The organism is Paracidovorax wautersii (assembly GCF_900113035.1).
GTDB classification, from domain to species: domain Bacteria; phylum Pseudomonadota; class Gammaproteobacteria; order Burkholderiales; family Burkholderiaceae_C; genus Paracidovorax; species Paracidovorax wautersii.
In genome coordinates this window covers 114,132-171,802 of record NZ_FONX01000004.1, presented here as the reverse complement: position 1 = coordinate 171,802, position 57,671 = coordinate 114,132, and the positions used below count along the sequence as shown (strand labels likewise).

Here is a 57,671-nt window from a genome sequence, read left to right as displayed (position 1 = left end):
CGCAGTACGCGCTCGCGCGCATCGCCAACGAAGGCATGCTGAAACTGCGCACGGCCCTCTTCGACCGGCTGCTGGCGGCCGACATGGGCCTTTTCGGCCGGCAGTCGGCCAGCGCCCTCTCGAACACCGTGGTCTATGAGGTGCAGACCGGCTTCCAGTCGCTGGTGCAGGCGCTGATCGGCGTGTCGCGCGACGGCTTCACGCTGGTGGCGCTGCTGGGCTACCTGATCTACCTGAACTGGCAGCTGACGCTGATCGTGACCGTGCTGGTGCCCGGGGTCGCCTGGATCATGAAGAGCCTGTCGCGGCGCATCTACAGCCTCACCAAGAGCAGCCAGCAAGCGACCGACGACCTGGCCTACGTGGTGGAGGAAAACGTGCTGGCCCACCGCATGGTGCGCCTGCACGGCGCCCAGCCCGGCCAGGCCAAGCGCTTCGACCACCTGAGCCAGAGCCTGCGCCGCCTGGCCATCAAGTCCACCATCGCCTCGGCCGCGATGACGCCGCTGACCCAGCTGCTGGCCGCCGCGGCGCTTTCCACCGTGATCTGCATCGCGCTCTGGCAGAGCCAGGCCGCCGGCACGCGCGGCATCACCGTGGGCGGCTTCGCCTCGTTCATCGCCGCCATGCTGATGCTGATCGCCCCCATGCGCCGCATGGCGGACGTGGCCAACCCCATCACCCGCGGGGTGGCGGCGCTGGAGCGCGGCCTGGCCCTGCTGGAAAGCTCGCCGGCCGAACAAGGCGGCGAGCACCGCGTGCAGCGCGCGAGCGGCGCCATCGCGCTGCGGGACGTGGGCGTGTCGTTCGGCACCGACCACGCGCCGGCGCTGGACGAGGTCACCCTGGAGATCCGCCCCGGCGAGGTGGTGGCGCTGGTAGGCCCTTCGGGCGCGGGCAAGACCACGCTGGTGAACCTGCTGCCACGCTTTCTGGCGCCCACTTCAGGCGAGGTGCTGCTGGACGGCCTGCCGGTGCAGCAGTGGGACCTGGCCGCGCTGCGCAGCCAGTTCGCCATGGTCAGCCAGGACGTGGTGATGTTCAACGACACGGTGGCCGCCAACGTGGCGCTGGGCGCGGCCATCGACGAAGCCCGCGTGCAGGCCTGCCTGGATGCCGCCAATCTGGCCGGCCATGTGGCGGCGCTGCCGCAGGGCATGCATACGCTGGTGGGGCACAACGCCACGCAGCTGTCGGGCGGCCAGCGCCAGCGGCTGGCGATCGCCCGGGCGCTCTACAAGGACGCGCCCATCCTCATCCTGGACGAAGCGACTTCCGCGCTGGACACCGAGTCGGAACGGCTGGTGCAGGACGCCCTGCAGCGCCTGATGCGTGGCCGCACGACGCTGGTCATCGCCCACCGCCTCTCGACCATCGAGCACGCCGACCGCGTGGTGGTGATGGAGCGTGGCCGCATCGCGGAACAGGGCTCGCACGCCGAGCTGATCGCCCGGGGCGGCCTCTACGCCCGGCTGCAGGCGCGCAGCGGCCTGCACTGAAGCCTTAAGCCTAGGCCGGAACCACGAGGAGGGGTCCCCGCCTCCGCGCCAGGGCCCGCTCAGCCCCGGCACCCCGTCCTCAGGCTCTCACCAAGCCTTTACCACTTGCCCTGGTGGGGCTGGCGCTTGCGCACGGCTTCGTTGATCAGATCGGCCATGTCGTTGCGGTCCGCGCCCTTGGCGAAGTCGTAGGCGGTCATGCCCAGCTGGTTCTTGATGGTCGGGTCGGCACCCTGCTCCAGCAGCAGGCGCGCCACGTCGCCCGCGCCGTAGCGCACGGCCATCATCAGCGGCGTGGTGCCGTTGGGCGAGCCCGCGTCGATGTAGGCATGGTTCTCGAGCAGCAGCGCCGTCATGGGCGCGGCGTCCGGCGTGGTGCAGGAGGCCGCGTAGTGCAGCGGCGCCCAGCCGGTCTTGTTGACGTCGGCGTCCTTGGCGATCAGCGCGCGCGCGGCCGGCAGGTTGCCCTTGATGGCGGCCATCATCAGCGGGCTTTCGTCCTGGGCGTTGCGCGCCTCCACGTTGATGCGGGGCGCCTTCATCAGCGCATCGAAGGCCTTCATGGAGCCTTCGCGCAGCGCCAGCGTCAGGCCGACCTGGCCCTTCGCGTCGCGGGTGTTGGGATCGAAGCCGCGCTTGACCAGCGACGTGATGGCGTCGCCGTTGTCGCGGATGATCGCGGTGAAGAACTCGTCGTGGGCTCCCGCATGGGCGCAGCCCCCCATCGCCAGCATGGCCATCAGGGCCATGCAATGCCGCCGCTGGATCGTCATGGCGTCACTCCTTTGAAAAACAGGTTGTCGAAATTGCGGCTGGTGGCCTCGGCCACCTCCTCCACGGACACGCCCCGGACCGCAGCGATCTGCTGGGCCACGAAGGGCACGTAGGCGGGCGTATTGGTCTTGCCCCGGTAGGGCACCGGCGCGAGATAAGGGCTGTCGGTCTCGATCAGCATGCGGTCCATGGGCACGAAGGCGGCCACGTCGCGCAGGTGCTGGGCGTTCTTGAAAGTGACGATGCCGGAAAACGAGATGTAGTAGCCCAGGTCCAGCGCGGCGCGGGCGACCTCGGCGGTCTCGGTGAAGCAGTGGAACACGCCGCCGGCCTGGTTGCCGGGGCCGTCCTCGCCCTCTTCCCGCAGGATGGCCAGGGTGTCGTCCGAGGCGTTGCGGGTGTGGATGACCAGCGGCTTGCGGGTGGCGCGCGCGGCGCGGATGTGGGTGCGGAAGCGCTCGCGCTGCCATTCCAGGTCGGCCACGGTGCGTCCGCCCTTGCGGTCTTCCATGCCGTAGTAGTCCAGCCCGGTTTCGCCGATGGCCACCACGCGCGGCAGGGCGGCGCCGTCCAGCAGATCCTGCACGGAGGGCTCGGTCACGCCCTCGTTGTCGGGGTGCACGCCGACCGTGGCCCAGAAGTTGTCATGCGCCGTGGCCAGCGCGTGCACGCCGGGGAATTCTTCCATGGTGGTGCAGATGCACAGGGCGCGATCGACGCGCGCTTCGGCCATGGCCTGGCGGATCTGCGGCAGCTGCGCTTGCAGCTCGGGGAAGTTGAGGTGGCAATGGGAGTCGGTGAACATGCGGGCAGTGCAGTGATTGGAGAAATGGAGGCGCGCCGTGTCAGAAGGTTCAGCGCCGGGCCCAAAAAAGGCGGCGAACCGCCCGGGAACGCCGCCGATGCCACCCATGCCGCAAAAGCAAATGCCGACCGTGGATCACGATCGGCATGCCATTGTGGGCGGGGACGGCGCCGCGCCCTGTCGGATCAGATCGTCTGCGTGGGCCGGTCGGCCCCGAGGCTGGAGCCCAGGATGGCTTCGATCTTGGCCTTGAGCTGCTGCGATTTCTCGTCCTTGGGGAACTGGATGCCCACGCCCTGGATGCGGTTGCCCGCGGCCCGCGCTGGCGTGACCCAGGCCACGCGGCCGGCCACGGGGTAGCGCTGCGTGTCTTCGGGCAGGGTGAGCAGCACATAGACATCGTCGCCCAGGCGGTAGTCGCGCGGCGTGGGCACGAAGATGCCGCCTTCGGCGAAGAACGGTATGTAAGCTGCGTACAGGGCCGCCTTTTCCTTGATGGCCAGCTGCATGACGCTGGGGCGCGGCGTGGAGGAAGGGCTGCTCATGGAAAGGCGGTGTGGCGGGCGGTGCGAATGGGGATGGGCGCGGCAGCGGGGCTGGGGCCGGTCAATGACGCGAGTGTAGGGTGTTTCGCGCCTGCGCCGCGAGCGCTTCCAGCATCAGGCCGGCGTTGAAGGGATGGTCGGCCGTGCGCGCCTCCTTGGCGAGGGCCCGGCCCCAGCGGGTGAGCGGCCCCACACCCGGGGGCGTGGGCAGGTCGGCGGCCTCGAAGTAGCGCGGGGCGGCGCCCACGCGCTGGGCCAGCAGGTCGTGGCAGAGCTTCTGCAGCGCGTCCACGGCCTCTGCGGGCGACCAGTCGGCGAGAGCCGTGGCGTCGCCGCGCGCCATGGCACGCGGCAGGCGCGACCAGGCCTCGGGGCTGCGGCCGGCCTGCGCCAGGGCGAGCGCATCGGCAGGCCGCCCACCCGCGGCGCGCAGGTAGGCGCCGGCGGCATCGGGCGCCACGCCCTGCGCGGCCAGCCACTGCAGCATCTCGGCCTCCTGCGGCCAGACCATGGTGTGGCCCAGGCAGCGGCTGCGGATAGTGGGCAGCAGTTGGTGCGCAGCCTCGGTGGCGAGCACGAAGCGCACGTCGCCGGGCGGCTCCTCCAGCGTCTTGAGCAGCGCGTTGGCGGTGACGTGGTTCATCTGCTCGGCCGGATAGACCAGCACCGCCTTGCCGCGCCCGCGAGCCGAGGTGCGCTGCGCGAACTCGACCGCATCGCGCATGGCATCCACGCGGATCTCGCGGCTGGGCTTGCGCTTCTTGTCGTCGATCTCGGCCTGGGCCTTTTCGGGCAGCGGCCAGCCCAGCTCGACCATCTGCGTCTCCGGCATGAGCACGCACAGGTCGGCATGCGCGCGCACGTCGATGGCGTGGCAGCTGGTGCAGTGGCCGCAGGCGCCGTCGGGCGTGGGCGCATCGCAGAGCCAGGCACGCACCAGCTCCATCGCCAGCGTGTACTGGCCCAGGCCGGAAGGCCCCTGCAGCAGCCAGGCATGGCCGCGCTGGGCCAGCAGCGCCTGCCGCTGCCGGGCGAGCCAGGGGGCGATGGGCATGGCGGCTTCGGTCATGCCGCGGCCCGTGTCAGATAGCCGCGCTCGGCCAGGGCATGTGCGAGCTGTGCCCAGACGGCGGCGCGCTCCTGGCGGGCATCGAGCCGCACGAAGCGCCCGGGCGCGCTGGCGGCGCGGGCGGCGTAGCCGTCGGCCACACGGGCGAAGAAGGCCTCGGGCTGCGATTCGAAGCGGTCGGGCGCGCGCGCGCCGGCCAGCCGGACGGCGGCCTCGGCGGGCGGCAGGTCGAACCACAGCGTGAGGTCGGGGTTTCGGATGAAATCGCCCGGCAGCCCAGGCGTGGCCTGCACCATGCGCTCCAATATCGATAGCACCTGAGTGTCGAAGCCGCGCCCCGCGCCCTGGTAGGCGAAGGTGGCGTCGGTGAAACGGTCGCACAGCACCACGTCGCCACGGGCCAGAGCCGGTTCGATCACGCAGCGCAGGTGGTCGCGGCGGCCGGCGAAGGCCAGCAGCGCCTCGGTCAGCGGGTCCATGGCGTCGCCCAGCAGCAGCGTGCGCAGCTTTTCGGCCAGCGGCGTGCCGCCGGGCTCGCGGGTGACGACCACATTGCGGCCCTGGGCGCGCAGCGCGGCGGCGAGCGACTCGATGTGCGAGGACTTGCCGGCGCCGTCGATCCCCTCGAAGGTGATGAAGACGCCCTGCGGCCCGGCCCCGCCGGCAGCGGGCGCAGCGGCGGTGGAAGATGCGGAGGAGGAATGCGGAGATAGGCCCATGGCTGGATTCATTGCTGCGTCTGGCCGCGCTGGTAGCGGTTCACGGCGCGGTTGTGTTCGTCCAGGGTGGGGCTGAACTGGCTGCTGCCATCGCCCCGGGAGACGAAGTACAGCGCATTGGTGCGCTCGGGCTGCACGGCGGCCAGCAGCGAGGCCTTGCCGGGCATGGAGATGGGCGTGGGCGGCAGGCCGGGGCGGGTGTAGGTGTTCCAGGGCGTGTCGGTGAGCAGGTCGCGCCGGCGCAGGTTGCCGTCGAACTTCTCGCCCATGCCGTAGATGACGGTGGGGTCGGTCTGCAGCAGCATGCCGGCGCGCAGGCGGTTGACGAACACGCCGGCGATCTGGGCCCGGTCCGAGGCGCGGCCGGTTTCCTTCTCGACGATGCTCGCGAGGATCAGCGCCTGATCGGCCGACTTGAGCGGCGTATCGGGCGCGCGCTGCGCCCAGGCGGCTTCCAGCCGGTGGTCCATGGCGTGCAGGGCGCGGCGCAGCAGGGCCAGATCGCTCGTGCCCTTGAAATAGTTGTAGGTATCGGGGAAGAAGCGCCCTTCGGGCGGCACGCCCGGGCGGCCCAGGCGCTGCATGATCTCGGCATCGGTCAGCCCGGCCGTGTCGTGCTTGAGCTGGTCTTCACGGCCCAGCGCCTGGCGCACCTGGCGGAAGTTCCAGCCTTCCACCAGCGTCACGGCGCGCAGGGCCTCTTCGCCGCGCACCAGCTTCTGCAGCAGGCCGTAGGGGGTGGTGCCCACGGGGATTTCATAGTTGCCGGCCTTGATGAGCCGGTCTTTGCCCGACACGCGGAACCAGGCGTAGAGCACGCGCGGGTCGATCGCCACGCCCGCCGCTGCCACGGCCTGGGCCACGCCGCGCGGCGTGGTGCCGGGGTCGATGGCCAACTCCAGCGGCTGGTCGGCCGCCACGCCTGGGCGTGGGCGCATGGGCATGGACGCCTGCAGCCACCACGCGGCCACGGCGCCCACCGCCAGAACCAATACCAATATCCACGCGATGAAACGACGCACGACGACCCTGCACTCCATAGAAAAGTAGCCGGGCATCATAATTCAGCATGACCTTTTCCCTGCCCGCGCCGCTGGAAGGCGCCACTCCCCTCTCCCACCTGGGCGTGATCCGCGTCGAAGGCGAGGACGCCGCCCATTTCCTGCACGGCCAGCTGACCCAGGACTTCGCCCTGCTGGGCCTGCAGCACGCCCGGCTGGCCGGGTTCCTTTCGGCCAAGGGGCGCATGCAGGCGAGCTTCATCGGCTTCAAGCGTGCCGGCGCCTCGGGCGGTACCGAGGTGCTGCTGATCTGCTCGCGCGACCTGCTGCCCGCCACTCTCAAGCGCCTGTCCATGTTCGTGCTGCGGGCCAAGGCCCGGCTGACCGACGCCACGGCCTACTTCGCACTCTACGGCCTGGCCGGCAGCGCCGCCGAGGCCGTGCTGTCCGATGCCGCCGAGCCCTGGGCCAAGCGCGATCTGGAAGGCGGTGCCGCCGTGGTGCGCCTCTACCCCGCTGCCGGCCAGGCCCGCGCGCTCTGGGTGGCGCCCGCCGGCACGCCCGCCCCGGCCGGCGCGGCGCTGGAGCCCGCGCTCTGGCTCTGGAGCGAGGTGCAGAGCGGCGTCGCGACGCTCACCACGCCGGTGGTGGACGCCTTCGTGCCGCAGATGCTCAATTACGAATCGGTGGGCGGCGTGAACTTCAAGAAGGGCTGCTACCCGGGCCAGGAGGTGGTGGCACGCAGCCAGTTCCGCGGCACGCTCAAGCGCCGTACCTATGTGGCCCATCTGCCGGGTGCCACGGCCGACGCCGCCGCAGCCGGCACCGAGGTTTTCGCCCAGGCCGACGCCGAGCAGCCCGTGGGCACCGTCGTGCAGTCGGCCGCGGCGCCGAATGGCGGCGTGGATGCGCTGCTGTCGCTGCAGATCGCCTCGGCCACGCCAGAGGCCGGCCTGCGGGTGGGCAACGCGGCAGAGGGCCCTGCCGTCACGCTGCTGCCGCTGCCTTACGCGCTGCTGGAAGACATCTGAGCCGCAGCGGGTTGGCCGACCAGTGGGCCGGCCCGAGGCGAGAGGCTTGGCCTACCCGGCCTTTATCGGCCGGAGCCCTCGGAAATAAAGCGCCATCAGCTATTGAAAACATAGCAAGACAGCGACTTGGCGGCAGCGCCGGCGACCCTTACTCGCCCTCGGCAGCCAGCCACCGCTCCATGGTGACGTGGAGCAAGCCGGCTTCTTCGAAAGGCGCACCGACCGGCGTGAAACCTGCCCGCCGGTAGAAGGCCTCGGCACTGCATTGCGCATGCAACTCGACCAGTTGGTCGCCACGCGCACGCGCGGCCTCGACCAGTGCATCCAGCACCGCAGCACCCCAGCCCTGGCCGCGCAGAGCCCGGTCCACCGCCATGCGCCCGATACGGCCGAGGCCAGTCGCGGGCTGCAGCAGCCGTCCCGTGGCCACGACGGCGCCCAGCCGGTTGCGCAGCACGGCATGGAGGGCAGTGGCGTCCAGCTCGTCTGCCTCCAGCGCTGCGGGCACGCCCTGCTCCTGCACGAACACCGCCTGCCTCAGCGGCCCGGCGGCCTCGCCCAGCGTGGACCAGGGGCCCAGTTCCACATCGACGACCGGATCGCCGGCCTCGAAGGCGCTGAACAAGTCCCGCAGCACCGTAGGCACCGGCGCAGGCCGCTGCGTGGCCGTATCGGCGAAGACGTAGATCATCTCGCCATCGACCAGCAACTGCCCCGAACTGGAAAAGATGCCCGCCTCGAACCGCACCGACGACCGGCCCACGCTTGCGCAGCGCAGGCCGATGTCCAGCACGTCGTCCAGCCGGGCCGATGCGTGGTATTGCAGCGTGGCCTTCTTCACATAGAGCTCGCCGCCCAGAGTGGGCATGGCCGTTTCATAGGGCAATGCCAGGGCACGCCAGTAATCCGACATGGCCGTGTCGATGTACATCAGATAGTGGGCATTGAAGACGATCTTCTGCATGTCCACCTCGGCCCAGCGCACCCGCAGACGGTGGAGGCAGCGGAAGCCGGCGTTCTGCAGCGGTTGCGGCCGCGCGGCATTGGCCGGAGCTTCGATGCCGGCGGCAGACGCGGCGGAGTCGATGGGTGCGCTCATGCGGCCCCCTGCTCTGCCAGCTCGGGCAGGCCGAAAGCCTCGCGCAATGCACGCGCGGCATCGGCATGCGCGCGACGTGCCTCCGGAATGGCGCGGCCCATCTTGATGAACTCATGCGTCACCCCACGGTAGATCTCAAGATCCACCGGCACGCCGGCCGCCCGTAGCTTGTCGGCGTACTGCACGCCCTCATCCACCAGCGGATCGCATTCGGCCAAACCCACCCACGCCGGAGCCACACCATCCACCTCAGGCGCCAGCAGCGGGGCGAAGCGCCAGTCCTCGCGTTCGGCGGGGCTGGACACGTAGTTGCCGAAGAACCAGTCGATGGCCTCGCTCTCCAGCACCAGCCCATGGCCGAAGCGGCGATGCGAATCGGTGTCCTGGTGCGCCGTGCAGCCGGGATAGATCAGCAGCTGCAGCGCCAGCGGCAGGCCGGCATCGCGGGCGAGGATGGCATTCACGGCCGCCAAGGTGCCGCCAGCACTGTCGCCCCCGACCGCCAGACGAGCGGCATCCGCTCCCAGTTCGCCCGCGTGCTCCGAGAGCCAGACCAGCGCATCCCAGGCATCGTTGGACGCGGTGGGAAAGCGGTGCTCGGGCGCCAGCCGGTAGTCGAGCGACACGACCATGCAGCCCGAGAGCCGGGCCAGCTCGCGGCACAGCACGTCGTGCGTCTGCACGCTGCCGACGGTGAAACCGCCGCCATGCAGATACAGCAGCAGCGGCAAGCCGGGATCGGCAGCGGCATCCCTCGGGCGGTCGGCATAGAGCCGGGCCGAAAGCAAGGCGCCGTCGCGGGCGGGGATGCACAGCTCCTCCACTCGCGCCAGCTCAGCTTTGGGCACCTCCAGCACCCCGGCGCCCACCTCGTAAGCGGCCCGCGCCCGCGCAGGCCCCAGGGTGTGCAACGGCGGACGACCCGCACGAATCATGCGGCGAAGAACATCGCGCATCGACGAAGTGAGCAAAGCGAAGGGATCCGATGTCATGTATTTGTAGCAATTCAGTATCAATTCGAAACAGAAATCAGGTGTGGCAATAGTGCAATGACCTTAAAGAACTTAGTAGGCACTGACATATGATCGCCCATCGTTAAAGAAGCGTCCGCTTCGTTCGCTCCACCGTCAAACCATGGGCGCCCTGACATGAGGCAATACCTCGGACTGCCGTCTGCATCGTTGCTCACACCGATGGGTTCACGCGCCCCTTCCTCCTTCTCATGTACTTGACATATGTCAGGCCTCGCCCGGCCCGTGTTGTAGTGCATTCGACTTCCTCAGCCTCCGTATCTCCATGAACATCTTTTCAGTACGCCCGAAAGCGCTCCACATCCATCTGGCAGTAGCTGCGCTTCTTCTGAGCTCGGTGCAGCTCGGCGCCGAGGCCCAGGGCCTGGGCTCCACGGGACCCGGTGCCCTCGCAACTCCAGGCGGCAGCAGTTCCGGGATGGGTGGAATCGGCTACGGCACCACCTCGGGCGGTGCCGCCGGCAGCAGTGGCATGGGCGCTGGCACTGGCACTGGCCAGGGAATGAGCAACGGCGGCCAGGGCGTGGGCACAGGCGGCAACGGCTCAGCCATGCAGATGCCCAATGGCATGCCAGCGGGCCCCTTGAATCTGAACAACGACGCCCCGGGCACTCCACGACTAGGCACCGCAGGCAATGAAGGACGCAGCAACGGCCCGCAATCCGACCCTGGCAGCGCGTCAAGCAATCGCCCGTCTGCGCGTTCAGCCGAAGCGCCCTTGCAGTTCCAGACCTTCGTGCAGCAGGCGACCGGCCTGATGCTGCCCATCTATGGGCAAGACCTGTTTTCCCAGCCCGACGCCTACCGTGCGGACGCGACCTCTCCCGCACCCGTGGACCACTTGATCGGCCCCGGCGACGAGCTCGCCGTGCAAGTCTGGGGCAGCGTCAACTACCAAGGCAACCTGCGCGTGGACCGCAACGGCCAGATCAGCATCCCGCGCATCGGCCCGGTCAACGTGGCCGGCGTGCGCGTGTCCGAGATCGGCAACACGCTGCGCAACAGCATCGGGCGGACCTTCCGCGACTTCGAAGTGAGCGCCACGGTGGGCCAGCTCCGCAGCATCCAGGTCTATGTGGTGGGCCAGGCGCGCCAACCCGGCACCTACACCCTGTCCAGCCTGGACACCCTGGTCAACGCCCTCTTCGCAAGCGGCGGCCCCAGCAGCCAGGGCAGCATGCGCAACATCCAGTTGAAGCGCAACGGCAAGCTCGTCACCACGCTGGATCTGTACGACTTCATCGGCCGCGGCGACAAGAGCAACGATGTCGCGCTGCAGCCCGGCGACGTCATCGTCATTCCCCCCGCCGGCCCGCGCGTGGCCTTCAGCGGCGCGCTCGATACGCCGGCCATCTATGAATTGAAACCTCAGGCCGACGGCAGCCCCAGCACCGTGGGCGACATCCTCTCGCTCAAGGGCGGCGTTCCCGTCCTGGCCACCTCGCGCAAGGCCCTGATCGAGCGCGTCATTCCGACGATGTCTCCGCCCCGCCAGGTTCAGGATCTGACACTGGATGCCCAAGGCCTGAAGCAGCCGCTGCGCGACGGCGACATCGTGACCCTGCTGAGCATCAGCCCGGCCTTCGCCAACGCCGTCACGCTGCAGGGCAATGTGGCGGCTCCGCTGCGCTACCGTTGGTTCGATGGCATGCGCGTGCGCGACCTGATCCCAGAGCAGGACGCGTTGATTACGTCCGACTATTACCTCCGCAAGAACCTGCTGGTGCAGAACCTCTCGGCTGATTCGCCTGCATCTCAGAAAAATGCCGCGGGCAAGAATCTTGATAATCGCTTCAAGAATATGGTGGACCAGATCAACTGGGATTACGCCGTTATTGAACGACTGGACAAGACCCATCTGCGCCCCACGCTGATCCCCTTCAATCTGGGCAGGGCAGTCATCCAGAAGGACGAATCGCAAAACCTGTTGCTGCAGCCTGGTGACGTGGTGTCCATCCTGAGTCAGAAAGACCTGACACTCCCGGTAGAGCGTCAAACCCGCTTGGTGCGCATTGAAGGTGAGGTCACAGCACCTGGTCTGTATGAAGCCCAGCCCGGTGAGACCCTGAGCGATCTGCTTCGCCGCGTGGGTGGCCTGACGCCACAAGCCTATATCTACGGCCTGTCCATTGACCGCGACTCCGTACGCAAAAAACAGCAAGAAAACCTAGACATGCTAATCCGCCGACTAGAAAGCCAGCAGCAGAGCCAGATTCTCTTCCTGCTGGCGAACCGCAATTCAGGGGACACTGCTTCCCAGGCTGCGCTGATGCAACAGCAACAGCAACTGGCCCGTTCGCAACTGGAATCGCTTCGCAAACTGCAAAGCAATGGTCGAATTTCGCTGGAATTGAATCCGGAGAATGCCACGCTGGCTAGCCTGCCCGAGCTGCCGCTGGAAGATGGCGACCGTATTGTCATACCGGCTACGCCAGGCTTCGTGACTGCCGTGGGCGCCGTCAACAACGAGAACGTGTTCGTATATCGACCTGGCCGTACGGTAAGTGACATCGTTAAGGTCGCCGGATTGCGTGAGGAGGCTGATCCCGAGCAGATGTTCGTACTGCGAGCTGACGGCAGCATCGTAAGCCGTAATAACGCAGGTGGTATTTTCGGCTGGGGAGGCTTCGACAGCCTGAAACTAATGCCGGGAGATGCCTTGGTCGTGCCCGAAAAGCTGGATCGAGAAACAACTCGTAACTTCGTCGCACGACAATTGAAGGACTGGACGCAGATTCTTTCGCAATTTGGCCTGGGAGTGGCTGCAATTAAGGTAATTAAGGACTTGTGAGAATATGAACCCCGACTCCCAAAACGATCCATCCAATAAAGCAACCATCAGCAACGAAGATAAAAACGGGATTAGTTTCCTAGACCTACTCATTCTAGTCGCCGAAAATTTGCGACTTCTTATTTTAACGCCCATCGCCGCAGGGCTACTGACGCTGACAATTACTTATCTTATTCAACCCACCTATACAGCGGAGGCAAGATTTTTACCACCTCAGCAACAGCAAGGTATGGCGGCCAACATGCTGCAATCACTTGGCGCAATTGGTGGGTTAGCTGGCGCTGCGTCCGGCTTAAAAAATCCAGCCGATCTATACATTGCCTTCCTCAAATCCACTACGGTAGAGGACGCGCTTATAGATCGGTTCAAACTGCTAAATCGGTATGACCAAAAATACCGGCAGGACGCGCGCAAAGTACTAGAAAACTACAGCCGAATTAGTGGAGGTAAGGATGGTCTAATTACGATAGCGGTTGAGGACAAAGACCCCCAGGTTGCTGCCTCTATAGCGAATACATATATTGAAGAGCTCGGCCATCTCCTCAATCGACTTGCAGTTACCGAAGCACAGCAAAGGCGTGCATTCTTTGAAAAACAAATGGCTGAAACAGAAAATCGGCTCACTTCAGCCCAACAGGCTTTGGCAGCTAGCGGGGTGAGCCTCAGTGCACTAAATACAAATCCCATAATTGCACTTGAAGGTCCTGCCAGACTGCGAGCCCAAATTACCGCACTAGAAATCCGACTTGCCTCCACGAAAAGTTACTTAACCAACAACACACCTGAAGTTAGGCAGATCCAAATAGAACTTGAAGCATTGCGAAGTGAACTAACGAAATCAGAAAAGGAACAACCAACAACTGTGGACAGCAACAGCTATATCGCCAAGTTCCGCGAGTTCAAATACCAAGAAACGTTATTTGAGTTATTCTCCAAGCAATTCGAAATAGCCAAAATCGATGAAAGCAAAGAAGGAGCAATAATTCAAATCGTGGATTCAGCGACCCCCCCAGAACGCAAATCCAAGCCAAGAAGAGGAATTATTGCAATTGCCACATCAGTCGCAACGGGGCTAATTCTACTGACCTTAATACTCGCTCATCACACACTAAAGCAAACTATTGCAAGCGGGGATCGATTGGCCATTAGAAAAATCTCAAAACTCAAGTCAACAATCAGAGGGATTATTAACCGCCATTAACCCCCTTCACCCCTCAAATATTTAGCACCGGCCGACAAACTAGCTGACATCCGCACAAAATGCTCGTAAAAACAAAAAAATGCATAATGCTGATAATAATTTTCGCGTGAACCCAGCACCCCGAATCCGGTCATTTATCTCTAAAAAAAGCCAGGTCCACTTTTGATGAACACCAATCAAATCCATCCACTCAGCGATGTGCAATCAACCAACATCGGTGCAGGTACACGTGTATGGCAATATTGTGTAGTACTTGCCGGAGCCAGAATTGGTGATGATTGCAATGTTTGTGCAAATGTTCTGGTAGAAAATGATGTGATTGTGGGCGACCGCGTGACTATCAAAAGTGGCGTGCAGCTTTGGGACGGAGTACGCATCGCTGACGATGTTTTTATCGGGCCGAATGCGACCTTTGCAAATGACCTCTTTCCAAGGAGCCGTTGTCGCCCCGAAAAATTTCTTAGCACTGAGATTGGCCGAGGTGCGAGCATCGGTGCAAATGCCACGATTTTGCCGGGTATTAAAGTCGGCTCCAACGCTATGATCGGGGCTGGCGCAGTAGTCACCAAGGATGTCCCACCTAATGCAGTATTAGCGGGAAACCCCGCGGTAATTATCGGCTACTCAAATAACAGGCGCGAATTACCGCAGCCAGTGGCTGCAAAATCTATCTCTCCGTCTGTCGGGGTCGAAGACCTGGAAATTGGAGGCTGTCATTTATACACATTACCGCTGGCGACTGACATTCGGGGCAGCCTGTCTGTAGCGGAGACCGATAAACATGTGCCCTTTAAAGTCAAGAGATCCTTCTGGGTCTTCAACGTACCCAGCAAGGAAGTGCGAGGGGAGCACGCACATAAGACACTTCACCAGTACTTGATCTGTGTGAAAGGATCGATTGCGGTTGTGGTCGACGATGGTGTAAAAAGTCGAGAAATTATCCTAAACCAACCAAATTTAGGCCTGCATATACCGCCAAGAGTTTGGGGCGTGCAATATAAATACACTACTGACGCCGTCCTTTTAGTACTGGCATCAGATATTTATGATTCCACTGACTACATCCGCGATTACGCGAATTTTCAGGAATTTGTTTTGCATGGAGATTTTTGATGATTCCATTTTTGGACTTAAAATCCATAAATTTTCGCCAGCGTGAGGATTTGGCAGCAGCGCTGGAGAGGGTTCTCGAATCCGGATGGTGGATACTTGGGAATGAAACAAAGGCCTTTGAAGATGAATTTGCCGCTTATTGCAATGTATCTCACTGCATAGGAGTCGGAAATGGCCTTGAAGCGATGCATTTAGTGCTGCGTGCATGGGGAATTGGTGAGGGTGATGAGGTTCTGGTTCCTTCAAATACCTATATTGCAACTTGGCTCGCAGTAAGTGAAACAGGCGCACGCCCGATTCCTGTTGAGCCTGATCCAGCAACATGCAACATCGATCCAGGCCGGATCGAAGACGCAATTACACCGCGAACCAGAGCAATAATTCCAGTACACCTTTATGGTCAAGCTGCAGCGATGGATCAAATCACGGAAATTGCAGCGCGCCACCGGCTGAAGGTGCTTGAAGACTGCGCCCAAGCTCACGGTGCGACTTTCAATGGTCAAAAAGTAGGATCTCTGGGCGACGCTGCTGCATTCAGTTTTTATCCGGGAAAGAATCTGGGTGCATTGGGAGACGGGGGTGCGGTAACCACGTCTGACCCAGAACTCGCATTACGCCTGCGATCACTGCGAAATTATGGATCCCATCGCAAGTATCATAATGAGATTAAAGGCTACAACTCTCGCCTAGACGAACTCCAAAGCGCATTTCTCCGGACAAAGCTTCCCTTACTGGATAATGATAATGCGCATCGCTCGAGGCTAGCTAACATTTACCTGAAAAGGCTAAATGATACCAAGTTGGTTCTTCCTTTTGTGGAAAAAAATGCTACCTCTGCTTGGCATGTGTTTGTCGTACGTCACAAGTCACGGGACAGACTGCAGGAAAAGCTAGCAGCTGAAAAAGTTGGAACAATGATTCATTACCCTGTTCCGCCACACCTGCAGCCAGCGTACGCAGATCTGCAAATGCCTTTGGGGTCTCTGCCTTTGAGTGAAAAAATTCACAAGGAAGTATTGAGCCTGCCTATTGGACCGACTCTAGAGGAAGACGAGGTCCATCAAGTATGCGATAAGCTCCATAGAATACTCGGCGAAATCTGAATTATGGATTCTCGGCCCATTGTCGTTTTAATCAATCTCAACGCTTATTTAGGTGGCGGGGAGACCCTCATGGTCCGCTTTGCAAATTATCTTGAGCAATGTGGAACTCGCTTCATTTGCGTATGTTCTGAAAATGGATATGCACACAAAGATCTGCAAAGGCACAAGATACCTGCATCCTCAATATTGCCTATCAGTTGTGCACCTGATTATTATTACAAAACTAAAGCCAAAAGGAAAAAACTGGTCGAAATTATTGCGACCGCAGTTGGCCATCACCCCGCCCGATTAGTGACCTTTTGTATGCGCGACTTATTTACGGCTACTGCGCTTGCGGCCAAATTGCCCGTCGCATCAATTACCCATCTAATTTTGCATATCCAGGACGACTTATATGCAGGACAAACCCTTGCGGAAAAATTAATTTACAGATTGACAGGAAAACTAAGCTTTGGAAATTCAAAGCTAATTTGTTTTAATCGTTCGCTGCTGACTATGCTCAACAAAAACGATGGGCTAATTTGCATGGCTGATCTCATTGCTCACAACTGGCAGCGAAATTTTGGCATATCAATCCCTAGCGATCATATAGTTCCATTACCATCTTTCGTCCCGCCGGCCGAAGGCAGGAAGGCAAAGGAGACTGACAAGAGGATCTTGTGGATTGGGCGTTTGGTCGACTTTAAAATACCCGCTTTGCTTGCGCTAATCGATTTTCTAGCACATGCAGACGGCTATAAAGCGACCATCGTTGGGGGAGGCGATCGCTCGCACATCTTGGCACGCATGAAAGAATGTAGAGTGGCGACAGATCGAGTGGATTTTATAGGGGAAGTATCATACGACGGCTTGGAGGATGTGATACGAACGCATTCCATAGGATATGCCATGGGGACATCGCTGATCGAATTGGCACGATTCAAGATTCCGGTGATAGTTGCGTTAGCCAGTTATACCCATAATCCATATCAACGCCCAATCTGCGGCGGTTTATTTTTCAATCAACCTCGCGGTTGTGATGGCTCCGAACTGGCTGGCCGGCGGGAAAGCGAAATCGTCACAGAGATAAGTGATGCGGTCGCATTGATAGAGGCCGATTGGAGCAAAACTGCAAACGCATGTTACGAATATGCACGCGAAAATTACTCAGCCGATAAGAACTTTTCAAAATATAGAATAATTATTGAGCAATCCAAATATTTTTCTGCTGCGCAAAAAACCGTCTATGTACCTAAAGCGCCACTGAGCAGAAGAATGATTTTTTCATTGGTAAATTGGTGGCAAAAATGCATTCGACATCACTAAAAATCTTAGTTTGCCATTATCGCGATATATATTTCCGCACCAACAATCCGGTGTACCTCGAAATTCAATGCGGAAAAGACTCCACCGGCCTTGATCTACCAATGCAAGGAGATAATACAAAAACCAATATTAGCTCTCGCAATCGTTATTGGTCAGAAATAACCGGCTTGTACTGGGCATGGAAAAACCTACCGCACACTGATTATGTTGGCCTCTGCAGCTATCGACGGTTTTTCAATTTCACACAATCGCCTAGTGCTCCTGTTAATCTAATTGAGCGCAGTGAGGCAAGCCAAATTGAGAATATCGATTTATCAATAGTTGTAAAAATTCTTGAGGATTATGACATTATAGTCCCACAGGCCTACACCTACGCTTACAGCATTCGCCGAGTCTGCAGCATGAATTATGTTGACTACGACTTTGATATGCTTGAAAAGTCGATTCACGAAATCTCACCCGACTACGATGCCGCCTATCAAAAGGTGCTCTACGGCAGCAATACCATGATTGGGCACAATATGTTTATACTGCCATGGGATCGGTTTCAAGAATTTTGCTCTTGGGTTTTTAGAATTTTGTTTCGAATGGAGGAGCAGCTAGATCCATCAGATTACCCAGTGAATCAAGTGCGGGTATTTGGCTATATGCATGAAATCCTCCTTGGAGTTTATATAGAACATCATCGCTTAAAGCAATATCACTCCCAAATTACTTGGATAAGTGAAAAACAGGGAAAATTCAAATTCAATAGTGTATTTTACCGAATAGCAGCCAGTGCGTACTATTATATTAGTCGCCTTTTCCTCGGCAGGCAATACCAGCACGTATTGAATCGACCGCCCGTCCGATAATAGTAAAGCCTTGACTTATATAAATTTGATTCTGCGACATGCGGCCCAATTGGCTAAAAATTTTGGCAAAGCAACTCGCTCCGTTCGACTGTTCCATGTATTGAAGCTTGCCAGTTCAGTTTGCACCCAACTCGCTTCGCTTTATCTGGTATATGTGCTTACACCCGCCGAATATGGACATTTTTCCTTGATCGTATCGGTTGCGCAGTTAATGTATGTATTGACCAGCGGCTGGAGTAATGGGGCTATATTGAATTTGGGATCTCGCAGCTTTGCACAAACAGGCTCCTACAAAAAAATTGTTTATTACCGCCTCGTCATTGTCGCACTGTCTTTTTTTCTAGTAAGTGCTTTTTTTGGAATGGCTCGTCCTACAATCGAAGATTACATGAAGATCGGAGGATTATATTCATACATGCTTATCCTCTTTGTTGGTTATGTTCTTTACGATTTTGCAGCTCAGTTACTTTACCCAGGAAATCACGACACGCTGCAAGCCTCCCTTGAGCTTGCCACTACGTTGACTCTTGTGGGCATAGTCGCCGTGCTGGTACATGATCTGCGAAGCTACGTCACTACATATGCGGCAGCATCCGGAATTTTTGCCAGCGTAGCATGCGCAATCTTTTTATTTTTTTATCACAAAGAGCCTTTCCATTGGAATAATGACGATTTTTTAAAAGTTTTAAATTACTCAGGCTGGCAGATAGTGGGCGTTCTGGGGATCTATCTGGTAAATATGGGAAGCAACTATCTTCTTGTCTTTGCTCACGTATCTTTTGAACAAATTGGATTATATGGATTCGCCTATAGAATATATTCCGGCTTCGCCCCATTTTTTGCCCTTTTCGGCATTCTAGTTCCCAAATGGATTAATGCATCAAGCGCTGGCATATTTACGATAGAGAAAAAGCTAATAAAAATCATTAGCATTTTGGCGGTCTTATATATGACAATGGGAATTTTGCTTGCAGCAATTCTACCGGCTTTAGGCATGGATCGCTATTCGGCATCCATTAAATATTTCTTCCTGCTTTTTCCTGCTTTTTTGCTCACGAGTTACGTCAATCTCATGAATACCGTCATGGCAAACACCTCTCGCTTTCGCCGAGCGCAGATAGGTGTTTTTCTGCAATGTGGATTGTTGATGTTTTTGGGATTCCCTTTAGTTCTGGCATTTGGGGTTACTGGAATTATTGCGGCAATTAGCTTTGCATGTGCTGGTGGAGCTATCTATTTCAGACTACTTTATCGGCAGGTTATAGTTGCAGGACAAGGTTGAATTGTGCTCTACCTCACCATAGCAGCTTATTTGGCTATTCTCAGCTTTCATTACGATTTTGGGAAAACTTCTACGTCGAACCTTAAAGGATTACATCGCGGACTAGCCTTACTTTTTTTGATACTATTAAGTGGGCTGAGGTATAGACTTGCACCTGATACTGTGGCTTATATGGCCCAATTCAAAAACGATGTTTTGCCCCTGAGTGATATGTCCGTTGAGCGTTTTTCAATAGAACGCTATCAACCTCTGTGGGTGCTAATTAATTCAACCTGCAAAATATTTGATAGCTTCGTAATGCTTCAAATCACAGTAGCATGGATATTCAATGGTTGCGTTTTTTATTTCTTCAGAAGGGCAACGACTCGTTTTTTCACGGCAATACTATTATTCTATCTGACGTGCTTCTTCTATTTTAATATGGAGATTATGCGGGAATCCATGGCGGTAGCCATGTTTCTCGTTGCGATCATCAAATACAATGATCGACGGTTTTTTGGATTTTATTCATGGCTAGCTGCTGCAGCTCTTTTTCACAAGTTTGCTTTATTATTATTAATAACACCATTCATATTAACAAGGCGCATCCCCACTTGGTTGAAAGTACTGGCATCACTAAGCTTGATAATATGGCTTGGTGGCTTGCAGAACCCACTCAGCTATATCGAATCCTTTGGCGGGGCTTTAGCTGATCTCGATCTTAAATTTTATGAGGTTGACAGCGAACTATCGCTTTTAGGATTAATTTATAACCTGCTCAGAATAATTCCGGTTATTCTCGTAATGTTGTGGTATCGGAATCGCCCTTTGCCGAGCGCTCTCTTGCGCAGAGAGGTTATCTTTCCATTATGCTGGGCTTTTGTCCTGATAATAATTGTACGAATTCTAAGTATTCCGTTTTTGGACCGCGTGTCCAATTATTTTGTTTTTTTCGTACTCTGTATACTTGTATCGGCACTAGGCGATATTGTGGAAAGGCAGCCGCTAACTGCCTTTCGCGTTCCCATCGTAACCAGTGCCAGTGTTATCGGTTTGCTTTTCTACGTTTTACCGCTAATGGCACCAGACCCCAAGCTGGGAGATATTCCATCCTATAGGCGATATTTTCCATATTATTCAGTTTTTTCAATGCAAACTGACTCCGACCGTGAGCATGTAATTTCTATTGAGGCCAAGGAATGAGCGCAGCTCGCAAAAAAACTATTGCATTTATATATCATGGGAGCTCCGGGGTGCCGGGCGGATATTCTGCCAAATTTATAGATGGATTAGCCAATTATGCTCAAGTGCATGCTTTTGTGAACTGTGGTTACATATACAAGCACGAGAACTCGGCCATTAGAATTCACAAGATTTTTTTTCCCATCACCGACGATCTAATGACGCGCAAGACGTTATTGAGGCGCGTCATTCGTTTTTTTGAGTTTTTTGCAGGTTACATAATTACCGCATTTTGGCTCGCTGCAATTCGAGCTGATCAAGTAATTTACAGCCCCATTACAAATTTCATCATTACACGCAGATTTGTCACTACGGCAAAAAAAATCAGCAAAAAGCTTGCAATTGTGGTTCACGATTCACAAAGCCACTACGAGATTGCCGAAAAAAATCGAGATGCTATTTACCTGATGGCTGATACGCTGATTGTTCACAATCAGCATTCGCTTGATGCATTGCGAAGTCGTCTGCCTGTGACGGGTTATGCGCTATCGGTGCCTTTTCCTTGGTCGTTACAACAGCTGCCGGTTCGCTATGCTGCAGGACGCGCTAATGTCTTGTTAATAGGCCATGTAAGACCGAGCAAGGGTATCGATTTTCTACTCGAAGCGTTCCCCCAATACCGGTCGGCTGGCGGTGTTTTAGAACTTGCTGTTACCGGCTCAATGCCTTTTGAAGCTTCTCGGCGTATTGAAAAGGTTGCCGATCGTGTCATCGACACTACCCTAGATGACCAAGATTTTCTTGATGAGATAGCTAGCTCTAGATTTCTCATTCTTCCATATAAGCCAGGCTATGCCAACAGCAGTGTTCATTACTGTGCAGCAATTCATTGCGCGACCCCATTCATATGCTCCAACATAAAGCTCTTCGACTCTTTCGAAAATGGTATTGATTGTATAAAGTTCGAATATGGAGACATTCCCTCATTCATCTCAGCATTGTTAATGGCGGAAAAGTTGGACGAATCGGCTCGGCGCGAAATGTCAGACAACGCGCTAAAAAAAATCCGTCAAGACATGAAAGGTTTTGATGCGAAAATCGGCAAACTCCTAGTGGATAGAGGTTGAACACGTTCATGCACAAAAAATATTCAATATGTGAATTTTTTGCAATTTGCCCATGCATTTATTAATTTAATCAGGATCGCTAAATGTTTAATAATAAAAAACTTTTGATCACCGGGGGAACTGGCTCGTTTGGCAACGCCGTTTTGCGTGGCTTCTTGGATTCGGATATCAGCGAAATCCGCATCTTTAGTCGAGACGAAAAAAAGCAGGACGACATGCGAAAGCACTATAAAAGCTCCAAACTGAAATTCTACATTGGAGATGTTCGTGAGCCACGCGCTTTGGCAGACGCCATGCGCCATGTCGATTTTGTGTTCCATGCAGCAGCCCTCAAACAGGTTCCTTCCTGTGAGTTCCACCCGATGGAAGCAGTTCGCACCAATGTTTATGGTACCGATAATGTGCTAACCACTGCGATCGATGCTGGTGTGAAACGTGTCGTATGCCTCAGCACAGACAAGGCTGTTTACCCAATCAATGCCATGGGCATCTCGAAGGCGATGATGGAAAAAGTGATGGTTGCTAAATCACGCAACCTCGAAGGTACAGATACGACTATTTGCGGCACCCGCTACGGTAACGTCATGGCATCGCGCGGGTCCGTGATCCCGCTGTTCGTGAATCAAGTCCTCAAAGGTGAGGCAATTACGGTGACGGACCCCGCCATGACCCGTTTTATGATGACGCTGGACGACGCCGTTGAACTAGTGCTCTACGCCTTCAAAAACGGCAGTAATGGAGATATCTTTGTGCAAAAGGCGCCAGCAGCCACCGTAGAGGTTTTAACCAAGGCACTGTTGAGTCTAATGAATAAGCCAGACCATGAGGTGCGTAAAATCGGTACGCGCCATGGTGAAAAATTGTATGAAGCGCTGCTTAGCCGCGAGGAAATGGCCTCGGCCGAAGACATGGGCGGCTACTATCGCGTACCTGCCGACGGCCGCGACCTCAACTACTCCAAGTTCGTAGAGCAGGGTGAGGAGAAGATCAGCCATGCCGAGGACTACAACTCCCACAACACAAATCGTCTGGATGTTGAGGGCATGAAGCAATTGCTGCTTAAGCTGAATTTTATGCAGCGCATCGCGAGCGGTGAATACCCATTGGGGGAGGACTAATCAGTGGCCAATATCGCCGTCACCGGAGCCAATGGGTTTATCGGCACGAACTTCAGCCTGCGCGCCCGTGAACAAGGACATACAGTGCTGCCCATCCTGCGCTCCAGCAGTGAAGCCGACCGCGTCGCGGCGCTGGCTTGCGCCGACATCGTGTTCCACCTTGCTGGCGTGAACCGCCCCAAAACCGAAAACGAGTTTACCGCCGGTAATAAAGACGCCACTCTTGCCCTATGCGACGCATTGCGTAAGTCCGGTCGACCTCTTCCCTTGGTACTGGCTTCATCCACACAGGCGGCGCTGGACAACGCATATGGGCTCAGCAAAAAAGCGGCCGAGGATGCCGTTCTGGACTACGGCCGCGCCACTGGCGCGCCAGTACATGTATTCCGCCTGCCTAACGTATTCGGCAAGTGGTGCCGGCCGCAATACAATTCTGCCGTTGCTACCTTTTGCTACAACATCACGCGTAAAATTCCGATTCAGATCAACGATACAGCAGCCGCCTTGCGCTTAGTCTATGTGGACGATGTGGTCGATAGCTTCCTGTCCATCGTGGATGAACCAACTGCAGGAGGCGGTCAGGCCCAGATTGCCCCGCTCTACGAGACTACAGTGGGCGAACTCGTCGATACGTTGCGCAGTTTCGCCGAAATGCGTGAATCCATGGTCGTACCCGCGGTGGGTACAGGCTTTTTGCGCGCATTGTACTCCACTTATATCAGCTACCTACCAGCGGAGGATTTTGTCTATACAGTTTCACGCCACGACGATCCCCGCGGTACCTTCGTAGAGATGCTCAAAACGCGGGAAAGCGGTCAGTTCTCCTACTTCACTGCTCGCCCCGGCATAACCCGTGGCGGTCATTACCACCACACTAAAACTGAAAAGTTTCTTGTAATCAAGGGTACAGCACGCTTCGGCTTCCGACAAGTCGCCACCGGCGAGACCTATGAACTAGTCACTCGCGGTGGTGAGGCACAGATCGTCGAAACCGTGCCCGGCTGGACACATGACATCACAAATATCGGCCAAGACGAAATGATTGTAATGTTATGGGCCAACGAAATATTTGATCATGAGAGGCCAGACACCATCGCGATGAAAGTGAATCCATGACCACCATCAAAAAACTAAAGGTATTGACCGTAGTAGGCACTCGGCCCGAAATCATCCGCTTGTCCCGCGTCATGGCTCGCCTAGATGAAAATTGCGATCATGTGCTGATTCATACTGGTCAAAACTACGATTATGAGCTCAATCAAGTATTCTTCGACGATCTAGGGGTACGTAAGCCAGATCACTTTCTCGGTACTGCGGGCGCAAATGCCGCACAAACCATCGGAAACCTGATCTCAGCGGTGGATGCTGTGCTTGATCGGGAGAAGCCTGAAGCCATGCTCGTTTTGGGCGATACCAACAGTTGTCTTTCGGTTATTCCAGCCAAGCGTCGCAAAATCCCCATATTCCATATGGAAGCTGGAAATCGCTGTTTTGATCAGCGCGTTCCGGAGGAAACAAACCGTCGCATTGTAGATCACACATCCGACATCAACCTCACCTACAGCAGTATCGCTCGCGAATATTTGCTCCGAGAAGGACTTCCGCCAGACATGGTGATAAAGACCGGCAGTCCGATGTACGAAGTGCTGACCCATTATCGAATGCGCATCGATGCATCCAATATTTTAACGCGCTTAGGCTTGGAGCGCCGCAAGTTCTTTGTGGTTAGCACCCATCGCGAGGAAAATATAGAGTCCGAAATCAATTTCGGCAAACTGGTTAATATTCTCAATACTATTGCAGAAGATAGCGGCCTCCCAGTTATAGTTTCTACTCATCCACGCACGATGAAGCGAGTTGAAGCCACAGGAGCTAGCTTTCATTCTGGTGTTCGCTTGCTCAAGCCCCTAGGTTTTCACGACTATGTACATTTACAGCTATCTGCTAAAGCCACATTGTCGGACAGCGGTACTATTAACGAGGAATCCTCCATCCTCAATTTCCCGGCACTTAATCTGCGCGAGGCGCATGAGCGCCCTGAAGGAATGGAAGAGGCTGCAGTGATGATGGTGGGGCTGAATGTAGAACGTGTCTGCCAAGGCTTGGCCGTTCTGGCATCTCAACCTAGCGCTGACACGCGTCTTTTGCGACAAGTCAGCGACTACAGCATGCCGAATGTATCTGATAAGGTGTTACGCATCATTCTTAGCTACACCGACTATGTAAATCGCGTTGTCTGGCGCAAATACGACTGAATACATGCGGCTCTTGGTCATCAGCCAGTATTTCTGGCCTGAAAATTTCCGCGTCAATGAGTTGGTAACGGAACTCGTCAAGCGCGGCCATGAAGTGACCGTGCTCACCGGGTATCCAAACTATCCTGAGGGAGTGATATTTCTTGAATTTAAAGCACATCCTGAGAATTTTTCACTATTCGCGGGTGCTCAGGTACTGCGCGTCCCCATGGCGCCGCGGGGTAAAGGCGCTATTCGGCTCATGCTCAATTATCTCAGCTTCGCGGTGTCTGCAGCCATCTGTGGCTCTTGGAAGTTAAGAGGTCAGCAGTTCGATGCTATATTTTCTTTTGAGCCTTCGCCCATCACAGCTGTACTGCCAGCCGTACTTTTACGGCGGCTGAAGATGAGTCCCCTGTTACTTTGGGTATTGGATCTTTGGCCAGAAACCTTGTCAGCGGTAGGCGTAGTTAGATCACAGCGGGTTCTGAGGTTGGTTGGGCACATGGTGTCTTTTATTTACCGCCGCTGCGACCGCATTTTGGTGCAATCTCGTGGCTTCGCTCATTCTGTCGAAAAATATGCGGGATCAGCCGGAGATCGCATCCGCTACTTTCCCGGGTGGACTGAAGGACTTTTCAGTGGTGCGCTGGATGCCGTCAAGCCAGCACCAGAACTGGAACCATATGCCGATGGATTCAACATCCTATTTGCAGGCAACATCGGAGAGGCTCAGGACTTTCCAGCCATTATCGATGCAGCAGAGCGGCTAAAACACCGCCAAGACATTCGCTGGTTGGTGGTGGGGGACGGGCGTGCTGCTGGATATGTATGCGATGAGGTCGCAAAGCGTGGCCTGCAGAATCGACTCATCATGTTGGGCCGTTTTCCACTTGAGCGCATGCCTTCATTCTTCAGCGGCGCTGATGCTTTATTGGTCAGTCTTAAATCTGATCCGATTTTTTCCTTGACTATCCCCGGAAAAGTTCAGAGTTACTTGGGCGTAGGCATCCCGCTTTTAGGAATGCTCGATGGCGAGGGCAGAAAGGTGATAGAAGAATCTGAAGGAGGCCTAGTGACGTGCGCTGGCGATGGTGCTGGACTGGCTGAAAACGTATTGCGCCTTTCGGAATTGACTGCGGATCAGCGAAGGGCTATGGGCGAGCGTGGGCGTGCCTATGGCAAACGTGAATTTGATCGCGATGTTTTGATCGATGCTCTGGAGCTTCATTTCCATGACGCGCTTCTCGACAACTCGCTGTAACGCGCGCTTTCCGCAGAGGAGGCACGCACCCAATGAGATTTATTGTGATTCCTGAAAGAATTTTAATCACTGGCGCTACAGGCTTTGTAGGTAGCGCTTTATGTGCAAGGCTTGCAGCGGAAGGCTTAGCAGTTCGTGGGGCGCTCCGTGAGCCGCCAGCCGACAGCATCAATTCCGAGGTGGTTTTCACCGGTGACTTATCGGCAACACAAGACTGGAGCCTCGCACTCGCGGGAATTTCATGCGTGGTCCATGCGGCTGCGCGCGTCCACGTCATGAACGATACCGAGCTTGATCCACTCGCAGCGTTTCGCGCAGCTAATGTTGAGGGCACACTCAACTTGGCAAGGCAAGCCGCCGCCGCTGGCGTAAATCGCTTCGTTTTCATAAGTTCCATTAAGGTAAATGGAGAACGTACTCCTAAGGGCCGTCCATTCCGTAGCGATGATACCCCATCGCCTCTTGACCCGTATGGCGTGTCCAAAATGGAGGCAGAACAAGGCCTGCGCCAGATCGCATCTGAGACAACAATGGGTTTAGTGATAGTGCGTCCCCCTCTCGTTTATGGACCAGGAGTGCGCGCAAATTTCCGGCAGATGCTTTCTGCCATACAACGCGGTCTGCCACTTCCGTTGGCCAGTGTGGACAATAGGCGCAGCATGGTGGGACTGGGCAATCTGATTGATTTATTATTAGCCTGTATACTCCACCCCAATGCAACAGGCCACACATTCTTAGTCAGCGACGGTGACGATATATCTACGCCCGTACTGCTGCAACGCGTCGGCACGGCTTTGAACCGCCCTGCTCGCCTGCTGCCGGCACCACCAGCGTTGCTGCGCTTCTTGGCCAATGCAGTTGGTCGCAAGGACACGATTCAACGGCTGTGCGAGTCCTTGCAAGTCGATATCACTCATACGCGTCACGTGCTGGGTTGGAAGCCGTCGCACTCCATGGCCGAAGAGCTCAGCGCTACGGTTAGCGCCTATCTTAGAGAAAAATGAAACGACTCCTTGATCTGCTGCTTGGGCTAGTCGCTAGTACGGCACTAGCGTTACCCTTACTTTTTATAGTTTTAGCCGTAAAGCTCACGTCCGCCGGACCCGCACTTTATTGGTCAGACCGTGTCGGACGAAATAATGCCATATTCCGCATGCCCAAGTTCCGCAGCATGCGCGTGGGAACACCTGCAGTGGCCACCCACCTGCTGTCCAACCCGGCAAGCCATCTGACCCCCATCGGCTCCTTCCTACGTAAGAGCAGCCTAGACGAATTGCCACAGCTCTGGAGCATCCTGCGCGGGGACATGAGCTTTGTCGGTCCCAGGCCGGCACTCTTTAACCAGCACGACTTGATACAGGCCCGGACTCAGGCGGGTGTACATAGTCTTACCCCGGGGCTCACTGGCTGGGCACAGGTCAACGGCCGTGATGAATTGCCCATCCCTCAGAAAGTGGCGCTGGACGTCGAGTACCTGCATCGCCGAAGCCTCTGGTTCGACTTCAGGATCGTTTGGCTCACCTTCTTGAAGGTCGTGCAACGAGAAGGAGTGTCACACTGATGACCAAGATTCGTTTGCTCGTGATTGGGGCTGGTGGACATGGTCGTTCGGTAGCCGAGGCGGCGCATTTGTCAGGTATGTTCGACGTGATCGGATTTCTCGACGATGCATTGCCTGCGAGATATCCGATGCTGGGGGCAGCCGTGCTGGGATCCATAGCCAGCGTCTCCAGCCACCGTTCTCGCTTCGATCAGGTCATGGTGGCCATAGGGGCCAACCCGGTGCGAGAGAAGGTGATGCAGCAGTTGACTGCAGGGGGTTTTGCATTCGCCACCGTGATTCATCCCCGGGCGTTCTTGGCGCCAAGCGCACTGCTAGGTACCGGCTCTGCCGTCATGGCTGGAGCCGTCATCGGTACCGAAGCACAATTGGGCAAAGGCACCATCGTGAACTGCGGCGCCGTGGTTGATCACCACGCCGTAGTCAAGGACTATGGTCACCTAGGCGTCAACGCCAGCATGGCTGGCGGATCAGTCCTGGGAAAGGGAGCGTGGATGCAGGCCGGGTCTGCGTTGGGATATGGCGTGACTATATCTGCAGGGACAACGCTACGACCTGGAGAGGCCATCGACACCACTAACGATGAGTACAAGCAATGAATGACCATCTAAATTCAAAATGCAGAAAATCTTGCGCTGTCGAGTCAGAGGTGACGCCATGATGCATGCCCTGGGACGTTGGGCCGCGCGGGCACTATCTCTGCCACGCTCGGTCAAGCGTGGGGTGGTCCTGACGCTAGATGGGTGCCTTTGCATCATCTCTGTCTGGCTCGCCTTTTACTTGCGTCTAGGGTTCTGGGTATTGCTAGATTCCTCAGTCCTTTTAGCGAGTGTGGTTTCAGTGATACTCGCCTTGCCTATTTTCATTACATCTGGCTTTTACCGTGCAATATTTCGTTACACCGGACTGGCAGCTATGGTGGCCGTCGCACGTGCCATGGTGCTGTACACCACGGCATTTGCAGCCGTCTTCACGTTCTGGGGCGTGGAAGGTATCCCTCGAACAGTTGGCTTTATCCAACCCATGATGTTGTTGATGTTGGTAGGGGCGTCACGTGCTGCGGCCCGAATATGGCTGGGCGGCTTGTACCACCAGCAACTTCGCAAAGCAACGCTGCCCCAGGTGCTAGTTTATGGCGCCGGACACGCAGGTCGACAACTGGCCTCCGCCATGGCCAACAGCCCGGAAATCCATGTTGTGGGTTTCCTGGACGACGATGATCGGCTTCATGGGCATGTCCTCAACGGTTTGCCTATCCACAACCCAGCAGAGCTCTCGAAGATTTTCAATGTATCGCCTATCACTGATGTGCTGTTGGCGCTGCCTAGCATTTCGCGGCAACGGCGCAATGAGATTCTGAACAGCCTCAAGCCCCACAAAGTAGCCGTGCGCACCCTACCCGGTCTGAGCGATATCGCAACGGGAAAAGTCAGCTTGGGCGATGTACGCGAGTTGGACATTGACGATCTTTTGGGCCGTGAACCCGTCAAACCTAATGGGTTGCTGCTGAATCTCAGTACCCACGGGAAAACGGTGCTGGTCACCGGCGCGGGTGGCAGTATCGGTAGTGAACTCTGCCGCCAGATTCTCAAGACCAGCCCTAAACAGTTGCTGCTTGTGGAGATGAGTGAATTTGCCCTTTATCAAATCCATCAGGAATTGCAGGTCATTCTGAGCGGCGAACGGCGTAGTACGAGCGAGTCAGCAGCGGGGGTAAGCGATGAGACACCGTCCACTCTGGAGCTCCATCCATCACAAGACGCAGAAGTCGAGATTGTTCCGTTGCTAGCCTCTGTTTGCGACAAGGCACGTATGCAGGAAATCATGAAAACTTGGCAACCGCATACCGTGTATCACGCAGCGGCCTACAAGCATGTGCCACTGGTTGAGCACAATCCAGCAGAAGGCGTACGCAATAACGTCTGGGGCACGCGTGTGTGCGCGGAGGCGGCTGCGCGTAATGGCGTGCGCAACTTTGTGTTAATCAGTACGGATAAAGCGGTTCGGCCTACCAATATCATGGGTGCCACCAAGCGATTGGCAGAGATGGTGTTGCAGGCCTTGGCCGAGCAGAATTTGGGTACACCCACAGTGTTCTCAATGGTGCGTTTCGGTAACGTGCTGGGTTCCAGTGGCTCCGTGGTCCCGCTCTTTAGGCAGCAGATTAGCAATGGCGGCCCCGTCACGCTGACGCATGCCGAAATTACCCGCTACTTCATGACGATTCCCGAGGCGGCCCAACTGGTGATCCAGGCTGGTGCCATGGGACAAGGTGGAGACGTGTTCGTACTGGACATGGGCCAGCCGGTAAAGATTATCGACTTGGCGCGTCGTATGATAGAGTTGTCAGGCTTGACTGTCCGCGATGAACTCCACCCTGAGGGCGACATTGAACTGATCGTAACAGGCCTGCGCCCCGGCGAAAAGCTGTATGAGGAACTGCTGATTGGCGACAATCCCAAGTCGACCCAGCATCAGCGCATCATGAAGGCTCACGAACAGTTCCTTCCTTGGTCGCAGTTGGAGTCCCGACTCAATACCCTGAGCCATGCGATAGTTGTAAATGACGTGTCCGGGATTCGTGCCGTACTCCAGGAGCTTGTTAGCGGCTACCAGCCCAGTGGCGGAGTGGTTGACTGGGTGCACATGGCCTTGGAGCGCGAAACGCTGACGGGGCTGCTGCCGGCTGGCTCAGTGACACCGGCCGCAATTTCTTGAGTCTGCCCGAGCAACTGTGCTGGGCTGACGTAACCCAGCGCCGAATGCCTGTGCGTTGAATTTTAGAATCATTCGATGTAATTGAAGACATCAGCGCGAGCTTGATTTCCGCTACAGGAAACCTTCCGGGCAATGCTCTCTATCTTCTTTATTGATTTGAATATTTCTCAATCGTTAGCTTTGAACCGTCAAGAGGTCATTTGCAGATTTGAGCCTGGACATCGGAGCGGTGTGACCAATGCCGCTGTGTGGCCTGTGCCAGTTGTAGTGGTGCTGCCAGCTCGCCAAGGCAGTGGTAAATCGCCCCGGTTTTTCTAGGCACTTTTGAGCCATTGGGAATGTTGCTGTTCGAGCTCTACCGGCGATTGCCCAGCTGCCGATGAATGGCGGCGCTGGAAGTTGTAGAATATCTCGATGTAGTTGAAGACATCGCTGCTTGCGTCGCTGCGGGTCGTGTAGGTGCGGCGGCGAATACGTTCGCGCTTGAGCAGTTGGAAGAAGCTCTCGGCCACGGGGTTGTCGTGGCAGTTGCCGCGCCGGCTCATGCTGCTGACCAAGTTGTGGTCACGCAGGAAGGCCTGCCTGTATCGACCCAGAAAAACCTGCTCAGGTCATGCCGCTAATGCAAATGCCTTAGCGGGAGTCCTCATGTTCAGCGCCTGATGTGGGCGCTGGTGGTTGTAGAAATGGATCCAGTCCGCGATCACCCGGCTGGCGTGTTGCAGCAATTCGAAGCGGTGGCGATGCACGCCTTGCTACAAGGTCAGCGATGCCACGATCTACGCTTGGCGCAAGCACTTCGGTCAAATGGAGGCGGCCGATGTCAAACGGCTCAAGGCACTGGAGCTTGAGAACAGCCGCCTGAAGAAACTGCTGGCCGAGCACGATCTAGACGTTGAGATCCTCAAGGAGATAAACGAAAAAAAATGGTGCGCCCGCTGGCGCGGCGCGAGCAGTTGGACTTCGTGCGTGCACGGGGGCTTAGTCTGCGCCGCGCCTGCGGGCTGATCGGAATGTCTCGGGCCACACCGAGCTACCAGTTGCGCCTGCCGACCAAGGATGCCCCGGTGCTCGCTGCAATGCGGGAACTCGCGGCGCAGTACCCGCGTTACGGCTACCGCCGCATCCGGATCTTCCTGCGCCGCAAGGGCCTTGAGCTCAGTTGGTCGCGCACGCATCGGCTGTGGCGCCAGGCGGGACTGCTGGTGCCCCGCAAAAGTCCACGCAAGCGCATCGCCTCGGGACGCCCACGCATCCACATGCCCTTCAAGGCCAACATGGTCTGGGCCTACGACTTCGTCTTCGACACCACAGCCAGCGGTCAACAGATCAAGTGTCTGACCGTCGTGGACGAGTACACCAGGGAATGCCTGGCCATCGACGTGGCCGGAGCCATTCGTTCCAGGCGCGTGATCGAAGTGCTGTCGCGACTGGTGAGCTTGCACGGCGCGCCGCTGTTCATGCGGTCGGACAACGGGCCGGAGTTCGTCAGCCACGCCATCCTGGAGTGGATCGCGCATTCGGGGATCGCCACTGTGCTCAACGAGCCTGGCAAGCCATGGCAGAACGGCACCGACGAGAGCTTCAACGGCAAGTTCCGGGACGAGTGCCTGTCCATCGAGTGGTTCCGCTCGCGCCGCGAGGCTGCCGTCCTAATCGAGGCATGGCGGGTCCACTACAACGAGGTGCGGCCCCATAGCAGCCTGCAATACTTGACCCCGGTGGAGTTCAAGCAGCAACCCCGCCATATCCTGCAACTCGCCGTCTTCTAGTTAAAACTGTCTCGATTAAACCGAGCAGGTCACGGATCACTGCCCTGGCGAGCTGGCAGCACCACTACAACTAGCACAGGCCACACAGCGGCATTGGTCACACCGCTCCGATGTCCAGGCTCAAATCTGCAAATAACCTCTTGACGGTTCACAACTAGCCTTACACTGGACAACTGGTCTGAACTCCACGGACAGTTTGTACACCTGTCAGAGCTTCAGGTTGAAGATTTTGGCTGTCCGGCACTTATGAGGCCCACGTACTTAATTTGCTTTTGAGCCATGAAACAATCATACGGCTGTTCTTCAGATGCACACTTCGGCATCGAAATCTCTCATCTATTGGTTAGCCTATTCATGCTGTTGTGAGCTAGGCGCCGTTTTCCAGCAAAAAAATGATCCCAGTTATCCTCTCTGGCGGCTCCGGCACGCGACTCTGGCCTCTGTCAAGGGCGGGCTACCCTAAGCAATTCCTCGGTCTTACTGAGCAAAAAACGCTCTTTCAACTCACCATTGAGCGGTTGACTGGCTTCGATGGGAAGCGGCCGGCAAAGCCCTTGGTGGTCTGCAATGACGGGCACCGTTTCATCGTGGCGGAGCAACTGCGCGAGATAGGTTTGTCAGCACATGCCATCGTGCTGGAGCCAGTGGCGCGCAATACCGCGCCGGCAATTGCGGCAGCGGCCGTCGCAGCCATGGCCGATGGTCATGACCCCCTGCTGCTGGTGCTGGCGGCAGACCACGTCATTCCCGACACCGCCGCCTTCCACGACAGCGTGCGAGCCGGCATGCCGGCTGCGGAAGCCGGCAAGCTGGTGACTTTCGGCATCGTGCCCACGGCGCCCGAGACCGGCTATGGCTACATCAGCGTGGCTGAGCGGCTGGATGCAGCCCAGCCGGTGGCGCCGGTCGCCGTGCAGGCCTTCGTCGAGAAGCCCGATCTGGCCACAGCCAAGACGTATGTGGATGGCGGCCGCCATCTCTGGAACAGCGGCATGTTCCTCTTCAAGGCCTCGGCCTATCTGCAGGAGCTGGAACGCTTCGCGCCTTCCATTGCCCAGGCGGCCCGAGCTGCCGTCGAGCAGGGCAAGAAGGATCTGGATTTCGTGCGCCTGGATGCCGCCGCCTTCTCCAAGTCGCCCGAGGATTCCATCGACTACGCCGTGATGGAGAAGACCGACAAGGCAGTGGTCGTGCCGCTGCGTGCCGGCTGGAGCGACGTGGGCGCCTGGAATGCCGTGTGGCAGGTGAGCGCCAAGGACGAGCAAGGCAACTCGCTGCGCGGCGACGTGCTTGCCCACGATGTGCACAACAGCCATGTGCATGCGGAGCACCGCCTGGTGTCCGTGCTGGGCCTGGACGACGTGGTGGTGGTGGAAACCGCCGACGCCGTGCTGGTGGCGGACAAGTCCAAGGTGCAGGACGTCAAGAAGATCGTCGAGCAACTCAAGGCCCAGGGCCGTTCCGAAGCGTCGGCGCACCGCAAGGTGTATCGCCCCTGGGGGGCCTACGACTCCATCGACAAGGGCGACCGCTACCAGGTCAAGTGCATCACGGTGAATCCGGGCGAGAAGCTGTCGGTGCAGATGCACCATCACCGCGCCGAGCACTGGATCGTGGTGTCGGGCACGGCCAAGGTGCAGATCGGCGACAAGGAGATTCTGCTGGGCGAGAACCAGTCCACCTACATCCCGCTCGGCGTGATCCATGCGCTGGAGAACCCGGGCAAGATTCCGCTGGAACTGATCGAGGTGCAGTCGGGCTCGTATCTGGGCGAGGACGACATCGTGCGCTTTTCCGACCGTTACGGCCGGGTAGGTTGAAGACGACGGACGGCGGCCGACTTGGCACCGTTCGGACAAACCTCGACAGCGACACGGCAGCGATGCCGGAAGCCGAAAAGATCAAGGGCACCCCATACCAGGTGCCCTTTCTTTTGTTCTTGTCGTTTCCCCCCTGCCCTACCGCTGCTTTGGTCCTGTGCAGTTGGCTTATTTGAACGACACCGTCACGGGCTTGGCGCCAGGTAGCCCCAGATAGGTTGCAGTCACGGCAAGGCCTGCGCGCGGCGGCAGCAGCGGCGAGAACGAGCCCAGGCTGACCAGATCGCCAGGCTGCAGCGTGATCTCTTCCTTTCGCAGCGCCTGCGCCAGCCAGACCACCGCCTGCAGCGGGTGGCCCAGGATGTCGCTGCCCTTGCCTGCGGGGGCCAGCAGCTCGCCCCGCTCGTTGGTCAGCTGCACGCTCATGCGCTCCAGCGCCTCCAGCAGGGCGTAGCGCTCGCCACGCGTTGCGGGGATGCCGATGGGCTCGCCGGCCACGCCCAGGCGGGCGCCGACGTTGATGGCCGCGACACCGGGGCCGTTGAGCTGCGGGGGCGACTGCACCAGCAGGTCGGGCAGTTCGATGAAGGGGATGATCTGGTCGATGTGGTCGAGCACGTCCATGGGCGTGCGCGCATGGTTGATGGCCGCGCTCTTCACGCGCACCAGCATGTCGGCCTCGTAGAGCGGGCGGGCGCCAAAGGCGGCTTCCACCGCCAGCCCGTTGGGCCGCAGCATGCCCTCGTAGAGCTTGCCCCAGACGGGCTGGTCGGTGCTGAAGCGCTTTTGCACCGCCGGGTTGGTGAGGCCCGCCTTGTAGCCCACGACCTTGCCCAGCTTCTGGGCCAGCAGCTGGTTGAAGCGGGCCCGGGTGCAGGCGCCATCGGCCGCCGACTGGGTCGGGAAGTTGGGCGCGGGCGTGCGGTCCATGTAGTGCTGCGCCAGGTCGGCCACCTGGGCGGGGCTCAGGCATTCCGCCCGGGCTGGCGCGATACCCGCCGCGGCTGTCGCGATGGCGACGGCGGCCCACGCCGTGAGGGTTTGCTTCATGGTCATTGCGCGATCCTGCTTGTAGGGTGGAGGGCCCATCTCATCACAACCCGGGATCGCGCGCACCATGGCTTTCATCAATTACGTCACCCAGATCCAGTTCGAGTTCGGCGCCATCCAGCTGCTGCAGCAGGAATGCCAGCGCGTGGGCATCACCCGCCCGCTGGTGGTGACCGACCCGGGCGTGAAGGCCGCTGGCGTGCTGCAGCAGGCGCTGGATGCGCTCGCGGGCATGGACGATGTGGCGGTGTTCGACCAGACGCCCTCGAACCCGACCGAGGCCGCCGTGCGGGCCGCGGTGGACATCTACCGCGCCCGGCAATGCGACGGGCTGATCGCCGTGGGTGGGGGCTCGGCGATCGACTGCGCCAAGGGCATCGCCATCGCGGCGACGCATGAAGGGCCGCTCAAGACCTACGCGACCATCGAGGGCGGCTCGCCGAAGATCACCGAGCGCGTGGCGCCGATCATCGCCGTGCCCACCACCAGCGGCACGGGCAGCGAGGTGGCGCGCGGCGCCATCATCATCGTGGACGACCACCGCAAGCTGGGCTTCCATTCCTGGCACATCGTGCCGCGCACCGCGCTCTGCGATCCCGGCCTGACGCTGGGCCTGCCGCCGCAGCTGACGGCCGCCACGGGCATGGACGCGATCGCGCATTGCATGGAGACCTTCATGTCGTCGGCCTTCAACCCGCCGGCCGACGGCATCGCGCTGGACGGGCTGGAGCGCGGCTGGGCGCACATCGAGCGCGCCACCCGCGACGGCAGCGACCGGGAGGCACGCCTGAACATGATGAGCGCCAGCATGCAGGGCGCCATGGCCTTCCAGAAGGGCCTGGGCTGCGTGCATTCGCTCAGCCACAGCCTGGGCGGCGTGAACCCGCGCCTGCACCACGGCACGCTCAATGCCGTGTTCCTACCGGCCGTGATCCGCTTCAATGCCCAGGCCGATGCGGTGCGGCAGAGCCGGCGGCTGGAGCGCATGGCCCATGCCATGGGCCTGACCAGCGCGGGCGACGTGCCCGAGGCCGTGCGCGACATGAGCGCCCGCCTGGGCCTGCCCACGGGCCTGGCGGCCATGGGCGTGACCGAGGATCTGTTCGACGACGTCATTCGCGGCGCCCTGGCCGACCACTGCCACAAGACCAATCCGCGCGAGGCGACGGCGGCGGATTACCGGGAAATGCTGCGCGCCTCGATGTGAGCCGGAGCGCCGTCGTCGATGGGCGCGGCCTTGAGCCGCGGCGCTCAGAGCGGCTGCACGCGGCCCAGGTCCGGCCGGCGCAGCCATTCGGCCCACTCATCGGCCAGTTGCCGGCTGGCGGACGTGGCGGCGCTCCAGGCGCGCACGCGGGCTGCGGTGTCGGTGCCGTAGTGGGTGAAGTCGTTGCGGTCGGGCAGCTTGGCGCGGGGCAGCGCGGCCACCCAGTCGGGGTGGGGCGAGAGCACGATCATGTGGCTGAGCGCAGACGTGCTGCGGTGCCGCCAGCGCAGGCTCTTGTCCAGCCAGCCGGGCACCACGCGGTGCTGGAAGTGGGGGTAGAGCACCAGCTCAGCGCCACCGTCACCGTCACCGTGGGCGCTGCCGAATTCAGTGCCATTCTGGCCGCCAGCGCTTGATTCAACAGGGCTGGTAGCTATGGATTCGATAGCATCCAACTCCGAGAGCCGCCCAGCGGAGCGGCGGTAGCGCAGGTGCAGGTGGTAATCGGTGATGCCGCCGTCCCAATACGCGCCGCGGGGCGCGCCGGGAATGTCGTGCACGGCCTGCAGCACGAACGGGATGGAGCAGCTGGCCTGCAGCGCGGGCATGAAGTTCTGCTCCGTCAGCGCCACCTGCCGGGTGGAGAAGTCGCCCGTGTCGAAAGGCAGCGGCGCCGGGCCCGCGCCGGTATCCGCCCCGCCCTGCCCCGACGAGAACACCACGCGCTGCAGCCAGCCGCCCAGCGCGGGCCGATGCACGGCGTTGGTGGCGAAGGCGCCCAGATAGCCCAGGGGCGTGGCCCAGCAATGCTCGCGCCGCAGCAGGTGCCGCCCGCGTGCGGTGACGATGTGCAGCCGGTAGCGTGGATGCGCCAACAAGGCCCCGGCCTGCCCGCCGAAGAAGGCACGCAGATTGGCGCCGAAGCGTTCGCTGACGTGCACCGGCGTGGGCCGGCGCGCGCCCGGCGGCACGTCGTAGGTCTGGTGGATGTAGTCGTGCTCCAGCCGCTCGAAGGCGGCCACCGCGCCCGTGCCCAGGCAGGCCGTGGCCATGCGCCAGGCGCCGATGGAGGCGCCCACCAGGTGCACGGGGTGGTTCGCCGCGGCCAGCCATTCGCCGAAGAGAAAGCGGTCCAGCGGCCCCAGGATCAGGCCCTTGGGCCCGCCGGCCGCCGCGGGCACCACGCCCACGTCTTCGGGCCGCAGGCCGCCTTGCGCGCGCAGATGGCGCAGCGCACCGGGGCCGGCATGGATGCACAGGGCCTTCACCGCGATGCGCCCGCCCGCCCCGGGCAGCTCATGCTGCCGGGCCCTCGCCATCCGACGCGGCGCGGGGCGACCAGTCGATCGGGTCCTGCTGCAGCACCATGTCGATGTCCAGGCCCAGCGCCACGCCGACTTCGCCGGGAAAGCTCACCGCCAGTTCGCGCTCGTCCAGCCCGGCCTCGGCCGCACGGGCGCGCCAAGCGGCCAAATGCAGCACGCCGGCCAGGGGTTCATAGACTCCGTTCTCGAACGGCGCGCAGTGGTATTCCATGGCGTCGGTCACCATGAGCGGCAGGTGCCATTGCAGCGCCATGCCGGCGCTGACGTGGGCGTAGCAGTAGCTCATCAGCCGCATCTCCAGCCGGGCGCGGCGCAGGTCCAGCGGGGGGGCCAGCGTGTCGAGGGAATGGGCTTGCGCGGGGTTGCGCAGGTGCAGGACCAGTTCGCCCAGGCCATGCAGCAGGCCGGCCGTGTAGGCGGCCAGCGGGTTCTGGTGGACGATGCCGGCGAGCGAGCGGGCCAGCTTGGCCGTGCGCAGGCTGTAGCGCCAGAACTGCGGCAGATTCACGCCCGGCACCGAGCCGGCGGAAGTGCCCAGCGGCGCCGAGGCGACCAGATCGCGCAGCTGGCGCAGCCCCAGCAGGGCCAGCGCCTCAGGGATGCCGGCGACCAGCCCCTGGGCGCCGGCAGCGGGCGCATTGGCCTGCTGCAAGAGCCGGGCGGCCAGGGCCGGATCGCTGCCGAACAGCAGGTTCAGGCGGCGCAGATCGGGTTCGGGCGCGGCCAGCTCGCTCATGAGCAGCGCCACGGCCTTGGGCAGGCTGGGCAGAGCGACGGGTTGGGCCAGGAGGGCGTTCAGCTCCATGGGACGGTGGGGCGTGCCTCGGGGTGGGTCAAAGTACGCCCATTATCCCGCCCCGCACGCCGTCCTGGGCAGGCGCTTACCCGCGCCTGGGCGCTCAGCGCCGTCCCTGCTGCAGCTTGGCGAAGGCCGATGCCATGGCCGACGGGGCGGCGGGCTCGTTCTGGCGGCGCGGCGCGGCGTGCTGGCCACGGCCGGCGCCTTCGAAGCGGTTGTCACGCGGGCCGTCGCGGCGGGCGGGCGCGGCATCCAGCTTCATGGTCAGGCCGATGCGCTTGCGCTCCACATCGACCTCCATCACCTTCACCTTGACGATGTCGCCGGTCTTGACCACCTCGCGCGCGTCGTTCACGAACTTGTGGCTCAGCTGGCTGACGTGGACCAGGCCGTCCTGGTGCACGCCCAGGTCGATGAAGGCGCCGAACTGGGCCACGTTGCTCACCGTGCCCTCCAGCACCATGCCTTCCTTCAGGTCCTTGATGTCTTCCACGCCGTCGTTGAAGCGGGCCACCTTGAAGTCCGGGCGCGGGTCGCGGCCGGGCTTCTCCAGCTCGCCCAGGATGTCCTTGACGGTGATGACTCCGAACTTCTCGTTGGCGAAGAGTTCGGGCTTGAGGGTCTTGAGCATGTCGGAGCGGCCCATCAGCTCGACCACCGGCTTGCCGGTCTTCTCCATGATCTGCTCGACCACCGGATAGGTCTCGGGGTGCACGCCGGTCATGTCCAGCGGGTTGTCGCCGCCGCGGATGCGCAGGAAGCCCGCGCTCTGCTCGAAGGTCTTGGCGCCCAGGCCGCTCACGTCCATCAGCTGCTTGCGACTCTTGAACGCGCCGTTGGCCTCGCGCCAGCGCACCACGGCCTTGGCCACGCTGCCCGACAGGCCCGAGACGCGCGAGAGCAGCGGCACGCTGGCCGTATTGAGGTCCACGCCCACCGAGTTCACGCAATCTTCCACCACCGCGCCCAGGGTGCGCGCCAGCTCGCTCTGGTTCACGTCGTGCTGGTACTGGCCCACGCCGATGCTCTTGGGGTCGATCTTGACCAGCTCGGCCAGCGGGTCCTGCAGGCGGCGGGCGATGGAGGCCGCGCCGCGCAGGCTCACGTCCACGTCGGGCATCTCCTGGCTGGCGTATTCGCTGGCGGAATAGACGGAGGCGCCGGCCTCGCTGACCACCACCTTTTCGATGCTGCGCTCCACCTTGGCGGCCATCTTGATGAGCTCGCCGGCCAGCTTGTCGGTCTCGCGGCTGGCGGTGCCGTTGCCGATGGCGATCAGGTTCACGCCGTGCTTCTCGGCCAGCTTGGCCAGGGTGTGCAGGCTGCCGTCCCAGTCGCGGCGCGGCTCGTGCGGATAGACGGTGGCGGTGTCCACCAGCTTGCCGGTGGCATCGACCACGGCCACCTTCACGCCGGTGCGGATGCCCGGGTCCAGCCCCATCACCACGCGCGGGCCGGCAGGCGCGGCCAGCAGCAGGTCGCGCAGGTTGTCGGCGAAGACCTTGATGGCGACCTTCTCGGCCTCTTCGCGCAGGCGGGCGAACAGGTCGCGCTCGGTGGAGAGGCTGAGCTTCACGCGCCAGGTCCAGGCCACGCACTTGCGGATCAGGTCGTCGGCCGCGCGGCCCGCATGGCTCCAGCCCAGGTGCAGGGCGATCTTGCCTTCGGCGATGCTGGGCTTGCCGGGCTCCGGCTCCACCGGCAGCACCAGCTTGGCTTCGAGGATCTCCAGCGCCCGGCCGCGGAACACGGCCAGCGCCCGGTGCGAGGGCACGCGGCCGATGGGCTCGTCGTACTCGAAGTAGTCGCGGAACTTGGAGACCTCGGGGTCGTTCTCGTTCTTGCCGTCCACCTTCTTGCTGCGCAGGAGGCCCTCGGCCCAGAGCCATTCGCGCAGCGACTGCACCAGCGCGGCGTCTTCGGCCCAGCGCTCGGAGAGGATGTCGCGCACGCCGTCGAGCACGGCCGGCACGGTGGAGAAGTCGGCGCCGGGCTTGCCGTCGTCCAGCACCTCGGGCGGGCGGGTGAAGGCGGCGGCCTCGGCGGCCGGGTCCAGCGTCGGGTCGGCGAAGAGCTTGTCGGCCAGCGGCTCGATGCCGAATTCGCGGGCGATCTGGCCCTTGGTGCGGCGCTTCTGCTTGAAGGGCAGGTAGAGGTCTTCCAGCTCCTGCTTGGTGGGCGCGGCGGCGATGGCCGCGCGCAGGGCGTCCGTCAGCTTGCCCTGTTCGTCGATGGCCTTTAGCACGGCGGCGCGGCGGTCTTCCAGCTCGCGCAGGTAGGAAAGGCGGGCCTCCAGCTCGCGCAGCTGGATGTCATCCAGCCCGCCCGTCACTTCCTTGCGGTAGCGCGCGATGAAGGGCACGGTGGCGCCGCCGTCCAGCAGCTCCACCGCCGCGCGTACCTGTTGTTCACTGACCCTGATTTCTGCGGCCAACTGCCGAATGATCTGCTGCATGTGCTGCCGATGTCTGAGACGAAAAAGCGAAGCGCGGGAGTTTGCCATAGCGCCTGGAGCCGCTTGTCAGCAGGTGCTACCTACAAGCGGCCCGGCCCATGGCTGACACGGTGGCGGATGCCCGCGTGCCACGATCGCCCCACATCCAACTCCTACAGGAAACCGCTCATGAACCGCCAGACACTTTCCGCCATCGCCGCAGCCCTCGCCCTGATGGGCACCGCCACCGTCGCCACGGCGCAGATCGGCAAGGCGGCTTCCGAGGCTTCGGATTCCGCAGAGCACAAGATCGATCAAAAGCGGGCAGAAAACGAAGCCAAGAAAAGCGGCCCGGTGGGCAAGGCGGTGAACAAGACCAAGGCCGAGTACCACAAGAGCCGCTCGAAGCACTCCGCAGAGAAGGCGAAGCAGTCGCTGAAGAACGCCAATTGACTGCCTGATTGACTGAATGAAGAGCGCCCCGGGCCACCAAGGCCTGCCGTAACGGCCGGCCACCCGGGCAGCGACACAGCGCCACCCGCCAGAGCCCCCCAGCACCTGGGGCCTCCGGCGGGTGGCTTTTTTTCGTGCATGCAGGTCTTCACGCAATGGGGAACGGGCTGCCCCACGGGCGATGAGCGGCGGCACACGGACGATGCGCCCTCGCATCCGGTTCGGCTGGACGGGCAGGAATATGTGACCAACCACCACCTCATCCCATGATTGAGAACACCCGCTTACACCCACCCCACTTGTAGCGGGTTTTGGGATCGGAGGGCGGGCGATACGGTGCATCCCATGTTCGACGGCACGGCACATGGGGTGGCGTGCATGGGAGAACATTTCCTTCGTCCGTAGCCTTATGTCCAACTCTTCCCTTCTTCACCGCAAGGCTGCAGCTTTCGCAGCGCTGGCGGCTTTCACAGCCGCGTCCTTGAGCGCTTGCGGAGGGGGTTCCGATGGCCCCATCGCCGAGCCGCCGCCTTCGTCGCCCTCGCCTTCTCCCTCGCCGTCCCCCTCGCCCTCTCCGTCCCCCTCACCGTCTCCATCGCCCTCCCCATCGCCCTCACCGTCTCCATCGCCCTCCCCATCGCCCGCGCCGTCTCCATCGCCCTCCCCATCGCCCGCGCCGGCCACGGGCGCCTGGGGCTCGCTCCAGCTGGTGGAAAACGATGCGGCCGCAGTGACGGACCACCGCCTGGCGGTGGCCCCGAACGGCAAGGCCGTCGCCGCCTGGCTGGAGGCGCGTCAGATCAACGACAACACGACGCTCTACAGCGTCCATGCACGCGCCTATTCGCCCGACACCGGCTGGGGGAACTCCGTCGCTTTCGCCACTACGGGCAACATCGGCGCCAATCTGCCCGAAGTGGTCGTCAACGCCAATGGCGACGCCATCCTGCTCTGGAGGCAATCGGAAGTCATGGGCAACAACCTGGCCGTGAACACGATTCGCTACAACGCCGGCACGGGTGTCTGGGATGCGGCGCCGGCGGCCGTCCTCAGCGACGCGGAAGCGACGCTCTACCAGGGGTACGACTGGATCAACAGCCATCACATCACCCTGGACAACAACGGCAACGCCTTCTATGCCTTCTCGGTGTCCACCATCTTGAACGCCCCCGACGGCGCGTGGGTCAAGCAGTACCGCAATGGCGTCTGGAGCGACGCGGTGCGTTTCCTGGCCGGCGCCAGCTCAAACGCGAAGGATCTGCAGTTGGCCGCGGCCCCCGATGGGCGCACGGCCACCGCCATCTGGAAGCAATTCGAAAACAACGCCAACAAATTCCGCATGCTCGCCAGCGAGTACAGAGAGGGATCTGGCTGGACAACCGGCCATGAGATCGACGGCGACCTGGTGAAGAGCTTCGGTAGCACCAAGATCGCCATCGCGGCGAATGGCGACACCACCGCCGTATGGGAAGGCAGCAGCGACGTCGGCGGCTCCAGATTCTATGCAGCGCGTCTGAGCAACGGTGCCTGGAGCGCGCCCGTGACGGTCGGGAATACACGGCCGGTCATCGCCTTCGACTCCATCGCCGGCCTGTGCAGCGACGCCGCCGGCAACGCGGTTCTGGTCACCCTGCCCAGCCAGATCACCGCGATTCGCTTCACCGTGGACCAGGGCTGGCAAGCCCCCGTGGATATCCCGCCGGCCGAGCAGAGCTACATCTCTCCGCAAGCCTCCGTGGCCTGCAACACCAAGGGCGATGCCATGGTGAGCTACCGCGCAGCGCTGGGCGCCAACAACAGCTACGACCTGTGGGCGCGGCCTTTCTCCGCGACCAGCGGCTGGGGCACTGCGGCGCAGATCGTGTCGCTGGGTGGCCCCGCCGGCATGCTGACCCTGTCCACGCCGGTGGTGGGGGTTGACGACAGCTTCCGGGCCTTGACCCTCTGGCGGCAGGATCAGCAGTCAGGCTCCGGCCTGAACAAGCCCCGGGACCTCTGGAGCGCGACCTACAAGTAACGCAATCCCCTGGCGCCGCGCTGGCGGCGCCCGCTCCCTAGAATGTGCGCACCCCTGCCCCGGCAGGCGGTGCGCATTGTTTTTTCCGCCCTCGATGACGACGCCCTTTCCCTTCCCCGTCCGCACCGAATGCCCGCCCGGCGCCTGCACGTGCGAGCGGGAAGCGCTGATGCGCCAGCCGGATGGCGACGTGCGCATCCTGCGGCTCACGCGCGAGGAGGAAAAGCGCCTGATCGCACGGCTGGAGAACCTGGCCGATCTGGCGGATCTGCGCCGCATGCAGGAGCGCCTCTTCCAGCAGCTGGGCGTGCGCCTGACGATCGCCGCCAGCCCCAACGAAGTGCGCACGCTGCGCGGCATCACCATCCTGGTCCACGAACAACCCGGGCTGTGCCGCAAGACGCGGCAGGCCATCCCGGCCGCCATCAAGAAGAGCATGGACCAGCGCCCGGCCATCGCCTTCGATCTGCTCGACGAAGGCGGCCTCTTCGGCGGCGCCTGAGAGCACCCCACGCACCGGCATGCAAGACGACCTTTTCGGCGGGCCGCCCGCAGCGACGCCTCCACCACCGTCCTCCCCCGCAGCCGCCGATGCAGCCGCGGGCGATGAAGCCGCCAACGACGACATCGCAGGCGTAGCCGCCCCCGCCCGCCGCCGCACGGGCGTCCACCCCGCCGCCTGGGACGAGGCCCTGCAGGCCCTGGGCCGGGCGCTGCCGCCCCGGCTGCGGCTGGGCACCTCGTCGTGGAGCTACCCGGGCTGGAAGGGCCTGGTGTGGGACGGCGAGCATTCCGAATCCACGCTCTCGAAGAACGGCCTGCCCGTCTATGCCCAACACCCGCTGCTGCGCACCGTCAGCATCGACCGCAGCTTCTACCGGCCACTGACGGCCGAGCAATACGCCCGCTACGCGGCGCAGGTGCCGGGCGATTTCCGCTTCGTCGTGAAGGCGCCCAGCCTCGTCACCGATGCGCTGGTGCGCAGCGAGGACGGGCGCGGCAAGCAGCCCAACAGCGCCTTCCTCAGCCCCGAGCTGGCGGCGCAGGAGTTCGTCGAGCCCGCGCTCGAAGGCCTGGGCCAACGGGCCGGCGCGCTCGTCTTCCAGCTGAGCCCGCTGCCGCCCGCCATGCTGCAGCGCCTGCCCGAAGTGATCGAGCGGCTGGCCGCCATGCTGCGCGCGCAGCCGCCGCTGGCCGCCCGGGCGCCCGACGCCGTGTTGGCAGTGGAGGTGCGCGACCCCGAATGGCTGGCGCCCGAGGTGCTGCCGCTGCTGGCCGAGGTGCTGCGCGCAGGCGGCGCCACCTACTGCCTGGGCCTGCATGCACGCATGCCCGCGCTGGCGGACCAGCTGCCGCTGCTGCGCCTGCTCTGGCCCGGCCCGCTGGTCTGCCGCTGGAACCTGCACCCCATCCACGGCATGTACGGCTACGAAGACGCCGAAAAGCTCTACGCGCCCTACGACCGCATCCACCACCCCGACCCGGAACTGCATGCCGAACTGGCGCGCGCCATCGCGGGCGTCACGCAGCGCGGCCAGAACGCCTATGTGACCATCAGCAACCACGCCGAGGGCTGCGCGCCGCTCACGGCGCGCACGCTGGCCGAGCAGGTCGCGGCCCGCATCGGATAGCTACTTATTTCATAGCGTAATACCCAGGCGTGGTGCGCGCTGCAGGCCAAAATACCTGCAAGCACCCGGCTTCAGCGCCGCACCACCCGCAGCGAGCTGCTGATGCCCGAGAGCACGGCGCTCACGGCGGCCACCATCAGCGCCACCGATTCGCCACGGCCGTCGTGCCCCGTCCAGACGGCGAAGATGCCGGCCAGCAGCACCGCGCCCAGCGTCTGGCCGGTGAGCCGCGCCGTGCCCAGCATGCCGCTGGCCGCGCCGCTGCGGTGCAGGGGCGCGGTGGTCACGATGGTGTGGTTGTTGGGCGACTGGAAGAGCGCGAAGCCCGCGCCGCAGAGCGCCATGCGCCAGGCGATGTCCCAGGCCGCCGCATGCGCGGGCTGCCAGGCCAGCAGCAGCAGGCCGGCCGCGAACACCGCCATGCCCACGCCGCCCAGCAGGCCGTCGGCGATGCGGCCGATGAGCCGGCCCGCGATGGGCGCCACCAGCACGATGGCCAGCGGCCAGACGGTCATGAGCAGCCCCGCCTCGACATGCGAGCGCCCCTGCACTTCGAGGAAGAGGAACGGCAGCGCGAGAAAGGCCAGCATCTGCGCGCAGAAGGCGCCGACCGAGGCGCCCATGGAGAGCGCGAACACCGGAATGCGCAGCAGATCGACCGGAAAGAGCGGCGCCGCCAGCGGCCACTGCCGCCGCAGGAACACCGCGCCCACCGCCAGCCCGGCCGCCAGCAGCAGCCAGCCGGTGGCCGCGCCGCCCGCCTGCGCCGTGGCGCCAGCAGCCCCTTCCATGCGCACGCCCAGCCGCTCCACGCCGATGAAGATCAGCGTGAACATGGCGATGTTGAGGGCCACGTCCAGCAGCGCGATGGGCTGCCCGCTGCCGCCGGCCTTGGCCGGGTTGAAAGGCAGCGCCCGCCGGCCCAGCCACAGCGTGAAGATGCCCAGCGGCAGGTTGAGCGCGAAGAGCCACGGCCAGCTGGCGACCGAGAGGATGGCCGCCGCCACCGACGGCCCCGCCATGGTGGCGCCCGCCACCACCAGCGAATTGAGCGCCACGCCCCGGCCCAGCAGGGCACGCGGGTAGATCAGCCGCACCATGGCCGCATTCACGCTCATGATGCCGGCCGAGCCCGCGCCCTGCAGCGCCCGCGCCAGGATCAGCCCGTTCAGCGACGTGGCCAGCATGGCCCCCACCGAGGCCACGGTGAACACCGCCATGCCCACCAGATAGACGCGCCGGTAGCCCAGGCGGTCGCCCAGCGCGGCCAGCGGCAGCAGCAGCACCAGCGCGGCGAGCTGGTAGGCGTTGACGATCCAGATCGCGTCGGACGCGCCGGCCTGCAGTTCGCGCGCGATGCCCGGCAGCGCCAGGTTGACGATGCTGATGTCCATCACCCCCAGCGTCAGGCCCAGGATGATGACCAGCATGGCGCGCGAGCGCGCCGGCTGCGGCAGGCCGTCGGGCGCTGCCGCGCTGTCCGCCGTTTCCGCCGCGCTGGCAGCGCTCATCGCCCGCCCCCGGCCACGCGGTGCGCGCGCCGCCCGCCCAGCGTGAGCCAGGTCAGCACGAAGCCCAGCAGCGCGCCCGAGGCCATGCCCACCACCATGGGCAGCGGCTTGCCGTTGGCGAAGGCGCCCGCCACGCCCATGGCGATGGCACCCGCCAGCATCTGCAGCGTGCCCAGCAGGGCCGACGCGGTGCCGGCGATGGCGCCGTGCTCTTCCAGCGCCAGCACCGAGGTGGTCGGGATCACCAACCCCATGGCCGCGCTGGCCATGAAATACAGCACCAGCAACACCGCGAGGCGGTCGCCGCCCAGGCCGTAATAGGCCAGCAGCGCCACCATGACGGCCGCTGCCACCGTCACGGCCACCTTCACCACCCGCACCAGCCCGAAGCGCCGCCCCAGCCGCGCCGTGAACTGGGCCGAGGCGAAGAACGCCGCCGCATTGACCGAGAAGGCCAGGCTGTACTGCACCGAGCTGAGGCCGTAGTGGTCGATCAGCACGAAGGGCGAGCCCGCCAGATAGACGAAGAAACCGGCCATGGAGCAGCCGCCGATCAGCACCAGGCCCAGGTAGTGCATGTCACGCAGCAGCAGGCCGTAGGCGCGCAGCGCGCCCGGGCCTTCGCCGTGGGCGGCGCGCTGGGCCGGCGTGCGCGTTTCCTCAAGCGCCAGCCGCACCAGCACCAGCCCGGCGAGGGCCGCCAGCGCCACGGCCCAAAACACGCCGCGCCAGCCGGCCAGCGCGATCAGCCCGCTGCCCGCCAGCGGTGCCAGCAGGGGCGAGACGCTGAAGACCAGCATCAGCAGCGACATGAGGCGGGCGGCCTCGGTGCCGGTATGCAGGTCGCGCACCACGGCGCGCGGAATCGCCATGCCAGCCGCGGCGCCCAGGCCCTGCAGGAAGCGCAGCGCCACCAGCACCTCGATCTGCGTGGCCAGCGCGCAGCCCACGCTGGCCACGGCGAAGAGCGCCAGCCCGAAATAGAGCGGCGGCTTGCGCCCCACCCGGTCGGACACCGGGCCATAGACCAGCTGTCCCACGGCCAGCGCAAGGAAGAAGGCCGTCAGGCTCCACTGCACAGCGCCCACCTCGGCGCGCAGGCTGGCGCCGATGGCCGGCAGCGCCGGCAGGTACATGTCGATGGCGAAGGGGCCGATGGCCGAGAGCAGGCCCAGCACCAGGGCGAGGCCGAGGAAGCGGGGACCGGAAGCCGGCCGGGCCGGAGACGAAGAAGAAGAAGAAGAAGAAGGGAACGAAGAACTCATCCGGCCGATTGTCACCAAGGCCGGGGCGGCCTGCCCGCGCAAGGTCAAATCTTGGAGCCCCGGAGGGCTGCAGCGCTCATTCCATAAGCACCTGCAGCTATGCTTTCAATAGCATCCGACCCGGGCTGCACGCGCGCGTCCGATCAAAGGTACTTCAGCCAGGCGATGTCCTTGCGCTGCGCCTTGAACCGGCCGAAGGCGCGCGTGGGCGCGTAGAGCGCCGCCGCCAGCGCCACGGCCGCCAGCCACACGGTGCCCATGGTGTCGAAGCCGAAATACGCGCCCTGGTTGTCACCCCACACCGCGAACGCCGCCACGTAGAGCAGCCGCAGCACGTAGAGATGCAGCAGGTAGAAGAACATGGGCGCGGCGCCATAGTCCGCCAGCACCTGCAGCGAGCGGCTGGCGGGCGGCAGGCGCTCCAGTGCCCAGAGCAGCAGCAGGCCCACGCCCAGCGTCAGCGCCACGAACAGCAGCGAAGGCGGGTACTTGGTGATGTTGAGAAAGCCCATGGCCGTGACCAGCGCCGAATCGGCCACCGCCCAGGGCTTGTCGCCATAGCCGTTCCAGGCCCGCAGCAGCGCGAAGCCCGCCAGCAGCGCCAGGCCCCAGCCCAGCAGCCGGCGCTGGCGCGTGGCGGCGGCCACCGCCGGGGTGAACCAGGCGCCGGCCGCGTAGCCCAGCGCGATCACGCCGATCCAGGGCAGCAGCGGGTAGGAGGTGCGCAGGCGCAGCACGGCGCCCTCGCCGCCTGCACCGCCCAGCGGTATCCAGCCCCGGTCGTGCAGCACCGCCCAGGGCGCGTGCAGCGCATGGCCGGGCGGGAAGTGCAGCCCGTCGAGCAGGTTGTGCCCGGCCACCAGGGCCAGGCCCAGCGCGATCAGCAGCGGCCGCGGCAGCCACAGCAGGGCTGCCAGCGCCAGCATGCTCAGGCCGATCACCCAGATCACCTGCAGGTAGATGACCTGCGGCGGGAACTGGAAGGTCCAGGCGAAGTTGACCAGGGTGAGTTCCAGCAGCACGAGGAAGAGGCCGCGCTGCGCCAGGAAGACGGCAGTGGCGGCCCGGCCATCGGGCAGCCGGGCGCCGTAGAGGCAGGCCGACACGCCCGTGAGGAAGACGAACACCGGCGCGCAGACATGGGCCAGCAGGCGGCTGAAAAAGACTGCGGGCGCGGTGCTGTCCACCGCCATCGGGTCGATCACCTGGTGGTGCAGGAAGAAGGTCTCGCGCACATGGTCCAGCAGCATGAACAGCATGACCAGGCCGCGCAGCGCGTCGATGGAAGCGAGGCGGCGGGTGCCGCCGGGAGCATCGGCGGGACGGCCGCCGGGAATCGGGAAGGAAGACGACATGGACGGAATTCGCACGGCCCCGGAGGCCGGGGACTGGGAGGGCAGGCGCGCTGCATTGCGGCAAGGCGCGACATTGTCGCCGCCCGCCAGCGGCGCCCCCAGAAGCCGCAGTGGCTTTGGGACCGGCGGCTCGGAGCCTTTTCATGGGCCGCCTTGCCGAATCCGGCTGGGCCTGGCGCGGCGGCCGGAGTATCGTTCAGCCATGACTGCATTCGTGCCTGCTTCGCCCCTTTCGCCTCCTTTGCCCCATCCGCTGCTTCGCGCGGCCGGCCCCGCCCCTGTGCTCAGTGGCCTGGCCGCCCTGCTTCTTCTGACGCTGGCCGCCCTGCCCGCGCAGGCAGCGCCGCCCCGCCCCGCCGAACCGGCGGCAGCAGCGGCTGCAGCCACGCAGGACGCTGCCGACGAGTCCGAGGACGAGGAGGCGCCCGCCCCCCCGCCACGCCCGCTGCCGGCCCTGCACCCCTCGGACGATGGCCTCTACGTGATCGACGACCGCACCCGCATGGCTTGGCCGCGCTGCGTGGAAGGCATGCAGTGGAACGGCCACACCTGTACCGGCCAGCCACGCCGCATGACCTATGCGGAGGCCCAGGCCCTGGTCGTGGAGCGCGGCAAGGCCGACGGCGTGCGCTGGCGCCTGCCGCGCGTGCCCGAGCTGCGCCGCCTGGTCAACCGCAGCCACCAGCCGCCTACGGTGGACCCGGTGCTCTTCCCCGCCACGCCGCGCGAATTCCACTGGACGGGCACGGCCAGCGTCAACACCGCGCCGGTCAACCCCTATGCCTACGGCAACGTGCAGCGCGGCGGCGCAGGCGAAAGCGGCATCCGGGCCCAGCAGGGCTGGGCGGTGGACATGGACAGCGGCGAAGCCCAGGGCAGCGTGGGCAAGGGCGTGCGGCTGCCGGTACGGCTGGTGCGGCCCAAGCCATGACCCGGACACAACACGACCCATCCACCCAGCCAGCCCGTGGTTGCCGCCCCTGCACATACCGTCGGGGCCTTCTCGGCTGACGTCTTGCTGCCGCTCTCCAGCGCCCGCTGATCCGTTACGGCCTTCGCAGGCCGCATCCACGCTGCAATCAGCACCAACGCCGCGCAGCCGCCAGAGGGGCTTTCAGGGACCGAAGCAGCGTGGCTCGCCGGGCCGCCCAACGGTTCACGCTACGCCAAGGCCGTTCGCGGGCCGATCGGGGCGGTCCGTCGCACGAGCGATGCGGTGGCACGTGGCGGCGGGCACGCTCCATGTCCAGCCCACCCTTCGCGCCGCCCTACCCATGACCGTCACGCCGATCGTCGCCATCCACATGACCGCTGCCCTGCTCGCCGTGATCACCGGGCCGGTCGCCCTGTGGGCGCGCCAGGGCCGCACCGCGCGCCCGCGGCTGCACCGGGCCTTCGGCTACGCCTGGGTCACGCTCATGATCGTCGCGGCGACGTCGGCCCTCTTCATCCGCGACTTCCGGTCGCCCAACGTCGCCGGGTTCACACCGATCCATCTGCTCGTCGTGGTGACGGCGGCCTACCTCTTCGCCGGCCTCCGTGCCCTGGCCTGCGGAGACATCGCCCGGCACCGCCGCTGCATGCAGCGCCTCTACATCGGGGCCTGCGTCGTCGCCGGGCTGTTCACCCTGCTGCCGCAGCGCGCCATCGGCCAGCTCGTCTGGGGTGCGTGGCTGGGGTGGCTTTGAAGGGGCCCGGCCCTGGCCGGAGCGAGCCGTTCAGACGCCTCGCAGCTGCGCCCGCAGTTGCGCGCCCAGCTCGGGCTTGTCGGCGAAGGCATCCGTGGGGTTGCGGGCCTGCAGCACGTCTTCCAGCCGGGTCTGCACCGGGCCCAGGGCCTGCGGGTGGCTGTAGATGTAGAACTGGTTGGCCGCCACGGCCGCGAAGACCTTAGCGGCCACGTCGGCGGCCGAGACCTTGCCGCTGCTGACGGCGCGGCCGATCATGGCCTGGCCGATCAGCTGGCTCTTGGTGGGCTGGCCGGCCGCCAGCGCGCCGGGGCGGTTGCGTTCGCTGGCGTTGATGCCGGTGGCCACGAAATACGGGCACAGCACGCTGGCGCCGATCTGCTCGGTGACCAGCGACAGATCCTGGTAGAGCGTCTCGCTCAGGCTCACCACCGCATGCTTGCTGACGTTGTAGATGCCCATGTTGGGCGGGTTCAGCAGGCCCGCCATGCTGGCGGTGTTGACGATGTGGCCGCGCCAGGCCGGATCCTTCGCGGCGGCGGCCAGCATCAGGGGCGTGAAGAGGCGCACGCCATGCACCACGCCCCAGAGGTTCACGCCCAGCACCCATTCCCAGTCGGCCACGGTGTTCTCCCACACCAGCCCGCCCGCACCCACGCCGGCGTTGTTGAAGACCAGGTGCGGCGCGCCGAAGCGCTGCTGCACGGCGGCGGCCAGCTGCTCCATCTGCTGCGCGTCCGACACGTCCACGCGCTGGGCCAGCACCTGGGCGCCGGCCGCCTGCATCTCGGCCGCGGCGGCGTCCAGCGCGTCCTGCTGCACGTCGGCGAGCACCAGGTTCATGCCGCGCTGCGCGCCGATGCGCGCGCACTCCAGCCCGAAGCCGGAACCCGCGCCCGTGATGACGGCGGTCTTGCCGTGGAAGTCTTCGATCATCTTTGTCTCCTGCGTATGGTTTTATGTGACTCGTCGGACGGGGCAGGCGCCGCGCACGCAGCGCTTCTTCAGGCGGCCGGTTTCAGCGCATAGCCGATGCGCGGGAAATGCACGTGCACCGTGCCCGCGCGCGGATCGGTGCGGCGCAGCGTGTAGCGCGTGCGGGTGGCGGCCACCAGCGTGCCCTGGGTGGGTTCCGGGCCGAAGGTCTCGGCCATGATCGTCACCTCGGTGCCCAGGGCGATGCCGTGGTCGTCCTGGAAGGCCTCGCCCACCAGCGGCAGCGGCTCGGAGCGGGCCGCCACGGCGATGGCGCTTTCGGCGTCGAATTTCTCCATGCGGCCATGGCCCAGCGCAGCGAGGCGGTCCATCCATTCGATGACGGCCGGGGTCGCGGCGAAGATCTCGGCCATCACCGGCACGCACTGGCGCGTGAACCAGAGCGGGTGGTAGGCGGCGAAGTCGGCCACGCAGGGTTCGGCACCGAAGAGGAAGTCGTGCTCCTCCGCCATGTGGGCGATGCGGCGCAGGTAGGAGCGATAGGCGCCCGTGGCGTCGCGCGCATCCAGCCGGTGCATGCCGCCGCTCATGGCGCGCCGGTCGGCCACGAAGGCTTGCTGCGCGGCCTGCGGCAGGTTGGCGAAGAGCACGCCGGCGCCCTTGGGCTGCAGGTTGTAGGCCATGGCGGCCCAGAAGAGCGTGGTGTCGGCCCACTGCGCGAAGACGCGGGCCACGCCCTTCAGGTGCGGCGGATAGAGCGGCGGCTCGGGCTGGGTGTGTTCCAGCACGTCGCAGATCAGGGCCGTGTCGCAATAGACGTCGGCGCCCACCTGCAGAAAAGGCGTGCGGCGGTAGCCGCCCGTGAGCGCGACCACGTCGGGCTTGGGCGCGACGCTGGGCACGATGACGGATTTCCAGGCCAGCTGCTTCATGCCCAGCACGAGCCGGATCTTTTCCGAGAACGGCGACGAGGGGTAGTGGTGCAGGATGAGTTCGGTGGTCATCGGGGGCTCTCCTTTTCCTTTTCTTCTGCCGGGCCCTCAAGCGGGGCCGCAGAGCATCTCGACATGGGGAATGCCGTCTTCCAGGTATTCGGGCGAGACGGTGACGAAGCCGTGCTCGCCGTAGAAGCGCTGCAGGTGCGCCTGCGCGCTGATGCGCACCGACCGCCCCGGCCAAGCCGCGCGGCAGCGCGCCAGGCCCTCGGCCACCAGCGCCCGGCCGGCGCCGGTGCCGCGCGCCTCGGGCGCCGTGACCACGCGGCCGATGGAGGGCTCGGGGTAGTTCACGCCCGGGTCCGCCACCCGCAGCGTGGCCAGCAGCGGCCCGCCGGGCGCGGCGCGGCCCAGCAGGTGCCAGGAACGCTTGTCGGCGTCGTCAGGGTCTTGGTACGGCCCCTGCTCCAGGATGAACACCCGGCAGCGCAGCGCCAGCGCGTCGTGCAGCGCATGCACGCCCAGGTCGTCGAAGCGGGCCCAGGTCCAGTGCAGCCGCAAGGGGGTCGGCGCTGCCATGGCCTTTCAGACCAGCTTGACCAGCTGCTTGCCGAAGTTCTTGCCCTTGAGCAGGCCCAGGAAGGCCTCGGGCGCGGCGGCCAGGCCCTCCGCGATGGTCTCGCGCGGGCGCAGCTTGCCGGCCGCGACCAGGCCGCCCAGCTCCTTGAGCGCCTCGGGCCAGACTTCCATGTGCTCGCTGACGATGAAGCCCTGCACCTTCATGCGGTTGATGAGGATCAGCGCCGGGTTCTGCAGCGGCAGCGGCTGGCCGTCGTAGCCGGCGATCATGCCGCACACCGCCACGCGGGCGAAGGCGTTGGCGCGCAGCAGCACGGCGTCGAGGATGTAGCCGCCCACGTTCTCGAAGTAGCCGTCGATGCCGTTCGGGCAGGCTTCCTTCAGGGCCCTGGACATGGCTTTCAGGTCGCCGTGCTCGCGATGGTCGATGCACACGTCGAAGCCGAGCTCTTCGGTGGCGTAGCGGCACTTCTCAGCCCCGCCGGCAATGCCCACCACGCGGCAGCCGCGCGCCTTGGCCAGGGCCGCGAAGGCGCTGCCCACGGCGCCCGTGGCGGCGCTGACCACCACGGTCTCGCCCGCCTTGGGCTCGATGATCTTGACCAGGCCGTACCAGGCCGTCACGCCGGGCATGCCCACGGCGCCCAGGTAGTGCGACAGCGGCACATGGGTGGTGTCCACCTTGCGCAGCATGCCGGGCGCGTTGCCGTCGGCCACGCTGTACTCCTGCCAGCCGCCCATGCCGACGACCTTGTCGCCCACGGCGTACTTGGGGTGGCGGCTTTCCACCACCTCGCCCACCGTGCCGCCGATCATCGGCTCGCCCAGCGGCTGGCTGGCGGCGTAGCTCTTGCTCTCGTTCATGCGGCCGCGCATGTAGGGGTCCAGGCTCAGGTAGTGGTGGCGCACCAGCACCTGGCCGTCGGCCAGGGCCGGCGTGTCGGTGGCGACGAGCTTGAAGTTGCCCGTGGTGGCTTCGCCCTGGGGGCGGTTGTCCAGCAGGATCTGTTGGTTGCGTGGCATTGCGGTATCTCCTTTGCTATTTTTACGATAGCTGCTCGCGCCCATGAATCAAGCGCTGCAGCACGATTGGATGCACAAGTTGCAACCCGGTGCGGTGGCCTGCCTGCACGGGCAGGCATGCAGGCGTGGCGGTTCGGTTCGATTCGGCTCAGTCGGTCGGCACGCCTGCGCCTTCGGCCGGCTGCCTGCGCACGTACTTGAAGGTGCCGGTGGCATGGCTGCAGGCCCGGCCCTCGGCGTCATAGACCGTGCCTTCGACGAAGGCGATGGAGCGCGTGCGGTGCAGCAGCCTTCCCTTGGCCACCAGCGGCCCCACGGCCGGCTGCATGAAGCTGGTCTTCATCTCGATGGTGACCACGCCGAATTCCGGCGACACGCTGCGCGCGGCCGTGGCGAGCGTCACGTCCAGCAGGGTCATGGTGGCGCCGCCGTGCGTCACGGCGAAGGAATTGAGGTGCTCGGGCGCGGCCTCGTAGCGCAGCTCGGACTCGCCGCCTTCCATGCGGTGCAGGCTGAAGCCCAGATGGGTCACGAAGGGGATCTCGACACCGAAGCCGGGCAAGGCGTTTTCCATGGACATGTGCAGTGGGGAAAGAGTGGATGCGTGCGGCGAAAGCCTGTTTGTACCCCGGATCAGCCGCCGGTCACCACGCTCACCCCGCCGTCCACCGCCATCCACTGCCCGGTGATGTGCTTGCCCGCATCGCTGGCGTAGAGCAGCGCGATGCCCTTCAGGTCTTCGTCGTCGCCCAGGCGGCGCAGCGGGGCGTGCTCGGCCATCTTCTCCTCGCCCAGCGTCTCGATCAGCACCGAGGCCATCTTGGTCTTGAAGAAGCCCGGGCAGATGGCGTTGACGTTGATGCCATAGGCGCCCCACTCCGCCGCCAGCGCCCGCGTGAAGTTGATCACCGCGCCCTTGGAAGTGTTGTAGGCGATGGTCTTCATCGCCGTGGGGTTGCCTGCCAGCCCGGCGATGGAGGCCACATTGAGGATGCGCCCGCTCCTGCGCGGAATCATGCTGTGCTTGGCGATGGCCTGCGAAAGCAGGAAGTAGCCGCGCACGTTGAGGTTCATCACCTTGTCCCAGGCGGCGGTGGGATGGTCTTCGGCCGGCGCGCCCCAGCTGGCGCCCGCGTTGTTGACCAGGATGTCCACGTCGCCCATGCGCTGCAGGGTCTCGGCGGCCAGGCGCTGGATGTCGGCCTCCTGCCCGCAATCGGCGGCGATCCAGCGCGCGTCGATGCCGGCGGCCTGCAGCGAGGCCGTGGCCTCTTCCAGGTCGGCCGCCTTGCGCGAGCTGATGAGCACGCGGGCGCCGGCCTCGCCCAGCGCATGGGCCATCTGCAGGCCCAGGCCGCGCGAGCCGCCGGTGACGAGGGCGGTCTTGCCGGAAAGGTCGAAGAGTTGCTGGACGGTGCGGCTCATGGTGGCGGGTCTCCTTGGAATGTGGCTGGGAATGTGTCGTCAGGTCCGGGGCATTGTGCGGCGCAGCGCTCCGGGAAATGTGTCGCGCCGTTGACCCGGCGCGGTTGTGACTGCGTCGCGCCGCTGGCCCGGCGCGAGGGCGCTCAGAACGCCTCTTCGGGCAGCGCCGCGCAGGTGGCGTCGCGCTGGCGCACCACGTTCAGCCAAGCGCCGATCTTGGGCAGCTCGTAATGGAAGAAATAGCGCATGGCGCCCATCCTGCCTGCGCTTGCAGCTATCGAAAGCGTAGCATCCGCGCGCAGCGTGGCCAGGGCCAGGTCCAGCCACATCCAGGCCAGCACGGTGTGGCCGAAGGCCTGCATGTAGGGCACGGCATTGGCCAGCGCCTCGGCGGGCTCGCCCGTGGCCCAGGCGGCCTTGGTGGCCGCACCCACTTCGGCCAGCGCGCCGGCCAGCGCGTTGGCATGGGCCGCCAGCGCGGGCTGCTGGATGGCCTGCTGCACCGTGGCGTCGATGCGGCCGGCCAGCAGCATCAGGCCCCGGCCGCCTTCCATCAGCACCTTGCGGCCCAGCAGGTCCATGGCCTGGATGCCGTGCGTGCCCTCGTGGATCATGTTCAGGCGGTTGTCGCGCCAGTACTGCTCCACGGGAAAGTCGCGCGTGTAGCCGTAGCCGCCGTGGATCTGGATGGCGAGCGAATTGGCCTCCAGGCACCATTCGCTGGGCCAGCTCTTGGCGATGGGCGTGAGCACTTCCAGCAGCAGCCGCGCCTCATCCGCCGCCTGGGCGCTGCCCGTGTGCTGCTCGTCCACCAGCCGCGCGCAATAGAGGTTGAGCGCCAGCGCGCCTTCGCCGTAGCTCTTCTGCGCCAGCAGCATGCGCTTGATGTCGGCGTGCTCGATCAGGCGCACCTGGGGCGCGGCGGCGTCCTTGCCGCCTTTTCCTACCGGCCGGCCCTGGGGGCGGTTCTTCGCATAGTCCAGGCTGGCGTAGTAGCCCGCCAGCCCCAGCATGGTGGCCGCCATGCCGATGCCGATGCGCGCCTCGTTCATCATGTGGAACATGCACTTGAGGCCCTCGCCAGGCTGGCCCACCAGGTAGCCGATGGCGCCCGCGCCGCCGCGCACCGGGTAGGTGCCCTCGCCGAAGTTGAGCAGCGTGTTGGTCGTGCCGCGCCAGCCCAGCTTGTGGTTGAGGCCGGCCAGCGCCACGTCGTTGCGCTCGCCGGTCAGACGCCCTGCCTCGTCCACCAATTGCTTGGGCACGATGAAGAGCGAAATGCCCTTGACGCCCGGCACCAGCTTGCCGTCCGGCCCGGGAATCTTGGCCAGCACCAGATGCACGATGTTCTCGGTCATCTCGTGGTCGCCCGAGCTGATCCACATCTTGTTGCCGGTGAGGCGGTAGCGCGGCCCGAGCGCATCGCCCTCGAAGCCAGCGCCATCGGGCACGGCGCGGGTCGCCACGTCGGAAAGCGACGAGCCCGCCTGCGGCTCCGACAAGCACATGGTGCCGGCCCAGCGGCCATCGAATTCGTTCTGCGCGAACACCTGCTTTTGCAGCGGCGTGCCGTGCGCCATCAGCAGGTTGGCATTGCCCGAGGTGAGCAGGTTGGAGCCGATGCTGACCGAGGCCGCCGCGAAGAAGCTGTTGGCCGCCGCCTCCACCGTGTAGGGCAGCTGCATGCCGCCGATGGCGTAGTCCTGCGCAGCGCTCAGCAGGCCCGATTCGGCATAGGCGCGCCGCGCGGCGTGCGTGGCCTCGGGCAGCACCACGCGCAGCGTGCCGTCGGGCTGGGTCGCGGTGCGCGGCTCTTCGGTATCGACCAGCCGGTTGAAGGGCGCGAACTTCTCGCGCGCGATGCGTTCGCTGGTATCCAGCACGGCATCGAAGGTCTCGCGCGAATGGTCTGCAAAGCGCTCGCGGGCCGTCAGCGCATCGGCCTCAAGCCAGTGGTGGAGCAGGAAGTCGAGGGTGGAGCGCAGTGAGGTGGTCATGCGCCGAAATTATGGGGATGGCGGCCCCCGGCGCGTGTCCGCTG

50 protein-coding genes and 4 pseudogenes (1 of these 54 only partly in view) are annotated in these 57,671 nt (G+C 62.6%); 29 read left to right on the top strand and 25 right to left on the bottom strand.

Going from position 1 to position 57,671, the window contains the following annotated elements; translation table 11 throughout:
• Positions 1–1,499, top strand: the 3' portion of a protein-coding gene (gene msbA / locus BM070_RS07755; protein ID WP_092939090.1) for a lipid A export permease/ATP-binding protein MsbA. The gene continues 289 nt to the left of window position 1, outside the view; 1,499 of the gene's 1,788 nt are visible here — the last part of the coding sequence; its start codon lies off the left edge, out of view; the stop codon is at positions 1,497–1,499.
• 98 nt (positions 1,500–1,597) lie between these two features.
• Here the strand turns inward: msbA and BM070_RS07750 are convergent, their stop codons facing one another.
• The 6 genes from BM070_RS07750 to mltG form a co-directional block, all read right to left on the bottom strand.
• Positions 1,598–2,272 (bottom strand): ankyrin repeat domain-containing protein, encoded by a 675-nt coding sequence (locus BM070_RS07750; RefSeq protein ID WP_092939089.1) that lies wholly within the window; start codon positions 2,270–2,272, stop codon positions 1,598–1,600.
• Positions 2,269–3,078 carry a TatD family hydrolase gene (locus BM070_RS07745; RefSeq protein ID WP_092939088.1) on the bottom strand — a complete coding sequence of 270 codons (810 nt, stop codon included), beginning with the start codon at positions 3,076–3,078 and terminating at the stop codon, positions 2,269–2,271. Before BM070_RS07745 ends, BM070_RS07750 begins: the two co-directional genes overlap by 4 nt.
• 185 nt (positions 3,079–3,263) lie before the next feature.
• On the bottom strand, positions 3,264–3,623 hold the full coding sequence (locus BM070_RS07740) for a PilZ domain-containing protein (protein WP_092939087.1): 360 nt from the start codon (positions 3,621–3,623) through the stop codon (positions 3,264–3,266).
• 61 nt (positions 3,624–3,684) lie between these two features.
• Positions 3,685–4,692, bottom strand: a complete 1,008-nt coding sequence (locus BM070_RS07735) for a DNA polymerase III delta subunit-related protein (protein WP_092939086.1) — start codon at positions 4,690–4,692, stop codon at positions 3,685–3,687.
• Positions 4,689–5,411, bottom strand: a complete 723-nt coding sequence (tmk, locus tag BM070_RS07730) for a dTMP kinase (protein ID WP_092939085.1) — start codon at positions 5,409–5,411, stop codon at positions 4,689–4,691. Before tmk ends, BM070_RS07735 begins: the two co-directional genes overlap by 4 nt.
• An 8-nt stretch (positions 5,412–5,419) precedes the next feature.
• Positions 5,420–6,451 (bottom strand): endolytic transglycosylase MltG, encoded by a 1,032-nt coding sequence (gene mltG / locus BM070_RS07725; RefSeq protein WP_434803176.1) that lies wholly within the window; start codon positions 6,449–6,451, stop codon positions 5,420–5,422.
• Between the two features lie 29 nt (positions 6,452–6,480).
• Here mltG and ygfZ point away from each other — a divergent pair, with 29 nt between their 5' ends.
• Positions 6,481–7,443 carry a CAF17-like 4Fe-4S cluster assembly/insertion protein YgfZ gene (ygfZ, locus tag BM070_RS07720; RefSeq protein ID WP_092939083.1) on the top strand — a complete coding sequence of 321 codons (963 nt, stop codon included), beginning with the start codon at positions 6,481–6,483 and terminating at the stop codon, positions 7,441–7,443.
• A 148-nt stretch (positions 7,444–7,591) separates the two neighbouring features.
• Here ygfZ and BM070_RS07715 read toward each other — a convergent pair whose 3' ends face one another.
• Complete coding sequence (locus BM070_RS07715) at positions 7,592–8,467, bottom strand: YbgC/FadM family acyl-CoA thioesterase (RefSeq protein WP_092939241.1); 876 nt, start codon at positions 8,465–8,467, stop codon at positions 7,592–7,594.
• Positions 8,468–8,538: 71 nt separating this feature from the next.
• Positions 8,539–9,534, bottom strand: a complete 996-nt coding sequence (locus BM070_RS07710) for an alpha/beta hydrolase (protein WP_092939082.1) — start codon at positions 9,532–9,534, stop codon at positions 8,539–8,541.
• Positions 9,535–9,838: 304 nt separating this feature from the next.
• On the opposite strand from BM070_RS07710, the gene BM070_RS07705 reads away from it, so the two are divergent.
• From BM070_RS07705 to BM070_RS07635, 17 genes are all read left to right on the top strand, one after another.
• Positions 9,839–12,364 carry a polysaccharide biosynthesis/export family protein gene (locus tag BM070_RS07705; protein ID WP_245785144.1) on the top strand — a complete coding sequence of 842 codons (2,526 nt, stop codon included), beginning with the start codon at positions 9,839–9,841 and terminating at the stop codon, positions 12,362–12,364.
• A 4-nt stretch (positions 12,365–12,368) separates the two neighbouring features.
• On the top strand, positions 12,369–13,565 hold the full coding sequence (locus BM070_RS07700; RefSeq protein WP_092939081.1) for a Wzz/FepE/Etk N-terminal domain-containing protein: 1,197 nt from the start codon (positions 12,369–12,371) through the stop codon (positions 13,563–13,565).
• Between the two features lie 165 nt (positions 13,566–13,730).
• The gene (locus tag BM070_RS07695) at positions 13,731–14,678 is read left to right on the top strand and encodes a WxcM-like domain-containing protein (RefSeq protein WP_092939080.1); all 948 of its coding nucleotides are present in this window, start codon (positions 13,731–13,733) and stop codon (positions 14,676–14,678) included.
• Positions 14,678–15,781, top strand: a complete 1,104-nt coding sequence (locus BM070_RS07690; RefSeq protein WP_175518455.1) for a DegT/DnrJ/EryC1/StrS family aminotransferase — start codon at positions 14,678–14,680, stop codon at positions 15,779–15,781. Before BM070_RS07695 ends, BM070_RS07690 begins: the two co-directional genes overlap by 1 nt.
• A gap of 69 nt (positions 15,782–15,850) precedes the next feature.
• Complete coding sequence (locus tag BM070_RS24150) at positions 15,851–17,086, top strand: glycosyltransferase family protein (protein ID WP_139222780.1); 1,236 nt, start codon at positions 15,851–15,853, stop codon at positions 17,084–17,086.
• Positions 17,068–17,940, top strand: a complete 873-nt coding sequence (locus BM070_RS07685) for a DUF4422 domain-containing protein (RefSeq protein WP_092939078.1) — start codon at positions 17,068–17,070, stop codon at positions 17,938–17,940. Before BM070_RS24150 ends, BM070_RS07685 begins: the two co-directional genes overlap by 19 nt.
• Before the next feature lie 49 nt (positions 17,941–17,989).
• Entirely contained in the window at positions 17,990–19,222 is a 1,233-nt protein-coding gene (locus BM070_RS24145; RefSeq protein WP_175518454.1) for a lipopolysaccharide biosynthesis protein, read from the top strand.
• Between the two features lie 3 nt (positions 19,223–19,225).
• Positions 19,226–20,404 carry an EpsG family protein gene (locus BM070_RS07680; protein ID WP_175518453.1) on the top strand — a complete coding sequence of 393 codons (1,179 nt, stop codon included), beginning with the start codon at positions 19,226–19,228 and terminating at the stop codon, positions 20,402–20,404.
• A complete protein-coding gene (locus tag BM070_RS07675; RefSeq protein ID WP_092939076.1) occupies positions 20,401–21,510 on the top strand; it encodes a glycosyltransferase in 1,110 nt (369 codons plus the stop codon). The genes BM070_RS07680 and BM070_RS07675 overlap by 4 nt, the downstream gene beginning before the upstream one ends.
• Positions 21,511–21,593: 83 nt before the next feature.
• Complete coding sequence (locus BM070_RS07670; protein WP_092939075.1) at positions 21,594–22,628, top strand: polysaccharide biosynthesis protein; 1,035 nt, start codon at positions 21,594–21,596, stop codon at positions 22,626–22,628.
• A 3-nt stretch (positions 22,629–22,631) separates the two neighbouring features.
• Positions 22,632–23,744 carry a UDP-2-acetamido-2,6-beta-L-arabino-hexul-4-ose reductase gene (gene wbjC / locus BM070_RS07665; protein WP_092939074.1) on the top strand — a complete coding sequence of 371 codons (1,113 nt, stop codon included), beginning with the start codon at positions 22,632–22,634 and terminating at the stop codon, positions 23,742–23,744.
• Positions 23,745–23,749: 5 nt separating this feature from the next.
• Entirely contained in the window at positions 23,750–24,883 is a 1,134-nt protein-coding gene (locus tag BM070_RS07660; protein WP_092939239.1) for a UDP-N-acetyl glucosamine 2-epimerase, read from the top strand.
• Positions 24,884–24,887: 4 nt separating this feature from the next.
• Positions 24,888–26,126, top strand: coding sequence for a glycosyltransferase family 4 protein (locus BM070_RS07655; protein WP_092939073.1), 1,239 nt, complete (start codon positions 24,888–24,890; stop codon positions 26,124–26,126).
• 32 nt (positions 26,127–26,158) lie between these two features.
• Positions 26,159–27,130: a UDP-glucose 4-epimerase family protein gene (locus tag BM070_RS07650; protein WP_092939072.1), complete on the top strand. Its 972-nt coding sequence runs from the start codon at positions 26,159–26,161 to the stop codon at positions 27,128–27,130.
• A complete protein-coding gene (locus BM070_RS07645; RefSeq protein WP_092939071.1) occupies positions 27,127–27,687 on the top strand; it encodes a sugar transferase in 561 nt (186 codons plus the stop codon). Before BM070_RS07650 ends, BM070_RS07645 begins: the two co-directional genes overlap by 4 nt.
• Positions 27,687–28,286 (top strand): PglD-related sugar-binding protein, encoded by a 600-nt coding sequence (locus BM070_RS07640; RefSeq protein ID WP_092939070.1) that lies wholly within the window; start codon positions 27,687–27,689, stop codon positions 28,284–28,286. The genes BM070_RS07645 and BM070_RS07640 overlap by 1 nt, the downstream gene beginning before the upstream one ends.
• 58 nt (positions 28,287–28,344) lie before the next feature.
• A complete protein-coding gene (locus BM070_RS07635) occupies positions 28,345–30,405 on the top strand; it encodes a polysaccharide biosynthesis protein (RefSeq protein ID WP_245785142.1) in 2,061 nt (686 codons plus the stop codon).
• Between the two features lie 174 nt (positions 30,406–30,579).
• On the opposite strand, the pseudogene BM070_RS24140 reads toward BM070_RS07635, so the two are convergent.
• The 3 genes and pseudogenes from BM070_RS24140 to BM070_RS07625 form a co-directional block, all read right to left on the bottom strand.
• Positions 30,580–30,696 (bottom strand): annotated as a pseudogene (locus BM070_RS24140) (integrase core domain-containing protein); the annotation flags it as partial.
• Positions 30,697–30,719: 23 nt separating this feature from the next.
• Positions 30,720–30,986 (bottom strand): annotated as a pseudogene (locus BM070_RS07630) (IS3 family transposase); the annotation flags it as partial.
• Positions 30,987–31,016: 30 nt separating this feature from the next.
• The gene (locus BM070_RS07625) at positions 31,017–31,154 is read right to left on the bottom strand and encodes an integrase core domain-containing protein (RefSeq protein ID WP_434803175.1); all 138 of its coding nucleotides are present in this window, start codon (positions 31,152–31,154) and stop codon (positions 31,017–31,019) included.
• Positions 31,155–31,167: 13 nt separating this feature from the next.
• Here BM070_RS07625 and BM070_RS07615 point away from each other — a divergent pair.
• From BM070_RS07615 to BM070_RS07610, 3 genes and pseudogenes are all read left to right on the top strand, one after another.
• Positions 31,168–32,177 (top strand): annotated as a pseudogene (locus tag BM070_RS07615) (IS3 family transposase); the annotation flags it as partial.
• A gap of 23 nt (positions 32,178–32,200) precedes the next feature.
• A pseudogene (locus BM070_RS25305) lies at positions 32,201–32,335 on the top strand (integrase core domain-containing protein); the annotation flags it as partial.
• A gap of 234 nt (positions 32,336–32,569) precedes the next feature.
• The gene (locus tag BM070_RS07610; protein ID WP_092939067.1) at positions 32,570–33,997 is read left to right on the top strand and encodes a mannose-1-phosphate guanylyltransferase/mannose-6-phosphate isomerase; all 1,428 of its coding nucleotides are present in this window, start codon (positions 32,570–32,572) and stop codon (positions 33,995–33,997) included.
• 168 nt (positions 33,998–34,165) lie between these two features.
• On the opposite strand, the gene BM070_RS07605 is transcribed toward BM070_RS07610, so the two are convergent.
• Positions 34,166–35,053, bottom strand: a complete 888-nt coding sequence (locus tag BM070_RS07605; RefSeq protein ID WP_092939066.1) for a 2-keto-4-pentenoate hydratase — start codon at positions 35,051–35,053, stop codon at positions 34,166–34,168.
• 61 nt (positions 35,054–35,114) lie between these two features.
• Between BM070_RS07605 and gbd the strand changes: the two genes are divergently transcribed.
• Entirely contained in the window at positions 35,115–36,254 is a 1,140-nt protein-coding gene (gene gbd, locus BM070_RS07600) for a 4-hydroxybutyrate dehydrogenase (protein WP_092939065.1), read from the top strand.
• A 44-nt stretch (positions 36,255–36,298) separates the two neighbouring features.
• Here gbd and BM070_RS07595 read toward each other — a convergent pair whose 3' ends face one another.
• The 3 genes from BM070_RS07595 to BM070_RS07585 all read right to left on the bottom strand — a co-directional run bounded on the left by BM070_RS07595 (position 36,299) and on the right by BM070_RS07585 (position 40,833).
• Positions 36,299–37,522, bottom strand: a complete 1,224-nt coding sequence (locus BM070_RS07595) for a patatin-like phospholipase family protein (protein ID WP_092939237.1) — start codon at positions 37,520–37,522, stop codon at positions 36,299–36,301.
• A gap of 28 nt (positions 37,523–37,550) precedes the next feature.
• Positions 37,551–38,384: an HDOD domain-containing protein gene (locus BM070_RS07590; RefSeq protein ID WP_092939064.1), complete on the bottom strand. Its 834-nt coding sequence runs from the start codon at positions 38,382–38,384 to the stop codon at positions 37,551–37,553.
• A gap of 94 nt (positions 38,385–38,478) precedes the next feature.
• A complete protein-coding gene (locus BM070_RS07585; RefSeq protein WP_092939063.1) occupies positions 38,479–40,833 on the bottom strand; it encodes a Tex family protein in 2,355 nt (784 codons plus the stop codon).
• Between the two features lie 168 nt (positions 40,834–41,001).
• Between BM070_RS07585 and BM070_RS07580 the strand changes: the two genes are divergently transcribed.
• The 4 genes from BM070_RS07580 (at position 41,002) to BM070_RS07565 (ending at position 44,913) form a co-directional block, all read left to right on the top strand.
• Positions 41,002–41,265, top strand: coding sequence for a hypothetical protein (locus tag BM070_RS07580; RefSeq protein WP_092939062.1), 264 nt, complete (start codon positions 41,002–41,004; stop codon positions 41,263–41,265).
• A 751-nt stretch (positions 41,266–42,016) separates the two neighbouring features.
• Positions 42,017–43,282 carry a hypothetical protein gene (locus BM070_RS24765; protein ID WP_175518452.1) on the top strand — a complete coding sequence of 422 codons (1,266 nt, stop codon included), beginning with the start codon at positions 42,017–42,019 and terminating at the stop codon, positions 43,280–43,282.
• 94 nt (positions 43,283–43,376) lie between these two features.
• Positions 43,377–43,784: a hypothetical protein gene (locus BM070_RS07570; protein WP_092939060.1), complete on the top strand. Its 408-nt coding sequence runs from the start codon at positions 43,377–43,379 to the stop codon at positions 43,782–43,784.
• A 19-nt stretch (positions 43,785–43,803) separates the two neighbouring features.
• Positions 43,804–44,913, top strand: coding sequence for a DUF72 domain-containing protein (locus BM070_RS07565; RefSeq protein ID WP_092939059.1), 1,110 nt, complete (start codon positions 43,804–43,806; stop codon positions 44,911–44,913).
• 71 nt (positions 44,914–44,984) lie between these two features.
• Here BM070_RS07565 and BM070_RS07560 read toward each other — a convergent pair whose 3' ends face one another.
• The 3 genes from BM070_RS07560 to BM070_RS07550 all read right to left on the bottom strand — a co-directional run bounded on the left by BM070_RS07560 (position 44,985) and on the right by BM070_RS07550 (position 49,044).
• Entirely contained in the window at positions 44,985–46,424 is a 1,440-nt protein-coding gene (locus tag BM070_RS07560; RefSeq protein WP_092939058.1) for an MFS transporter, read from the bottom strand.
• Complete coding sequence (locus BM070_RS07555; protein ID WP_092939057.1) at positions 46,421–47,689, bottom strand: multidrug effflux MFS transporter; 1,269 nt, start codon at positions 47,687–47,689, stop codon at positions 46,421–46,423. Before BM070_RS07555 ends, BM070_RS07560 begins: the two co-directional genes overlap by 4 nt.
• 143 nt (positions 47,690–47,832) lie before the next feature.
• The gene (locus tag BM070_RS07550) at positions 47,833–49,044 is read right to left on the bottom strand and encodes an acetyltransferase domain-containing protein (protein ID WP_092939056.1); all 1,212 of its coding nucleotides are present in this window, start codon (positions 49,042–49,044) and stop codon (positions 47,833–47,835) included.
• Between the two features lie 241 nt (positions 49,045–49,285).
• Here BM070_RS07550 and BM070_RS07545 point away from each other — a divergent pair, with 241 nt between their 5' ends.
• Both BM070_RS07545 and BM070_RS07540 read left to right on the top strand, forming a co-directional pair.
• Positions 49,286–49,975: an Lcl C-terminal domain-containing protein gene (locus BM070_RS07545; protein WP_245785141.1), complete on the top strand. Its 690-nt coding sequence runs from the start codon at positions 49,286–49,288 to the stop codon at positions 49,973–49,975.
• A 343-nt stretch (positions 49,976–50,318) separates the two neighbouring features.
• On the top strand, positions 50,319–50,732 hold the full coding sequence (locus BM070_RS07540; RefSeq protein WP_092939054.1) for a DUF2306 domain-containing protein: 414 nt from the start codon (positions 50,319–50,321) through the stop codon (positions 50,730–50,732).
• 30 nt (positions 50,733–50,762) lie between these two features.
• Here BM070_RS07540 and BM070_RS07535 read toward each other — a convergent pair whose 3' ends face one another.
• From BM070_RS07535 to BM070_RS07505, 7 genes are all read right to left on the bottom strand, one after another.
• On the bottom strand, positions 50,763–51,668 hold the full coding sequence (locus BM070_RS07535) for an SDR family oxidoreductase (RefSeq protein WP_092939053.1): 906 nt from the start codon (positions 51,666–51,668) through the stop codon (positions 50,763–50,765).
• Between the two features lie 68 nt (positions 51,669–51,736).
• Positions 51,737–52,672: a glutathione S-transferase family protein gene (locus BM070_RS07530; RefSeq protein WP_092939052.1), complete on the bottom strand. Its 936-nt coding sequence runs from the start codon at positions 52,670–52,672 to the stop codon at positions 51,737–51,739.
• A gap of 36 nt (positions 52,673–52,708) precedes the next feature.
• The gene (locus BM070_RS07525; RefSeq protein WP_092939051.1) at positions 52,709–53,182 is read right to left on the bottom strand and encodes a GNAT family N-acetyltransferase; all 474 of its coding nucleotides are present in this window, start codon (positions 53,180–53,182) and stop codon (positions 52,709–52,711) included.
• A gap of 6 nt (positions 53,183–53,188) precedes the next feature.
• Positions 53,189–54,205, bottom strand: coding sequence for an NADP-dependent oxidoreductase (locus tag BM070_RS07520; RefSeq protein WP_092939050.1), 1,017 nt, complete (start codon positions 54,203–54,205; stop codon positions 53,189–53,191).
• Positions 54,206–54,353: 148 nt separating this feature from the next.
• The gene (locus tag BM070_RS07515) at positions 54,354–54,785 is read right to left on the bottom strand and encodes a PaaI family thioesterase (protein ID WP_434803174.1); all 432 of its coding nucleotides are present in this window, start codon (positions 54,783–54,785) and stop codon (positions 54,354–54,356) included.
• Positions 54,786–54,838: 53 nt separating this feature from the next.
• Positions 54,839–55,630 carry an SDR family oxidoreductase gene (locus BM070_RS07510; RefSeq protein ID WP_092939049.1) on the bottom strand — a complete coding sequence of 264 codons (792 nt, stop codon included), beginning with the start codon at positions 55,628–55,630 and terminating at the stop codon, positions 54,839–54,841.
• A 143-nt stretch (positions 55,631–55,773) separates the two neighbouring features.
• A complete protein-coding gene (locus BM070_RS07505) occupies positions 55,774–57,627 on the bottom strand; it encodes an acyl-CoA dehydrogenase (RefSeq protein ID WP_092939048.1) in 1,854 nt (617 codons plus the stop codon).
• Between the last annotated feature and the right edge of the window lie 44 nt (positions 57,628–57,671).

Coding starts and splice junctions, on each gene's coding strand:
- BM070_RS07750 (WP_092939089.1), bottom strand. CDS start 2,272: ATGACGATCCAGCGGCGGCATTGCATGGCCCTGATGGCCATGCTGGCG.
- BM070_RS07745 (WP_092939088.1), bottom strand. CDS start 3,078: ATGTTCACCGACTCCCATTGCCACCTCAACTTCCCCGAGCTGCAAGCG.
- BM070_RS07740 (WP_092939087.1), bottom strand. CDS start 3,623: ATGAGCAGCCCTTCCTCCACGCCGCGCCCCAGCGTCATGCAGCTGGCC.
- BM070_RS07735 (WP_092939086.1), bottom strand. CDS start 4,692: ATGACCGAAGCCGCCATGCCCATCGCCCCCTGGCTCGCCCGGCAGCGG.
- tmk (WP_092939085.1), bottom strand. CDS start 5,411: ATGGGCCTATCTCCGCATTCCTCCTCCGCATCTTCCACCGCCGCTGCG.
- mltG (WP_434803176.1), bottom strand. CDS start 6,451: ATGGAGTGCAGGGTCGTCGTGCGTCGTTTCATCGCGTGGATATTGGTA.
- ygfZ (WP_092939083.1), top strand. CDS start 6,481: ATGACCTTTTCCCTGCCCGCGCCGCTGGAAGGCGCCACTCCCCTCTCC.
- BM070_RS07710 (WP_092939082.1), bottom strand. CDS start 9,534: ATGACATCGGATCCCTTCGCTTTGCTCACTTCGTCGATGCGCGATGTT.
- BM070_RS07705 (WP_245785144.1), top strand. CDS start 9,839: ATGAACATCTTTTCAGTACGCCCGAAAGCGCTCCACATCCATCTGGCA.
- BM070_RS07700 (WP_092939081.1), top strand. CDS start 12,369: ATGAACCCCGACTCCCAAAACGATCCATCCAATAAAGCAACCATCAGC.
- BM070_RS07695 (WP_092939080.1), top strand. CDS start 13,731: ATGAACACCAATCAAATCCATCCACTCAGCGATGTGCAATCAACCAAC.
- BM070_RS07690 (WP_175518455.1), top strand. CDS start 14,678: ATGATTCCATTTTTGGACTTAAAATCCATAAATTTTCGCCAGCGTGAG.
- BM070_RS24150 (WP_139222780.1), top strand. CDS start 15,851: ATGGTCCGCTTTGCAAATTATCTTGAGCAATGTGGAACTCGCTTCATT.
- BM070_RS07685 (WP_092939078.1), top strand. CDS start 17,068: ATGCATTCGACATCACTAAAAATCTTAGTTTGCCATTATCGCGATATA.
- BM070_RS07675 (WP_092939076.1), top strand. CDS start 20,401: ATGAGCGCAGCTCGCAAAAAAACTATTGCATTTATATATCATGGGAGC.
- BM070_RS07670 (WP_092939075.1), top strand. CDS start 21,594: ATGTTTAATAATAAAAAACTTTTGATCACCGGGGGAACTGGCTCGTTT.
- BM070_RS07655 (WP_092939073.1), top strand. CDS start 24,888: ATGCGGCTCTTGGTCATCAGCCAGTATTTCTGGCCTGAAAATTTCCGC.
- BM070_RS07650 (WP_092939072.1), top strand. CDS start 26,159: ATGAGATTTATTGTGATTCCTGAAAGAATTTTAATCACTGGCGCTACA.
- BM070_RS07645 (WP_092939071.1), top strand. CDS start 27,127: ATGAAACGACTCCTTGATCTGCTGCTTGGGCTAGTCGCTAGTACGGCA.
- BM070_RS07640 (WP_092939070.1), top strand. CDS start 27,687: ATGACCAAGATTCGTTTGCTCGTGATTGGGGCTGGTGGACATGGTCGT.
- BM070_RS07635 (WP_245785142.1), top strand. CDS start 28,345: ATGATGCATGCCCTGGGACGTTGGGCCGCGCGGGCACTATCTCTGCCA.
- BM070_RS07610 (WP_092939067.1), top strand. CDS start 32,570: ATGATCCCAGTTATCCTCTCTGGCGGCTCCGGCACGCGACTCTGGCCT.
- BM070_RS07605 (WP_092939066.1), bottom strand. CDS start 35,053: ATGACCATGAAGCAAACCCTCACGGCGTGGGCCGCCGTCGCCATCGCG.
- gbd (WP_092939065.1), top strand. CDS start 35,115: ATGGCTTTCATCAATTACGTCACCCAGATCCAGTTCGAGTTCGGCGCC.
- BM070_RS07590 (WP_092939064.1), bottom strand. CDS start 38,384: ATGGAGCTGAACGCCCTCCTGGCCCAACCCGTCGCTCTGCCCAGCCTG.
- BM070_RS07585 (WP_092939063.1), bottom strand. CDS start 40,833: ATGCAGCAGATCATTCGGCAGTTGGCCGCAGAAATCAGGGTCAGTGAA.
- BM070_RS07580 (WP_092939062.1), top strand. CDS start 41,002: ATGAACCGCCAGACACTTTCCGCCATCGCCGCAGCCCTCGCCCTGATG.
- BM070_RS07570 (WP_092939060.1), top strand. CDS start 43,377: ATGACGACGCCCTTTCCCTTCCCCGTCCGCACCGAATGCCCGCCCGGC.
- BM070_RS07565 (WP_092939059.1), top strand. CDS start 43,804: ATGCAAGACGACCTTTTCGGCGGGCCGCCCGCAGCGACGCCTCCACCA.
- BM070_RS07560 (WP_092939058.1), bottom strand. CDS start 46,424: ATGAGCGCTGCCAGCGCGGCGGAAACGGCGGACAGCGCGGCAGCGCCC.
- BM070_RS07555 (WP_092939057.1), bottom strand. CDS start 47,689: ATGAGTTCTTCGTTCCCTTCTTCTTCTTCTTCTTCTTCGTCTCCGGCC.
- BM070_RS07550 (WP_092939056.1), bottom strand. CDS start 49,044: ATGTCGTCTTCCTTCCCGATTCCCGGCGGCCGTCCCGCCGATGCTCCC.
- BM070_RS07540 (WP_092939054.1), top strand. CDS start 50,319: ATGACCGTCACGCCGATCGTCGCCATCCACATGACCGCTGCCCTGCTC.
- BM070_RS07535 (WP_092939053.1), bottom strand. CDS start 51,668: ATGATCGAAGACTTCCACGGCAAGACCGCCGTCATCACGGGCGCGGGT.
- BM070_RS07530 (WP_092939052.1), bottom strand. CDS start 52,672: ATGACCACCGAACTCATCCTGCACCACTACCCCTCGTCGCCGTTCTCG.
- BM070_RS07525 (WP_092939051.1), bottom strand. CDS start 53,182: ATGGCAGCGCCGACCCCCTTGCGGCTGCACTGGACCTGGGCCCGCTTC.
- BM070_RS07520 (WP_092939050.1), bottom strand. CDS start 54,205: ATGCCACGCAACCAACAGATCCTGCTGGACAACCGCCCCCAGGGCGAA.
- BM070_RS07515 (WP_434803174.1), bottom strand. CDS start 54,785: ATGTCCATGGAAAACGCCTTGCCCGGCTTCGGTGTCGAGATCCCCTTC.
- BM070_RS07510 (WP_092939049.1), bottom strand. CDS start 55,630: ATGAGCCGCACCGTCCAGCAACTCTTCGACCTTTCCGGCAAGACCGCC.
- BM070_RS07505 (WP_092939048.1), bottom strand. CDS start 57,627: ATGACCACCTCACTGCGCTCCACCCTCGACTTCCTGCTCCACCACTGG.